Annotated in this window: 33 protein-coding genes; 11 read left to right on the top strand and 22 right to left on the bottom strand. The window is 71.8% G+C overall.

Translation table 11 applies throughout. The annotated features are described in order from the left end of the window. Positions 1-420: 420 nt before the first annotated feature. From ACGFYY_RS27575 to thyX, 3 genes are all read right to left on the bottom strand, one after another. Positions 421-2,106 (bottom strand): ribonuclease J, encoded by a 1,686-nt coding sequence (locus ACGFYY_RS27575; RefSeq protein WP_365275325.1) that lies wholly within the window; start codon positions 2,104-2,106, stop codon positions 421-423. Positions 2,107-2,230: 124 nt separating this feature from the next. After that, a complete protein-coding gene (gene dapA, locus ACGFYY_RS27570) occupies positions 2,231-3,130 on the bottom strand; it encodes a 4-hydroxy-tetrahydrodipicolinate synthase (RefSeq protein WP_030766936.1) in 900 nt (299 codons plus the stop codon). Between the two features lie 200 nt (positions 3,131-3,330). Continuing rightward, positions 3,331-4,071 carry an FAD-dependent thymidylate synthase gene (thyX, locus tag ACGFYY_RS27565; protein ID WP_365275328.1) on the bottom strand — a complete coding sequence of 247 codons (741 nt, stop codon included), beginning with the start codon at positions 4,069-4,071 and terminating at the stop codon, positions 3,331-3,333. A 233-nt stretch (positions 4,072-4,304) separates the two neighbouring features. Here thyX and ACGFYY_RS27560 point away from each other — a divergent pair, with 233 nt between their 5' ends. Together ACGFYY_RS27560 and ACGFYY_RS27555 are read left to right on the top strand one after the other, a co-directional pair. After that, positions 4,305-4,544 (top strand): hypothetical protein, encoded by a 240-nt coding sequence (locus tag ACGFYY_RS27560; protein WP_365275331.1) that lies wholly within the window; start codon positions 4,305-4,307, stop codon positions 4,542-4,544. A gap of 48 nt (positions 4,545-4,592) precedes the next feature. Beyond that, positions 4,593-5,159, top strand: a complete 567-nt coding sequence (locus ACGFYY_RS27555; RefSeq protein ID WP_393713323.1) for a hypothetical protein — start codon at positions 4,593-4,595, stop codon at positions 5,157-5,159. A 35-nt stretch (positions 5,160-5,194) separates the two neighbouring features. Here ACGFYY_RS27555 and ACGFYY_RS27550 read toward each other — a convergent pair whose 3' ends face one another. The 6 genes from ACGFYY_RS27550 to eccD all read right to left on the bottom strand — a co-directional run bounded on the left by ACGFYY_RS27550 (position 5,195) and on the right by eccD (position 12,328). Further along, positions 5,195-5,647, bottom strand: a complete 453-nt coding sequence (locus tag ACGFYY_RS27550; RefSeq protein ID WP_365275334.1) for a hypothetical protein — start codon at positions 5,645-5,647, stop codon at positions 5,195-5,197. Between the two features lie 16 nt (positions 5,648-5,663). Further along, complete coding sequence (dapB, locus tag ACGFYY_RS27545; RefSeq protein ID WP_365275337.1) at positions 5,664-6,416, bottom strand: 4-hydroxy-tetrahydrodipicolinate reductase; 753 nt, start codon at positions 6,414-6,416, stop codon at positions 5,664-5,666. 26 nt (positions 6,417-6,442) lie between these two features. Then, the gene (locus ACGFYY_RS27540; protein ID WP_365275339.1) at positions 6,443-7,822 is read right to left on the bottom strand and encodes a pitrilysin family protein; all 1,380 of its coding nucleotides are present in this window, start codon (positions 7,820-7,822) and stop codon (positions 6,443-6,445) included. Further along, entirely contained in the window at positions 7,819-10,041 is a 2,223-nt protein-coding gene (locus ACGFYY_RS27535; protein ID WP_030718727.1) for a polyribonucleotide nucleotidyltransferase, read from the bottom strand. Before ACGFYY_RS27535 ends, ACGFYY_RS27540 begins: the two co-directional genes overlap by 4 nt. Before the next feature lie 305 nt (positions 10,042-10,346). After that, a complete protein-coding gene (gene rpsO, locus ACGFYY_RS27530) occupies positions 10,347-10,634 on the bottom strand; it encodes a 30S ribosomal protein S15 (protein ID WP_033223037.1) in 288 nt (95 codons plus the stop codon). Between the two features lie 185 nt (positions 10,635-10,819). Further along, positions 10,820-12,328: a type VII secretion integral membrane protein EccD gene (gene eccD, locus ACGFYY_RS27525; protein ID WP_393713319.1), complete on the bottom strand. Its 1,509-nt coding sequence runs from the start codon at positions 12,326-12,328 to the stop codon at positions 10,820-10,822. 196 nt (positions 12,329-12,524) lie between these two features. Here eccD and eccCa point away from each other — a divergent pair, with 196 nt between their 5' ends. Next, positions 12,525-16,481, top strand: coding sequence for a type VII secretion protein EccCa (gene eccCa, locus ACGFYY_RS27520; RefSeq protein WP_393713317.1), 3,957 nt, complete (start codon positions 12,525-12,527; stop codon positions 16,479-16,481). A 129-nt stretch (positions 16,482-16,610) separates the two neighbouring features. Then, positions 16,611-16,856, top strand: a complete 246-nt coding sequence (locus ACGFYY_RS27515; protein WP_365275348.1) for a DUF397 domain-containing protein — start codon at positions 16,611-16,613, stop codon at positions 16,854-16,856. A gap of 100 nt (positions 16,857-16,956) precedes the next feature. Here ACGFYY_RS27515 and ACGFYY_RS27510 read toward each other — a convergent pair whose 3' ends face one another. The 4 genes from ACGFYY_RS27510 to eccB all read right to left on the bottom strand — a co-directional run bounded on the left by ACGFYY_RS27510 (position 16,957) and on the right by eccB (position 20,701). Next, positions 16,957-17,265 (bottom strand): WXG100 family type VII secretion target, encoded by a 309-nt coding sequence (locus ACGFYY_RS27510; protein WP_365275351.1) that lies wholly within the window; start codon positions 17,263-17,265, stop codon positions 16,957-16,959. 45 nt (positions 17,266-17,310) lie between these two features. Continuing rightward, positions 17,311-17,640, bottom strand: a complete 330-nt coding sequence (locus ACGFYY_RS27505) for a hypothetical protein (RefSeq protein WP_030718712.1) — start codon at positions 17,638-17,640, stop codon at positions 17,311-17,313. 215 nt (positions 17,641-17,855) lie between these two features. Further along, positions 17,856-19,112, bottom strand: coding sequence for a type VII secretion-associated serine protease mycosin (gene mycP, locus ACGFYY_RS27500; RefSeq protein ID WP_393713314.1), 1,257 nt, complete (start codon positions 19,110-19,112; stop codon positions 17,856-17,858). An 11-nt stretch (positions 19,113-19,123) separates the two neighbouring features. After that, a complete protein-coding gene (gene eccB / locus ACGFYY_RS27495; RefSeq protein ID WP_393713312.1) occupies positions 19,124-20,701 on the bottom strand; it encodes a type VII secretion protein EccB in 1,578 nt (525 codons plus the stop codon). A 258-nt stretch (positions 20,702-20,959) separates the two neighbouring features. On the opposite strand from eccB, the gene eccE reads away from it, so the two are divergent. The 3 genes from eccE (at position 20,960) to ACGFYY_RS27480 (ending at position 25,444) form a co-directional block, all read left to right on the top strand. Then, positions 20,960-22,234 carry a type VII secretion protein EccE gene (gene eccE, locus ACGFYY_RS27490; RefSeq protein WP_393713310.1) on the top strand — a complete coding sequence of 425 codons (1,275 nt, stop codon included), beginning with the start codon at positions 20,960-20,962 and terminating at the stop codon, positions 22,232-22,234. Next, on the top strand, positions 22,231-22,929 hold the full coding sequence (locus ACGFYY_RS27485; RefSeq protein WP_030766978.1) for a hypothetical protein: 699 nt from the start codon (positions 22,231-22,233) through the stop codon (positions 22,927-22,929). Before eccE ends, ACGFYY_RS27485 begins: the two co-directional genes overlap by 4 nt. Positions 22,930-23,035: 106 nt before the next feature. Next, positions 23,036-25,444, top strand: coding sequence for an SCO5717 family growth-regulating ATPase (locus ACGFYY_RS27480; RefSeq protein ID WP_393713308.1), 2,409 nt, complete (start codon positions 23,036-23,038; stop codon positions 25,442-25,444). A 63-nt stretch (positions 25,445-25,507) separates the two neighbouring features. Here ACGFYY_RS27480 and ACGFYY_RS27475 read toward each other — a convergent pair whose 3' ends face one another. From ACGFYY_RS27475 to rimP, 9 genes are all read right to left on the bottom strand, one after another. Next, entirely contained in the window at positions 25,508-26,464 is a 957-nt protein-coding gene (locus ACGFYY_RS27475; RefSeq protein WP_030766982.1) for a bifunctional riboflavin kinase/FAD synthetase, read from the bottom strand. Positions 26,465-26,590: 126 nt separating this feature from the next. After that, the gene (locus tag ACGFYY_RS27470; protein WP_393713305.1) at positions 26,591-30,271 is read right to left on the bottom strand and encodes a serine protease; all 3,681 of its coding nucleotides are present in this window, start codon (positions 30,269-30,271) and stop codon (positions 26,591-26,593) included. Between the two features lie 225 nt (positions 30,272-30,496). Next, positions 30,497-31,405: a tRNA pseudouridine(55) synthase TruB gene (gene truB / locus ACGFYY_RS27465; RefSeq protein WP_365281205.1), complete on the bottom strand. Its 909-nt coding sequence runs from the start codon at positions 31,403-31,405 to the stop codon at positions 30,497-30,499. Next, positions 31,402-31,854 (bottom strand): 30S ribosome-binding factor RbfA, encoded by a 453-nt coding sequence (rbfA, locus tag ACGFYY_RS27460; protein ID WP_030766987.1) that lies wholly within the window; start codon positions 31,852-31,854, stop codon positions 31,402-31,404. The genes truB and rbfA overlap by 4 nt, the downstream gene beginning before the upstream one ends. A 28-nt stretch (positions 31,855-31,882) precedes the next feature. Next, positions 31,883-32,176 (bottom strand): DUF503 domain-containing protein, encoded by a 294-nt coding sequence (locus ACGFYY_RS27455; RefSeq protein WP_030651158.1) that lies wholly within the window; start codon positions 32,174-32,176, stop codon positions 31,883-31,885. A gap of 153 nt (positions 32,177-32,329) precedes the next feature. Then, positions 32,330-35,461, bottom strand: a complete 3,132-nt coding sequence (gene infB / locus ACGFYY_RS27450; protein ID WP_393713302.1) for a translation initiation factor IF-2 — start codon at positions 35,459-35,461, stop codon at positions 32,330-32,332. Positions 35,462-35,601: 140 nt separating this feature from the next. Further along, positions 35,602-35,895, bottom strand: a complete 294-nt coding sequence (locus ACGFYY_RS27445; protein WP_078913337.1) for a YlxR family protein — start codon at positions 35,893-35,895, stop codon at positions 35,602-35,604. A gap of 146 nt (positions 35,896-36,041) precedes the next feature. Further along, positions 36,042-37,052, bottom strand: coding sequence for a transcription termination factor NusA (gene nusA, locus ACGFYY_RS27440; RefSeq protein WP_202199464.1), 1,011 nt, complete (start codon positions 37,050-37,052; stop codon positions 36,042-36,044). A gap of 2 nt (positions 37,053-37,054) precedes the next feature. Next, positions 37,055-37,552, bottom strand: coding sequence for a ribosome maturation factor RimP (gene rimP / locus ACGFYY_RS27435; RefSeq protein ID WP_365264767.1), 498 nt, complete (start codon positions 37,550-37,552; stop codon positions 37,055-37,057). Positions 37,553-37,730: 178 nt separating this feature from the next. Here rimP and ACGFYY_RS27430 point away from each other — a divergent pair, with 178 nt between their 5' ends. From ACGFYY_RS27430 to ACGFYY_RS27415, 4 genes are read left to right on the top strand one after another with little or no spacing between them, the layout of a single operon-like run. Continuing rightward, positions 37,731-38,273 (top strand): hypothetical protein, encoded by a 543-nt coding sequence (locus ACGFYY_RS27430; RefSeq protein WP_393713298.1) that lies wholly within the window; start codon positions 37,731-37,733, stop codon positions 38,271-38,273. Continuing rightward, on the top strand, positions 38,270-38,737 hold the full coding sequence (locus ACGFYY_RS27425; protein ID WP_393713296.1) for a ferritin-like domain-containing protein: 468 nt from the start codon (positions 38,270-38,272) through the stop codon (positions 38,735-38,737). Before ACGFYY_RS27430 ends, ACGFYY_RS27425 begins: the two co-directional genes overlap by 4 nt. 16 nt (positions 38,738-38,753) lie before the next feature. Further along, positions 38,754-39,656: an aminoglycoside phosphotransferase family protein gene (locus tag ACGFYY_RS27420; RefSeq protein ID WP_393713293.1), complete on the top strand. Its 903-nt coding sequence runs from the start codon at positions 38,754-38,756 to the stop codon at positions 39,654-39,656. Between the two features lie 42 nt (positions 39,657-39,698). After that, positions 39,699-40,661, top strand: coding sequence for a slipin family protein (locus ACGFYY_RS27415; protein ID WP_393713290.1), 963 nt, complete (start codon positions 39,699-39,701; stop codon positions 40,659-40,661). Positions 40,662-40,740: the final 79 nt, after the last annotated feature.

The following is a 40,740-nucleotide window of genomic DNA, read 5'->3' as shown; positions in this document are numbered from 1 at the left end:
AGGAACGGACGCTTCCTTCGTACTCACCCCCGCGACATCCGCTGGGGCTTTCCTCCGGGCTTTCGTTCTGTTCTTGCGTTTCCGACTCTATCAGACTCTTTCGCGTCCGACTTCCTCGGCGCTTTCCAGGTATTCGCTTTCGCGTTTTCCCTTTCCAGCGATTCCAACCTTACCAGACCATTTCCGTGCCGTTACCGGGCTGGATTTGAATTCGGTGGCCGTTGGACGGGCCTTTCCCTTTCGGGCGGATCAGACTTTATCAGGTCTCCCTGGGTCTTGCATTCCCACCCGCCCGCATGGCGCGTCCGGACACACGTGTGTGCCGGGGTGCCGTGCGAGGTGGAGACGTAAACGTACTGGAGCGGGACCCCCGGATGCAAATCCGGTTGCCCCGCTCCCGTTCGGTCGCTACGGCGAGGGTCAGACCTCGACGACGACCGGCAGGATCATCGGCCGGCGGCGGTAGCCGTCCGAGACCCACTTGCCCATCGTGCGGCGGATGAGCTGCTGGATCTGGTGCGGCTCGGCGACGCCGTCGGCCGCGGCGCGGGCGATGGCTTCCTCGATCTTCGGGATGACCGAGGAGAACGCCGAGTCCTCGATGCCGGAGCCGCGGGCCTGGATGTTCGGGCCGCTGACGACCTTGCCGGTGGTGCTGTCCACCACGACGTAGACCGAGATGATGCCCTCGTCGCCGAGGATCCGGCGGTCCTTGAGCGAGGCCTCCGTGACGTCGCCGACCGACAGGCCGTCCACGTACACGTAGCCGGCCTGGACCTTGCCGGAGATCCGGGCCTTGCCGTCGATCAGGTCGACGACCACGCCGTCCTCGGCGATGACGATGCGGTCCTTCGGGACGCCCGTCATGGCACCGAGCTCGGCGTTGGCGCGCAGGTGGCGCCACTCGCCGTGGACCGGCATCAGGTTCCGCGGCTTGCAGATGTTGTAGAAGTACAGCAGCTCGCCGGCCGAGGCGTGGCCCGAGACGTGCACCTTGGCGTTGCCCTTGTGCACGACGTTGGCGCCCCAGCGGGTCAGGCCGTTGATCACGCGGTAGACCGCGTTCTCGTTGCCCGGGATCAGGGACGACGCCAGGATCACGGTGTCGCCGGGGACGATCCGGATCTGGTGGTCTCGGTTGGCCATGCGGGACAGGGCCGCCATCGGCTCGCCCTGCGAACCCGTGCAGACCAGCACGACCTCGTCGTCCGGCAGGTCGTCGAGGGTCTTGACGTCGACGACGAGACCGGCCGGGACCTTCAGATAGCCCAGGTCACGGGCGATGCCCATGTTGCGGACCATCGAACGGCCGACGAAGGCGACCCGGCGGCCGTACTCGTGGGCGGCGTCGAGGATCTGCTGGATGCGGTGCACGTGGCTGGCGAACGACGCCACGATGATCCGCTTCTGGGCACCCGCGAAGACCCCGCGGATGGCGTTGGAGATGTCGCGCTCCGGCGGGACGAAGCCCGGGACCTCGGCGTTCGTGGAGTCGGAGAGAAGGAGGTCGATGCCCTCTTCGCTCAGACGCGCGAAGGCGTGCAGGTCGGTCAGGCGCTTGTCCAGCGGGAGCTGGTCCATCTTGAAGTCGCCGGTGGCCACGACCATGCCGGCGCCGGTACGGATGGCCACGGCCAGGGCGTCCGGGATGGAGTGGTTGACCGCGATGAACTCGCAGTCGAACGGGCCGAGGGCCTCGCGCTCGCCTTCCTTCACCTCGAGGGTGTAGGGGCGGATGCGGTGCTCCTGGAGCTTCGCCTCGATGAGGGCCAGCGTCAGCTTGGAGCCGATGAGCGGGATGTCCGCCTTCTCCCGGAGGAGGTAGGGGACGGCGCCGATGTGGTCCTCGTGGCCGTGCGTGAGGACGATGCCGTCGATGTCGTCGAGGCGGTCCCGGATGGACGTGAAGTCCGGCAGGATCAGGTCGATGCCCGGCTGCTCCTCCTCGGGGAAGAGGACGCCGCAGTCGACGATCAGCAGACGGCCGTCGTACTCGAAGACGGTCATGTTGCGGCCGATCTCGCCGAGACCACCCAGCGGGGTGACTCTGAGGCCGCCCTTGGGCAGCTTCGGCGGCGGACCGAGTTCCGGATGCGGATGGCTCAAAAGTGTCTCCTCACCACGCACGCCACGTACCCCGGAAGGCACGTGGCGCGCATGTCATTCGTGCACTTGCTGTTGTCTGTTCGGTATGTGGTTGTCCGTGCTTATTCAGTTGTGAAGTCTGTTGTCAGAGCTGTACCCCGCCGGCGGCAAGATCGATCTTGAGCTGGGCCGTCTCTTCGGCGGTCAGCTCGATCAGCGGGAGCCGCAGCGGGCCCGCGGGCAGGCCCTGCAGGTTCAGCGCGCCCTTGGTGGTCATCACACCCTGGGTACGGAACATGCCGGTGAAGATCGGGAGCAGCTTCTGGTGGATCTCGGTCGCCTTCTGGACGTCTCCGCCCAGGTGAGCCTCCAGCATGGCGCGCAGCTCGGGGGTGACCACGTGGCTGACCACGGAGACGAATCCGGCCGCGCCGATCGACAGGAGCGGCAGGTTCAGCATGTCGTCGCCCGAGTACCAGGCCAGGCCGCTCTGTGCGATGGCCCAGCTCGCTCGACCGAGGTCGCCCTTGGCGTCCTTGTTGGCAACGATACGGGGGTGCTCGGCCAGCCGGACCAGGGTTTCGGTGTCGATCGGGACACCACTGCGGCCGGGGATGTCGTAGAGCATGACCGGCAGCTCGGTCGCGTCGGCGATCGCCGTGAAGTGCCGGAAGAGGCCTTCCTGCGGCGGCTTGCTGTAGTACGGGGTGACGGCGAGCAGTCCGTGGGCACCGGTGCGCTCGGCCTGGCGGGCCAGCTCGAGGGTGTGACGGGTGTCGTTGGTGCCGATACCGGCGACCACGTGGGCGCGGTCTCCGACGGCTTCGAGCACGGCTCGTACGAGGTCGTTTTTCTCCGCGTCGGTGGTGGTCGGCGACTCACCGGTGGTGCCGTTGATGATCAGGCCGTCGTTGCCTGCGTCCACCAGGTGGACGGCGAGCCGCTGCGCGCCGTCGAGGTCGAGTACGCCATCCGCCGTGAACGGCGTGATCATGGCGGTGAGGACCCGCCCGAAGGGGGTCTGCGGAGTCGAGATCGGAGCCATGGGTAACACGCTACTCGCTGCCATGCTCGCGGTGTCCCCTCGGGGGACGTCAACGGGGTGTTGGACGCCGGCACTGCCTGCTCGGGGGTTCAAGCAGTGCCGGGTCCGTTTGATCAGCCTAGATGAACTTTACGAAACGTCGCAATACGGACACTTAGGACTTGACGCCGTACATCTGTGCGTCGCGGGTGTACCGGCCCTTACGGGGCAACGCGGCCGTTGCCGTTGAAGGCCGAGTACGTCAGCGGCATGAGCTTCGCCCAGTGCTGCTCCATCTTCTCGCCCACCATCTCGATCTCCCGCTGCGGGAAGGACGGGACCGCCGCGAGCTCGTGCTGCGTCCGCAGACCGAGGAAGTGCATCAGCGAGCGCGCGTTGCAGGTGGCGTACATCGACGAGAAAAGACCGACCGGCAGGACCGAACGGGCAACCTCCCGGGCCACGCCCGCGGCGAGCATCTCGCGGTAGGCCTCGTAGGCCCGCACGTAGGAGTCCTCCATGACGCGGCCGGTGAGCTCCTGCTGCGCCTGGGTGCCCTCCACGAAGACGTACTTGCCCGGGCGGCCCTCCTGGACCAGCTTGCGCTCGGCGTCCGGGACGTAGAAGACCGGTTCGAGCTCCCTGTAGCGGCCCGACTCCTCGTTGTAGGACCAGCCCACGCGGTGACGCATGAACTCACGGAAGACGAAGATCGGGGCGCTGATGAAGAAAGTCATCGAGTTGTGCTCGAACGGGCTGCCGTGGCGATCGCGCATCAGATAGTTGATGAGGCCCTTGGAGCGCTCCGGGTCCTTCTGCAGCTCCTCCAGCGACTGCTCGCCGGCCGTGGAGACGCGAGCGGCCCACAGTACGTCGGAGTCGGCGGCGGAGTGCTTCACCAGCTCCACCGTCACGTCACTGCGGAAGCTGGGTTTCAGATCTGAAGCGGCGATTTCGCTCACCGGGGGTCCTTCCAAACGTGCGTCCTGGGGCGCGCCCACTCTACGGCGCCCCTCGTGCGGCCTGCGCGGACGCACGCGGCGACCGGGTGCGCACCGGCTCCGCGCGGGGTGTCGTACAGCTGACGCACAGCCATGAATTTTCCCTGATGTCCCGAAATCCGGCACCAATTGGCGGGCCCGTACGTCCTACCTGGCAGAACCCACGCCCCTCCACCCCGAGGAGATTCGCTCTGATGTTCCTCCGGCGCGAACCCGTCCCGTTCGCCTTCGTCTCCGACGCCGACCGTTTCCGAAGCAACGTCACTCCGCCGCCGCGGGAGCGTCTGGGGAGGACCCAGTTGGTCGCCCGTACTCTGGTCGGACTGACCGTGGTCGCGGGGCTCGCCGGCTCGCTGCTCCTCGGTATGCCCGCACTGCAGCCGAGCAAGGCGCCGGAGAAGTCACAGCAGTCGGAGGCGTCCCAGGGACGGTAGCCTCACGGGCACAGCCCAACCGAACGTGCATGTGAGTGAGGTCCAGCCGTGCCCCTGCCCTTCCTGACGGCCGACGGCGTATCCGATGTGGATGACGACGGCGACGGCGACGAGATCCTGGCCCATGCCGACCAGGACCGCTGGCGCAGGCCCTACCGGCCCGGCCCCTGGCGCGTGGGCATCGGCGCGTTGCTGCTCCTGCTGTCGGCCTTCATGCTGCTGGCCACGATGATCGTCGCGTTCGCGGGCGGTGCGGGCGGGGCCGTGATCTGCCTGGTCGCCGCGCTCGCGGTCGTCGGGTCGGCGGTGCAGACCCTGCGCATCGGGGTATGGGTGAGCCCCGCGGGGCTGCGCCGGGTGGGGTTCTTCATGACCCGCACCACCGCGTGGAGCGAGATCGGCGAACTGCGCACGGTGCAGCAGCCGGTGCGCTGGCTCGGACTGCCGAGGACCGTGCAGGGACAGGCGCTGACGATGGCCGCGCAGGACGGTGCGGAGGCGCCGGTACTGCTGACCGACCACAACGCCGACTTCCTGTCGCGCACCGAGGCCTTCGACCGGGCCGCCGACACGGTGGGTGCCTGGGCCGACGAGTACCGGCCCGTGGCCGCCTGACCGGCCCGAACCGCCCCGGGAAGCCCGTACAGGGATCAGACCTGTACGGGCTTCTTGTCGTGCAGGGCGATCGCCCGCTGCATCGCCTTGCGCGCCCGCGGGGTGTCCCGGGCGTCGTGGTAGGCGACGGCGAGGCGGAACCAGCTGCGCCAGTCCCCCGGCGCGTCCTCGGTCTCGGCCTTGCGGCGCGCGAAGACCTCGTCGGCGGAATCCCGCAGGATCCGCCCGTACTTGTCCCGCTCCAGCTCGTCGACGGGCAGTCCGCCCTCGGACTCCAGCTCGGTGGCGAGAAGGTTGGCCCGTGTGACGAACCGGGTGTTCTGCCAGAGGAACCAGACGCCGATGACCGGCAGGATCAGCACGGCCACACCGAAGGTGACGGTGAGCCAGGTGCCGTGCTCGATGAGCATCAGGCCCCGGCTGCCGACCAGGACGAAGTAGACCACCAGGACGGCGGCCGTGATGAAGTACGTGATCTTCGCGCGCATCGTGAAATCAGTCCGGTCAGCCCAGGTCGAGGAAGTGTTCCAGGCCGAACGTGAGGCCCGGGGTCTGCGTCACGCGGCGCACGCCGAGCAGGATGCCCGGCATGAAGCTGCTGTGGTGCAGGGAATCGTGACGGATGGTCAGGGTCTCGCCCTCGCCGCCGAGCAGCACCTCCTGGTGGGCCAGCAGGCCACGCAGGCGGACGGCGTGCACCGGAACGCCGTCGACGTCCGCGCCGCGCGCGCCGTCGAGCGCGGTGGCGGTGGCGTCGGGCTGGGCGCCGAGGCCGGCCTCGGCGCGGGCAGCCGCGATGAGCTGCGCCGTACGGGTCGCCGTGCCGGAGGGGGCGTCGACCTTGTTGGGGTGGTGCAGCTCGACGACCTCGACGGACTCGAAGTAGCGGGCGGCCTGGGCGGCGAACTTCATCGTGAGGACGGCGCCGATGGAGAAGTTCGGGGCGATGAGCACACCGGTCTCCGGTGCGCCGTCGAGCCAGGTGCCCAGCTGCGCGAGGCGGTCCTCGGTCCAGCCGGTGGTACCGACCACTCCGTGGATGTTGTGGCGGATGAGGAAGTCCAGGTTCCCCATCACCGATGCCGGGGTGGTCAGCTCGACCGCGACCTGGGCGCCGGCGTCGGCCAGCGTCTCCAGCTTGTCGCCGCGGCCGAGCGCCGCCACCAGTTCCATGTCCTCGGCAGCCTCGACCGCCTTGACGGCCTCGGCGCCGATCCGGCCCTGGGCCCCGAGGACCGCCACGCGCAGCTTGCTCATATCGCTTCCTTACTTGCCGTACGGAACTAGGCGACCGCTTCGTCGAGACGGGCGGCCTGCTTCTCCTTCAGCGGGCCGATCACCGCGAGCGAGGGCCGCTGTGCCAGTACATCCTGTGCGACCGAGCGGACGTCGTCCGGGGTCACGGCGGCGATCCGGGCCAGCATGTCGTCGACCGACATCTGGTCTCCCCAGCACAGCTCGCTCTTGCCGATGCGGTTCATGATCGCGCCGGTGTCCTCCAGGCCGAGGACGGTGGACCCCGAGAGCTGGCCGACGGCCCGCTTGATCTCGTCGTCGGCCAGTCCTTCGGTCGCGACCTTGTCGAGCTCGTCGCGGCAGATCCGGAGCACGTCGTGCACCTGGTTGGGGCGGCAGCCCGCGTACACGCCGAAGAGGCCGGTGTCGGCGAAGCCCGAGGTGTACGAGTACACGCTGTAGGCCAGGCCGCGCTTCTCCCGGACCTCCTGGAAGAGGCGCGAGGACATGCCGCCGCCGAGGGCGGTGTTCAGCACGCCGAGCGCCCAGCGGCGCTCGTCGGTACGGGCGAGGCCGGGCATGCCGAGGACCACGTGGGCCTGCTCGGTCTTGCGGTTCACCAGTTCGACGTGGCCGGCGGTGCGGATGCGCTTGGTGCCGGTGCGCGGGCCGATCGGCTCCGCGTCGGTACGGGTCAGCGCGCCGGCCTTCTCGAAGGCGGCTCGGACCTGGCGTACGACCTTGTTGTGGTCGACGTTGCCGGCCGCGGCCACGACCAGGTGCGTCGGGTCGTAGTGCTTCTTGTAGAAGCGACGGATCCGGTCGGCGCCGAGCGCGTTGATCGTGTCGACGGTGCCGAGGACCGGCCGCCCCAGGGGGGTGTCCCCGTACATGGTCTGCGCGAACAGGTCGTGCACCACGTCGCCCGGGTCGTCCTCGGTCATCGCGATCTCTTCGAGGATGACCCCGCGCTCGGCGTCGACGTCCTCTTCGCGGATCAGCGAACCGGTGAGCATGTCGCAGACCACGTCGATGGCCAGCGGCAGGTCGGTGTCGAGCACCCGGGCGTAGTAGCAGGTGTACTCCTTCGCCGTGAAGGCGTTCATCTCGCCGCCGACCGCGTCGATCGCGGAGGAGATGTCGAGGGCACTGCGCTTGTGGGTGCCCTTGAAGAGGAGGTGCTCCAGGTAGTGCGTGGCGCCGTTCAGCGTGGGCGTCTCGTCACGGGAGCCGACGTGCGCCCAGATACCGAAGGTGGCGGAGCGGACGGAGGGCAGCGTCTCGGTGACGATGCGCAGTCCGCCGGGCAGGACCGTGCGGCGGACGGTGCCGATGCCGTTGCTGCCCTTGAGGAGGGTTTGGGTACGGGCGACGGCCCGCCCCTCCGAAGAGGGGCGGGCCGTCACACGGGAACTACGCGACATCACTTGTCGGAGTCGTCCTTGTCAGCGTCGTCACCGGCGGTCTCGCCGTCGATCACGGGGACCAGCGAGAGCTTGCCGCGCTGGTCGATCTCGGCGATCTCGACCTGGACCTTGGTACCGACCGCGAGCACGTCCTCGACGTTCTCCACGCGCTTGCCACCGGCGAGCTTGCGGATCTGCGAGATGTGCAGCAGGCCGTCCTTGCCGGGCATGAGGGAGACGAAGGCACCGAAGGTGGTGGTCTTGACGACCGTACCCAGGTAGCGCTCGCCGACCTCCGGCATGGTCGGGTTGGCGATCGAGTTGATCGTGGCGCGGGCGGCCTCGGCGGCCGGGCCGTCGGAGGCACCGATGTAGATGGTGCCGTCGTCCTCGATCGTGATCTCGGCGCCGGTGTCCTCCTGGATCTGGTTGATCATCTTGCCCTTGGGCCCGATGACCTCACCGATCTTGTCCACCGGGATCTTGACGGTGATGATCCGGGGGGCGAACGGGGACATGGCGTCCGGCGTGTCGATCGCTTCCATCATCACGTCGAGGATGTGGAGGCGGGCGTCGCGGGCCTGCTTGAGGGCCGCGGCCAGGACGGAGGCCGGGATGCCGTCCAGCTTGGTGTCCAGCTGGAGGGCGGTGACGAACTCCTTGGTGCCGGCGACCTTGAAGTCCATGTCGCCGAAGGCGTCCTCCGCACCGAGGATGTCGGTGAGGGCGACGTAGTGCGTCTTGCCGTCGATCTCCTGGGAGATCAGACCCATGGCGATACCGGCGACGGGGGCCTTGAGGGGCACACCGGCGTTCAGCAGCGACATGGTGGAGGCGCAGACCGAGCCCATGGACGTCGAACCGTTGGAGCCGAGGGCCTCGGACACCTGACGGATCGCGTAGGGGAACTCCTCGCGGGTCGGGAGGACCGGCACGATCGCGCGCTCGGCGAGCGCGCCGTGGCCGATCTCGCGGCGCTTCGGCGAACCGACGCGGCCGGTCTCGCCGACGGAGTACGGCGGGAAGTTGTAGTTGTGCATGTAGCGCTTGCGGGTCACCGGGGAGAGGGTGTCCAGCTGCTGCTCCATGCGGAGCATGTTGAGGGTGGTGACGCCCAGGATCTGGGTCTCGCCACGCTCGAACAGCGCCGAGCCGTGCACGCGCGGGATGGCCTCGACCTCGGCGGCGAGGGTACGGATGTCCGTGATCCCGCGGCCGTCGATGCGGACCTTGTCCTTGATGACGCGCTCGCGCACCAGGGCCTTGGTCAGGCTGCGGTAGGCGGCGGAGATCTCCTTCTCGCGGCCTTCGAAGGCCGGGAGGAGCTTCTCGGCGGCGATCTCCTTGACGCGGTCCAGCTCGGCCTCGCGGTCCTGCTTGCCCGCGATGGTCAGCGCCTGGGAGAGCTCACCCTTGACGGCGGCCGCGAGGGCCTCGTACACGTCGTCCTGGTAGTCCAGGAAGACCGGGAACTCACCCTCGGGCTTGGCGGCCTTGGCGGCCAGGTCCGACTGGGCCTTGCAGAGGACCTTGATGAAGGGCTTCGAGGCGTCGAGACCGGCGGCCACGACCTCCTCGGTCGGCGCCTCGGCGCCGCCCTTGACGAGGGCGATCGTCTTCTCGGTGGCCTCGGCCTCGACCATCATGATCGCGACGTCGCCGTCCTCCAGGACGCGACCGGCGACGACCATGTCGAAGACGGCGTCCTCGAGCTCGGTGTGCGTCGGGAACGCGACCCACTGACCGCGGATCAGCGCGACGCGGACGCCGCCGATCGGGCCGGAGAAGGGCAGACCGGCCAGCTGGGTGGACGCGGACGCGGCGTTGATCGCGACGACGTCGTACAGGTGGTCGGGGTTGAGCGCCATGATCGTGGCGACGACCTGGATCTCGTTGCGCAGGCCCTTCTTGAAGGACGGGCGCAGCGGGCGGTCGATCAGGCGGCAGGTGAGGATCGCGTCCTCGGAGGGGCGGCCCTCACGGCGGAAGAAGGAGCCGGGGATCTTGCCGGCCGCGTACTGCCGCTCCTCGACGTCCACCGTCAGGGGGAAGAAGTCGAGCTGGTCCTTGGGCTTCTTCGACGCGGTGGTGGCGGACAGCACCATCGTGTCGTCGTCCAGGTAGGCAACGGCGGAGCCGGCGGCCTGGCGGGCCAGACGGCCCGTCTCGAAGCGGATGGTGCGGGTGCCGAAGGAACCGTTGTCAATGACGGCCTCGGCGTAGTGGGTCTCGTTCTCCACTAGCGTTTTCTCCATTTTCGTCGTCTCCGTCCGCCGCCCGTGTGGCGGTGGACGGTTGCGGAGAAGCGCTCCTGGCGTGCGGGCCGGTCTTCGATCGAAGCACCCGGTTCGTTGCCCTTCGGGGCATTCCGGGTGCCACTACCGAGGACCGGCGGCTTGGGAGGGCGCTCCTCCTCTTCAGTTGTGCACGTCTCGTCGTCGGACGTACACGTGCGTCCGTTCCAGACTACAAAGGGTCCGGTCCGTCCCGCACGTACAGCAAAGGGAGCGGCCCCCGGATGTGGGAACCGCTCCCTTCACACGTCTTACTTGGCGCCGGCCGCACCGCGGCGGATGCCGAGGCGCTCGACCAGCGCACGGAAGCGCTGGATGTCCTTCTTGGCCAGGTACTGCAGCAGGCGGCGACGCTGGCCGACCAGGATCAGCAGACCACGACGGGAGTGGTGGTCGTGCTTGTGCGTCCGGAGGTGCTCGGTCAGGTCCGAGATGCGGCGGGAGAGCATCGCGACCTGGACCTCGGGGGAGCCGGTGTCGCCCTCCTTGGCACCGAACTCGGTGATGATCTGCTTCTTCGTAGCGGCGTCGAGCGGCACGCGTACTCCTCGTGATAGGTCTTCGTTGCCACCGAGTGCCCCAGGTCTGAGTCTCTGGGGAGCTTCCGTTACTCGGGAGGCGGGGTCCGCTGAGCGCAGTCCACAGACCCTCTTGTCGAGGAGTCCGGGGGACGCGTACACAAACGGCCGTCACACAGCGTACCAGGCTGCCGCTCCGCCACGTCTCAGCTGGTGAGAGACCTGGCGCGGGAGTAGACGTCCAGCACGGCCAAAGTAAGGGGTACGAGGCTGAGCAGGACCGCCGCCTCGGTGAGGTCGAGCAGCCGCCCCCAGAAGGGTGACAGACCCTTGCGGGGTATGACCAGCGCAATTCCGGCGAGGAGGGCGGCGCCGGCCGCGACGGCGGCGGTCAGCCAGATCGTCCGGAGGTCCAGGCCGCTGCTGTCGTGCTTCAGCAGGAGGTCTTCGAGCAGGTGGGTCGGCGGGTGCAGGGCCATGCCCAGGATGAGCAGGGCGATGGCGAGGAGGCCCGCGGTCAGGGCGCAGACCACCTGGGAGGTGTAACGGAAGAGGCGGGCGCGCAGGAGCATCGCGAGGCCGGTGGCGAGCGCCAGCAGGCGGCCCCAGGTGTTCTCGGAGAAGCCGAGGACGGCGGCGGCGCCGACGGCGACCGCGGCGCAGCCGCCGACCAGGCCGAGCAGCATCTCGTGGCCGCGGCGGGCCTGGGCGGCGATGGCCTCGGCGTCGAGCGGCGTACCGGCCGCCTCGTGCTGGTCGAGGCCGGTCTGCTCACCGTAGGGCTCGGTCTCGTAGCGGTCCGGGGTCTCGTAATCCTCGACGGCGCTCTGCGGGGCGGCGTAGCCGATGGGCAGCCGGGCGAAGCGGGCGGAGAGGCCGGGAAGGAAGGCGACGAGGCCGATGGCGACGGGCGCGCAGACGGCGGCGGCGTCGGTGGCGGACGCCTCGGTGGCGATGGCCACGAAGGTGGCGAGGGTTCCGGTGGCGGCGACGAAGGTGGCCGCGACGAAGGGGGCGTCGCCGCTCGGGGTGAGCGCGACCAGGGCGACGGAGGCGACCAGGGCGCAGACGCAGCCGAGCAGGAACTGGAGGCGGCCGGGGCCCTGGCCGACGGCCGGGGCGATGATCCCGGAGCCGGCGATCATCAGGTGCGGGAGGGCGCCGAGGCCGAGCGCGACGGCGGAGAGCCGGTCTCGGTAGACCCGGGCGCGCACGCCGGCGACGGCGGTGAGCAGGATGCCGACGGCGCCGGCGATGATGCCGGGCAGGCCGTGCATGTCGTGGCGCAGCGGGTCGGCGTACCAGAGGACGAAGCCGAGCATGACGAGCAGCACGGCGGCGCCTGCCAGGCCCGCGCCGCGCAGCATGTCGTCGCTCCAGCGGTGCCGGTCGCGGACGACGGCGGAGGCGACGGCGTCGGACACGTCGTCGAACACGGCGGGCGGCAGGGACTCGGCGAAGGGGCGCAGGCTCAGCACCTCGCCGTCGAGCACCTGCTGGCCGGCGAGGGTCCGGGCGCCGTCGAGGACGGTGCCGGAACGGCGTACGAGGTGGAAGCCGGTCGGTGCGCCGACGGGCTGGGTCTGGCCGGTGAGGCGCAGCAGCTCGGGGTAGACGTCGGCGACGGCGATGTCCTCGGGGAGGGCGACGTCGATGCGACTGTCGGGGGCCACGACGGTGACCCTGCAGAAACCCGTCGTCCCGGCCGTACTCACCTGTGTGACCCCCCTGGTTGGTGCCCGCACCGGCGGACGATTCGCGGATGCGCATGCTGCGCGCGCCACCCTACCGGGCTTATGACCGACTGTCGGCAAGTAGGATCACCGTCGCGTGGGGGAGACCCCCTTCGCGCCCGGGACTTGGGGGCGCCGGTTGCGACGTCCCGTCCGTTTTCGAGGGATTGATGCTCCGGTGAGCCAGATCGTCGTCAAACGCCCGCCGCGGTCCCTGCCGCCTGAGGTTCCCGCGGAGGAGCTGCGGCTGGAAGCTCCGCCCGAACTTCCGCGCGGGCAGCAGGAGGGCATGCTGATGCAGCTCCTGCCGATGCTCGGCATGGGCTCGTCCGTCGTCTTCTTCTTCATGCCGGGCGCGGCCCCCTTCATGCGCATCATGGGCGTGCTGATGCTGGTGTCGACGGTGGCCATGGTGGTGGCGCAGTTGGTGCGCCACCGGCGTGGTACGCAGGGGCAAATGGCCGATGTCCGCCGGGACTACCTCAAATATCTCGCGCAGACGCGTCGTCAGGTACGCCGGACCGCGCGGGCGCAGCGCGACGCGCAGCTGTATCTGCACCCGGCCCCCGAGCAGTTGTGGTCGGTGGTGGCGGAGGGCTCGCGCCTGTGGGAGCGGCGGGTCGGCGACCAGGACTTCGGGCAGGCCCGGGTCGGACTGGGCGCGCAGCGCCTGTCGACCCCGCTGGTGGCTCCGGACACCGCGCCGGTGGACGAGCTGGAGCCGCTGACCGCCGGCGCGATGCAGCGGTTCCTGAAGGTGCACTCCTCGTTGGACGGGCTGCCGATGGCGCTGTCGATCCGTGCCTTCTACCACGTGACGGTGTCCGGGGAGCCGGAGTCGGCGCGCGGTACCGCGCGGGCGATGGTGGCGCAGTTGGCGACGCTGCACTCCCCCGAGGACCTGATGGTGGCCGTGGTGGCCGCGCCGGGTGCGGTGCCCTCGTGGGACTGGACGAAGTGGCTGCCGCACACGCAGGTCCCGGGTCAGGTCGACGGGGCCGGTACGAAGCGACTGTTCGGCGATGACCTCACCGAGTTGGAGCGGCTGCTGGGTTCGCGGCTGGAGAGCCGGCCGCGGTTCAGCCGCGAGGTGTCCCCGGTACTGGACCAGCCGCACCTGGTGGTCGTGCTGGACGGTGGCATGGTGCCGCCGGACTCGGTGTTCGCGGCGGCCGAGGGGCTGCAGGGCGTCACCATCGTCGAGGTGGTCGCGGGCGAACTGGACGAGCAGCGCGGTGGGCTGTCGGTCATGGTGCGACCCGGTCGGCTGCGTCTGGAGTCGGGCGCTGGGGTCGCGTACGAGGGCGTGCCGGACACGCTGTCGCTGCCCGCGGCGGAGGCACTGGCCCGGCAGCTGGCGCCGATGCGCACGGGCGGCGGGGACGACGACGAGCCGCTGCTGGCCAATCTGGACTTCACCGACCTGCTGAACCTGGGGGACGCGGCGGCGGTCGACGTGGCGCGGACCTGGCGGCCGAGGTCGGCCGGTGAGCGGTTGCGCGTGCCGATCGGTGTCGGCGAGGACGGCGCTCCGGTCATGCTGGACCTGAAGGAGGCCGCGCAGGAGGGCATGGGTCCGCACGGTCTGTGCGTGGGCGCGACCGGTTCCGGCAAGTCGGAGCTGCTGCGCACGCTGGTGCTGGGCCTGGCGGTCACGCACACCTCGGAGACCCTGAACTTCGTACTCGCCGACTTCAAGGGTGGTGCGACCTTCACGGGCATGGGGCAGATGCCGCACGTCGCGGCGGTGATCACCAACCTGGCGGACGACCTCACCCTCGTGGACCGCATGGGCGACTCGATCCGCGGTGAGCTGCAGCGCCGCCAGGAGCTGCTGCGTTCGGCGGGCAACTACGCCAACATCCACGACTACGAGAAGGCCCGCGCGGCCGGCGCCCCGCTGGAGCCGCTGGCCTCGCTGGTGCTGGTCATCGACGAGTTCAGCGAGCTGCTGACGGCGAAGCCGGACTTCATCGACATGTTCATCCAGATCGGCCGCATCGGCCGTTCGCTGGGTGTGCACCTCTTGCTTGCCTCGCAGCGTCTGGAGGAGGGCAAGCTGCGCGGCCTGGACACGTATCTGTCGTACCGGATCGGTCTGCGGACCTTCTCGGCGGCGGAGTCGCGGACCGCGATCGGCGTGCCGGACGCCTACCACCTGCCGTCGGTGCCCGGTTCCGGCTACCTGAAGTTCGGTACGGACGAGATGACGCGCTTCAAGGCGGCGTACGTCTCGGGTACCTACCGCGCGGGTGGGCCGGACCTGTCGGTGGGGCAGTTCCCGGTGGAGCGGCGTCCCGCGCTGTTCACGGCGGCCCCGGTGCCGGTGGTGTACGCGGCCCCGGACCCGGCGTACCTGGCGGCGCAGTCGTCGCGCGACGACGACGCGCTGGCGGACACGGTGCTGGACGTGATCGTGAGTCGGCTGGAGGGTCAGGGGGTGCCGGCGCACCAGGTGTGGCTGCCGCCGCTCGACCAGGCTCCGCCGCTGGACCAGTTGCTGCCGGCGCTGGCGCCGAGCGCGGAGCGCGGGCTGCACGCGGACGGCTACACGCGGCCCGGCGGGCTCGTCGTACCGCTCGGCCTGATCGACAAGCCGTTCGAGCAGCGGCGTGAGGTGCTGTACCGGGACTTCTCGGGTGCGGCGGGCCATCTGATGGTGGTCGGTGGTCCGCAGTCGGGCAAGTCGACGCTGATGAGGACGCTGATCTCGTCGTTCGCACTCACCCACACCCCGCGCGAGGTGCAGTTCTACGGTCTGGACTTCGGCGGTGGCAGCCTGTCGGCGGTCTCGGAGCTGCCGCACGTGGGCGGGATCGCCTCGCGCCTGGACCCGGAGCGGGTCCGGCGTACGGTCGCGGAGGTGGGGGGCATCCTCAACCGTCGCGAGGAGTTCTTCCGCGCGAACAACATCGACTCGATCGGCACCTACCGGCGGCGCCGGGCCGCCGGTGACCTGCCCGGTGAGCCGTGGGGCGACGTGTTCCTGATCGTCGACGGCTGGGGCAACTTCAAGGGCGAGTACGACGGCCTGGAGCAGATCGTCACGGACATCGCCTCCCGTGGTCTGGGCTACGGCATCCACGTGGTGATCACGGCGGCGCGCTACATGGAGGTCCGCGCCGCGCTCAAGGACCAGATGCTGAGCCGGCTGGAGCTGCGGCTCGGCGACACCATGGACTCCGAGTTCGACCGGAAGGTCGCGGCGAACGTCCCGCCCGGGATGCCGGGCCGCGGTCAGGTGGCGGAGAAGCTGCACTTCCTGGGCGCGCTGCCGCGGATCGACGGCTCGCACGACGCGGGGGACCTGTCGGAGGCCACGGCCGCCTTCGTGGAGGCGGTGAAGCAGAACTGGTCGGGGCAGGCGGCCCCGGGCGTGCGGCTGCTGCCGCGGCTGCTCCACTCCGACCAGCTGCCCAAGGGCGGGGAGCACCCCGACCGTGGCATCGCGATCGGTATCGACGAGACGAACCTGGAGCCGGTGTTCGTCGACTTCGAGACCGACCCCTTCCTCCTCGTCTTCGGCGAGAGCGAGTCGGGCAAGACGAACCTGCTGCGGCTCATCGCCAAGCAGATCTCCGAGCGCTACACGCCGGACCAGGCGCGCCTGGTCGTCGGCGACTACCGGCGGGGCCTGCTCGGGGCACTGCCGGAGGAGCACCTGCTGGAGTACGCGCCGATGGCGAGCTCCCTGCAGACGCACATGGAGGCGCTGGGCGGGGTGTTCTCGCGCCGGCAGCCGCCGACCGACGTCACCCCGCAGCAGCTGCGTGACCGCAGCTGGTGGACGGGCCCCGACGTGTACATCGTGATCGACGACTTCGACCTGGTGGCCACCAGTCAGGGCAATCCGCTGGCGCCGCTGGTGGAGTACCTGCCGTTCGCGCGGGACACGGGCGTCCGCTTCATCATCGCCCGCAACTCGGCGGGTGCCTCGCGTTCGATGTACGAGCCGTTCATGCAGCGGATCAAGGAGCTGGGCGCGCAGGGCATCGTGCTGTCCGGGGACCCGTCCGAGGGCGACCTCGTCGGTACCGTGCGGCCGCGTCCGATGCCGCCGGGCCGGGCGTACTTCGCCACGCGCAGGCGGGGCACGTCGCTGGTGCAGCTCGGGCGGATGCCGGGCCACATGTGATCGCCTTCCCGGTGGCCGGACCCCTGTCAGGGCCGGCCACCGGGATCGATCGGGTGGAAACCTCTCCCGGTCGGTGGCGCAGCACCGATAATCGGCGGTGAACACGCGCCACCGAGGGAGAGGCCGCCCATGGGCACCCAGCAGGAGAAGGACGAGCTGTACGCGCTCGACATCAGCGGCGTGGAGTGGGAAGGGCCGCCCGGGACCGACCCCGACGAGGAGCGCGTCGAGATCGCCCGGCTCCCGGAGGGCGCGGTGGCCATGCGGTCCTCGCTGGACCGGGAGACGGTGCTGCGCTACACGGCCGCCGAGTGGGAGGCCTTCGTGCTGGGAGCCAGGGACGGGGAGTTCGACCTCGACCGGGACCGTCCCTGAGGGGACCGCACGTCCTGAGGGGACCGCAGACCGACGCCGAAGGGGCGCGCCCGGTGTGGGCGCGCCCCTTCGGCGTGTGCGGACCTGTGGGCGACCGGGCTCAGAAGGCCTCGGTGAACAGCTGCGAGGCCTTCTTGTCGGTGGCGCGGTAGTCGTCCTTGCCGCGCTCGACGAGCTGGGCGACCTTCTCCAGCATGTCCTTGATGTGGTCGGCCTTGGTGCGGTACTTGCCCTGGAGATCGACGTACTGGGTGTGCGCGTCGCCGTCCCAGGTGTCCGTGACGACCTTCACCGCCCGCTCCATCTCTGACAGGTCGTCGATGATGTTCTTCGAGACCTGGCGGATGCGGTTGGCCATCAGCTGGACGCTGTCATACCGGACCTTTGTGTGGCCGTCGTCGGCAGCCATGTGCTTCTCCTTCTCGCTGAGCGCGTTACCTGAAAACGACGTGGGTCAGATGCTGTTGAGGCCCGAGATGGACTGGATCCCCTGCCGGAACGCCGCCTGCACCTCGTCGTCCTGGGCGTTGGTCAGGTTCTTGGTCTCGGACACCGCGTGGTGCAGGACGCGGAGCAGACGACGGATCTCGTCGTGGTCCTGGTTCAGCATCACCTGGGCCCGCTTGAACCCCTCGGCACCGACACCGGTCCAGCCGGCGCTCACGGTTTCGAGGATGTCGGCCAGCTCGCGGGCCTGCTTGGAGACGGCGGTTCCCGTCTGTTCGATCTTGGTCTTCGCCTTGATGACCGGATCGTCTGCAAGTCCGAAGGTGTTCGTGCTCATCGAAGCTCCTCATTTCTCAATTCGCCGGCAGAACCGGCGGATTGCGCAGCGGAGCGGACACGGACCCGGCGCGGCTTCGAGCCACGCGCCCTCGGGCGTCCCCCTCCGCTCCACGCGATCCCCCGATCACACTCGTGAAGCCTGGTGCCACTCTAGCCAGTTCATCTGACAGCCCCAACACCAGTGGGGCGCTTCCGTAGATGAACTGTGACCGTTCACTGCAAACGGCGCCTACGCCTGCGGGCGTCGCGGACGACCGTCGCCGTTCCGGCGATGACGGCGATCAGGACCGCCCCGATCCCGAGAGCGTACGTGCCGTACCGCTCCTGGCGCTCCTGGGCCGTCTCGGTGAGTCGCAGCGGCGCCGCCTGCGGGGCGGCCGCCGGGGGCGGGCCGGGGTCGGGGACCGGGGCCTTCGGGGCCTCCTGGTCGTGGGAGAGCGCGCGCACCGGGTCGATGACGCCCCAACCCACGAAGTCGTCACGGCCCTTGATCGTGCGTTCGGCGGTGTTCTGGATCTGCCAGACGATCTGCTGCCCGGACCAGTCCGGATGCTCGGCGCGCAGCAGGGCGGCCACTCCGGCGACGTACGGCGCGGAAAAACTGGTGCCGTTGTCGATGCACTGGCCGAATCCGGGGACGGTGGAGACCATGTCGACGCCGGGCGCCGCCACGCCGAGGAAGTCGCCGGGCTGGGAGAACTGGGCCCGCTCGTTGTTGCGGTCCGAGGCGCCGACGGCGAGCACGCCGGGGAAGGCCGCCGGGTAGGTCTTGCGCTTCTGGCCGCTCATGCCGTCGTTGCCCGCCGAGGCCACCACCACGACGTTGGCGGCGACGGCCTTCTGGACCGCCTTGCCGAGGTCGGACTCGGCGGACAGTTGCGCGTCGGTGTCCTGGGAGATGTTGATCACTTGGGCGCCCTTGGCCACCGCGTGGTCGATGGCCTGGCTCAGGTTCGCGGCGTTGCCCTTGCCCTGCCCGTCGTTCTGCCGGATCGGGATGATGGTGGCGTCCGGGGCCAGGCCGACGAAGCCGGTGCCCTGCTGGGGCCGGGCCGCGATCAGCCCGGCGACCTTGGTGCCGTGACCGACGGTGTCGGTGGTGCCGTCGCCGCCCTTCGGGTCGACGAAGTCCTTCCCGGCGCCGGTGTCGATGGCCGCGCTGAGCTGCGGGTTCGCCCGGTCCACGCCGGTGTCGATGACGGCGACGCGGACGCTGTTGCCGCTCTTGTCCTTGCCCTTGGTCTGCGCCCACAGCTCGTCGAGCAGCAGGCGCTGGAGGGCCCAGGGCCGGTCCTCGATCTGCTTCTTCATCGGGAAGGTGCACTCCCCCGCGCCGTCGAGGCGCAGCGGGTACGGGGGCTGCGGCGCGGCGGCCGTTGCCGCGGCGGCCGTGCCCGTGCCGCCCGAGGCCAGGGTGAGGGCGAAGGCGGCGGCCAGCAGGGTCCGCCGGGGCGCGTGGGTCCGGTTCATCGGCGGCTTCCTCACGAACCCTGGGGCTGACGGGCGGAGTTGGTGTCCAGGCGGGGTCCCTTGGAGAGGAACTCCGACCAGGCGATGGGCACCATGGCCGGGAGCACGCTGCCGTAACCGAGCCGGACCTGCGCCTGGCTGGCCTCGGGGCGGCCGTCCGTACCGGCCTTCGACTGGTCGGGCGCGCCGATCTTCGACTGCTCGCTGTCGCTGTCGCCGTTGGCCTGGACGGCGTACCGCAGACCGGTGTCGGTGACCAGGAAGAGGGAGCCGCCGGCGGTGGTCTGCTTGCCCTGGACCTGGGTGTAGAGCAGGCCCGAGCCCGGGGTGACGTAGGCGCTGGTGCCACTGGCGGTGATGTCGATCGGGAAGCCGGTGCCGGCCCACGTGCTCAGGGTCTGGTTGCCCTGGCCGTCGACCCCGCGCAGGACACTGCAGACCGTGTCGCGGTTGTTGGCTCCACCGGCCTGGTTGCCGGCCGGCGGCGTCGTCTGGTTGATGCGTTCGGTCTTCTTCTGGGGCCACTTGATGTCGCCCGCGAAGGGCGCGGGGTCCGGGTTGATCGACTGGAGGTCGACCTCGCGGGGCTTGCCGTGCATGTTGAGGCCGTCGGTGGCGGGCGCCGAGATCAGCAGCCAGGCGACGAAGTCGGAGACCGGGGCGACCTTCCCGGGCAGCACCACGTAGTGCTGGGCACCGGAGCCGGTCTGCGCCTGGAGCACCATCCCGACCTTGTTGTCGGCGGTGCCCAGACCCTTGACCCCGGCGTCGGTACCGGCCTTGCCGGGCAGCGCCGGGAAGGACAGGTCCTCGCCGGAGTTGAGGGTTCCCAGCCACTCCGGGCTGACCTGCTGCGGGGTGGCGCCGGTGCCGACCAGCGCGTTGGTCATCGTCCCGGCGGCCGGGGTGCCCTCCGGGAACTTGTACTTCGTACCGGCCGCGTCGACCAGGTAACGCTCCTGACCCGCGGCCGTGCTCTGGACGTAGAGCGCCTGGGTCTCGGTGAGCCTGCGGGCGTCGTCCGTCCTGGCGGCCTCGCGGTCGGCGAGCACGAAGGTGGCGGTCTGCACGCCACGGCCGTTGCCGCCGGGCTGCTGGCAGACGGCCCAGCGCTTGGCCTTGCCGGCCTCCTCCTTGGAGGGCAGCCGGTCGGGGGCGTACTGGATGCCGATGATGGGGCCGCGCGGCGGCTTGCCCGCGTCGAGGACCTTGTCGTCGACCGTGATCACCTTGAACTTCGACGGATCCAGCAGGAGTCGGGCCGAGGCGAGGTTCAGCACCGGGTGCAGCCGGGTCTGGTCCTTGCCGCCCACCTTCGTCGTGAGGACCACGTACCGCGTCGTCGACTCCTTGCCGACGATGACCCGCGTCCCCGGCTCCGCCCAACCCTTGGGCGCCGTCGGCTTGAACATGCCCCAGGCGCCGAAACCGGCGAGCACGATCGCGCCGACGATCAGCCCCGGAAGCACCGCGCGCAGCGGACGCGGCGCGCCTTCCTCGGTTCCCGTGGCGGATGGCTGGAGGAACGCGGCCACCGTGCGCCGCTTCGCAAAGGTGTACGCGTTGAGCTCATCACGTCGTGATGCCATGACCGCCTGCTTCTCCCCGCACGGCCCGGCCGGTGAGTACGGTCCCCGGGCCTCGATTGTCGGACCGGGCACCTACTATGCCTCTTGACGGACGGTATGAAGGGGCCGGGTAGGGTGAGGCTGCCGCCCAGCCCCCTCCGCACCGGGTCAATCAGGGCTTGTTGGGGTGGATTGGGGAGATTCCGGGGACGCGGGGCAGGTACCGCGCGGCGCCGGGACTCACGGGGTCCGGCCCCGGAAAGGGGAAGTGCGCGAGTGATGGCCACCGCGACGGAGCAACAGACCGGCGCGCCCGCACCGGCACGTGTCGGGGTGACGCCGCATCCGAAGTCGAGCCCCGGCCGCTTCGGACCGTTCCGACTGCAACAGCTCGTACTGCTCCAAGTCGCGGCAGCCGCACTGCTGGTGGCCTGGGTGGTCGAACCGCTGCTGCTGGTTCCCGCCGGTGTCCTGGCGCTCGTCCTGGTGGTGCTCGCGGTCGTACGCCGCCACCAGCGCTCCCTGCCGGAATGGATCGGCGGCGCGCTCGCGCTGCGTACCCGCCGGCGCCGGGCCGCCGCCTTCACCGTGCCCGCGGGCACGGAGCCGGGGCTCGCCCCGCTGGTCGAGGCCGATCCGGCACTGCGCACCCTCACCTTCGGCGACCGTGACCGGCGTCCGGTCGGCATGGTCGGCGACGGGACCTTCCTGACCGCGGTCGTCCAGGTGGACACCGACGCCACCGCGCTGCGGCCCGACCGGGCGGCGCGACCGCTGCCGCTGGCCGTCGTCCGGGACATCCTCGACGTGGACGGCATCCGGCTGGAGTCCGCACAACTCGTGCAGCACACCCAGCCGGCGCCGGCCCCGCACCTGCCCGAGCGTTCGATGGCGACCCGCAACTACGCGCCGCTGCAAGCCCGGACGGGTACGCCGGCGGTTCGGCTGACCTGGATCGCGCTCAAGTTGGACCCGGAGCTGTGTCCGGAGGCGGTCACCGCGCGCGGCGGCGGCTTGACCGGCGCGCAGCGCTGCCTGGTGCGCGCGGCGGACCAGTTGGCGAGCCGGCTGGCCGGCGCCGGGTTCACGGCCACCGTGCTGACCGAGCAGGAGCTGACGGCGGCGCTGGCCACCTCCTCGTGCGCGAACCCGATGGCGATCACCCAGGCCGGGCGCTCGAACAGCACCGGTCGGCGGACCGAGGAGACCTCGCGGACCTGGCGCTGCGACGACCGCCGGCACACGACGTACTGGATAGGCCGCTGGCCGCAGCTGGGCGGCGCCGGCGCGGCGGCGCTGCCGCAGTTCGTGGCGCTGCTCACCTCGCTGCCCGCGCTCGCGACCAACTTCAGCCTGACGATGGCCCCGGCGGAGCGACAGGGCGTCACCCTGACCGGACACGTACGGGTGACGGGCCGCAGTGACGAGGAACTCGTCTCGGCGCGCCGGGAGTTGGAGAGGACGGCCCGGGGCGTGAAGACCGGGCTGGTCCGACTCGATCGTGAACAGGTGCCGGGGCTGCTGGCTTCGCTACCGCTGGGAGGGGCACGATGAGGGGCGGATTCGGGCTGGTCGGCCCGCGTCGGGAGCGGCACGTGGTGCCCGCCGCGGACCTGGACCTGCTGGCGCTGCCCGTCGGGGACGACGGGGTGGTCATCGGTGTGGACGCCGAGGGCCGGTCGGCGGTGCTCGGCATCAACCGGCCGACGCCGTACGAGGTGACGCTGATCGGCGGCCTGTGGACGGCCCAGGTGCTGGCGCTGCGCGCGGCGGCCACGGGTGCGCGCGTGGCGGTGGAGACCGGGCGCGGGCAGGTGTGGTCCGGGCTGGCCCAGGCGGCGGGTGGCGGGCAGCAGTGCGTGACCCTGCACGAGGTGGGCCGGATCCCGCCGCAGGGTGCCTCGGCGGGCAGCCCGGTGCTGGTGATCCGCGACTGCGGGATGCGGCCGCCGCGCGGGCGCGTGGTGGCCGGACCCTGGCAGTCGGTGCTGACCCTGCTGCCGTACCTGAGCCCGACGGCGCCGCGCCTGCTGCAGCAGTCGTCCCTGGTGGGCGTGCAGCGGGTGTCCCCGGACGAGGCGGAGCAGATCGGGCGTCTGATGCGGCTCCCGAGACCGGCGGTGGATTCCCTGCCGACGCTGGGCGACGGGGTGACCCTGTGGTGCACGCCGCGGGACCGGCAGTTCGTGATGACACAGGGCACGGACGCGGAGACGGGCCTGCTCGGCGGGGCCCGGCGCATCGACTGACCCGGCGCCCTGAGGGGGGCGGACAGTGGCGTCGGGGCGCGATTAGGCTGGGTCCGGGCGCGGCGAGGTGGGCGCCGGACCAGTGTTCGACAGACCAGGAGGACCAGTGAGCGGCGATCGGAACGAGAGGCGCGGCGGGACGTGGGACGTCCCGACGGACGATCAGTCCGACGCGGAGTCCGATGTGACGGGCGAGTTCACCATCGACTACACCCCGCCCGCCTGGTACATGCAGGGCGGGACCCCGGCCGCGCAGGTGCCGGGGCTCCCGGAGGGCAGTGGCTTCGAACCCCACCGCCCGTCGGAGCCGGCGCCGCCCGCGACGATGCGGATGGCTCCGCCGGTTCCGCGGACGCCGTCCGACGGAGCGGGGCTGCCGGCTCCGTTCCCGCCCGCTCCCGTGGCCCCGGTCGACGCCGCCCCGGCGTACCAGGCGCAGGCCCTGCCGTACTCGACTCCGACTCCGGCTCCGGCTCCGGCTCCTACTCCTGTCGAGGCTCCGGCACCTGTTGCGGCTCCGGCCGACGTTCCGGCACCGGCACCGGCTGAGGTTCCGGCACCTGTTGCGGCTCCGGCCGAGGTTCCGGCACCGGCACCGATCGCGGCTCCCGCACCGGCGCCCGTCGAGTCCGCCCTGCCGTACGCGACCCCGGTTCCGACCCCGGCCCCGGCCCCCGCGCCGGTCGAGGCTCCGGCTCCGGTCGAGGAAGCCCTGCCCGTGCTCGAAGCCCCGGACCCGGACCCGGCCCCGGACCCGGTCCCGGTCCCCGAGGTGCTCGTACCCCTGCCCGCGGCCGAGGAGGTCGCTCCGGAGCCCGCTCCCGTGGACGCGCCGCCCGCGACGCCGTTCCCGGCCCTGCCGCCCGTCGACACGGTCACCCCGTACCCGGCCCTGCCGTCGGTCCCCGACGCGGAGCCGGTCGCCGACCCGGTCGCGGAGGTTCCGCCCGCGCCCTGGGCCGGGCCGCGGGACACCCCCGCCGAGGGAACACCCGTACTGCCGGCCGCCGAACAGCCCGCGCCGGTCAGCCCCGCGGACGCGCCGCCGGCCGTCGTGGAGACCCCGTTCGGGGGACCTCTCGGCGAACAGCCCTCGCCGCCGCCCGCGTTCGGCACCCCGGACGCCTACCCCTTCCCGCCGTCGGCTCCCACGCCCCCGCAGCACCAGCAGCCTCAGCCGGCCCCGCCGCAGCCCTACGACCCCCGCTCCGCCGGTCAGTGGTCCGCCGGGCCCGGGCAGCCGCAACCCCCGCAGCACCAGCAGCCGCACCAGCCGGCACCTCAGCCGCAGCCGCACGACCCGCGCTACTCGGCCGGCCAGACCGGTGGCGGGGCGCCCCTCGGCTACACCGCCGCCGTCGAGCTGTCCTCCGACCGCCTGCTGCGCAACAAGCAGAAGCCGAAGAACAACAACAACGGCGTCGGCGGCCGGTTCCGCTTCGGCGGCAAGGCGGCCGAGGCGGAGCGCCTGCGGAAGCTGGAACTGATCCGCACCCCGGTCATGTCCTGCTACCGCATCGCCGTCATCAGCCTCAAGGGCGGCGTCGGCAAGACCACGACCACCACCGCCCTCGGCGCCACCCTCGCCACCGAGCGCCAGGACAAGATCCTGGCCATCGACGCGAACCCCGACGCCGGTACCCTCGGCCGCCGGGTCCGCCGCGAGACCGGCGCCACCATCCGGGACCTCGTCCAGGCGATCCCGTACCTGCACTCGTACATGGACATCCGCCGGTTCACCTCCCAGGCGCCCTCCGGCCTGGAGATCATCGCCAACGACGTGGACCCGGCCGTCTCCACGACCTTCAACGACGAGGACTACCGCCGCGTCATCGAGACGCTGGGCCGCCAGTACCCGATCATCCTCACCGACTCGGGCACCGGCCTCCTCTACTCCGCCATGCGCGGCGTCCTGGACCTCGCCGATCAGCTGATCATCATCTCGACCCCGTCCGTGGACGGCGCCAGCAGCGCCAGCACCACCCTCGACTGGCTCTCCGCGCACGGGTACGCCGACCTCGTCTCGCGTTCCCTCACCGTCATCTCGGGGGTCCGCGAGACCAGCAAGATGATCAAGATCGAGGACATCGTGCAGCACTTCGAGACCCGCTGCCGCGGTGTCGTCGTGGTGCCGTTCGACGAGCACCTCGCGGCCGGCGCCGAGGTCGATCTCGACCTGATGCGGCCCAAGACCCGCGAGGCGTACTTCAACCTCTCCGCGCTCGTGGCCGAGGACTTCCTGCGGGCCCAGCAGCAGGCCCCGCAGGGACACTGGGGTGCGCCGCAGCAGCCCCAGGCTCCTCAGCAGCCTTACGGTCAGCAGCCCCCTCAGCAGCCTCAACCGTACGGACAGCCCCAGGGCCAGCCCCCGTACCAGCAGCCGCCGCAGCCCCAGCAACCCCAGCCCTACGGCCAGCCGTACCCGCAGCCCGGCCAGCCCTGGCAACAGCCCCAGGCCCCGCAGCAGCAGCCGCCCCAGCCCCATCAGCCCCCGCGCGACCCGCGCCTCGGCTGACCGACGGCATGCCGAAGGGCCCGTACCACCCCGGGGGTGGTACGGGCCCTTCGGCTTCGTTCGTCAGCGCTTCAGGTCGTACGTGTCCGTCAGGACCCGTGCCCGCTTCACGTCGTCCGCGATCGCTTCCAGCAGCCCGTCCAGCGACTCGAACTTCGCCATCCCGCGCACGTACGCGAGGAAGTCGACGGCGACGTGCATCCCGTACAGGTCCAGCCCGACGCGGTCGATCGCGTAAGCCTCCACGGTCCGCTCGGTCGCGTCGAACTGCACGTTCGTCCCCACCGAGATCGCCGCGGGCATCCGCTCGCCGTCCGCCGTCAGCCAGCCCGCGTAGACCCCGTCCGCCGGGATCGCGGTGTGCGGCTGCGTCTCGACGTTCGCGGTCGGGTAACCGAGCTCGCGCCCGCGCTGCGCACCCCGCACCACCACGCCCTCGACCCGGTGCGGACGCCCCAGGATCTCGGCCGCACCGTCCATGTCGCCCTCCGCGACCAGCCGGCGCGCCAGCGTCGAGGAGAAGGGCACTCCGCCGCCCGCCTCGCCCCGCTCGACCAGGTCCACGACGTCCACCGCGTAGTCGTAGGTGGAGCCCAGCTCGCGCAGGAAGTCGACGTTCCCGGCGGCCCGGTGGCCGAAGCGGAAGTTCGGGCCCTCGATGACGGCCCGCGCGTGCAGCTTGTCGACCAGGACCTTCACGATGAAGTCGGCCGGGGACAGCTGGGAGAACTCGGCCGTGAACGGCAGGATCAGCAGCGCGTCCACGCCCAGCCCGGCCATGAGTTCGGCGCGCCGGTCGTAGGGGGCCAGGATCGGCGGGTGGCTGCCGGGGCGGACCACCTCGCTCGGATGCGGGTCGAAGGTGACCACCACGGAGGGGACGCCGAGCTCACGCGCCGTGGCCACCGCCCGCCCGATGATCAGCTGATGTCCCCGGTGCACGCCGTCGTAGGAGCCGATGGTGACGACGCTGCGTCCCCAGTCCTGGGGGATGTCCTCCAAGCCACGCCAGCGCTGCACTGTGACCGCTCCTCGCCCGTACCCGGTTGGTCCTTGAACTGATTGCCGATTGCAGGTCTAAGACTGCCATGCCCGTGGCCGGTGCCCCGCATCGGCATCTGACTCGATCCACCACCGTGTCTGTCGTCACGTCACATCCGCGGCCGCCCTGCTCAAGGTCTCCACCGTCCGCCGGGCGCTCGGTCCGAGCAGGGCCGCGGCCTCCGCTCCCGCCGTCGCCAGCCAGCGCGCCACCAGCGCCCCGAAGGCCGGCTCGGTCCGGGCCAGCTCGACGGTCCTCCGCTCGAACACCGCCGGCCCGCCCGGGGCCCGCAGCAGCTGCCGCCCGGTACGCCGCAGCAGCTCCCGTGTACGGTCCTGCGGGCGCCCGGTGGTCCCGGCCGCGACCGCGCCGAGGAACACGTCGAGCACGCCCGGATCGGCCTCCTCGCGCAGCAGGGTGTCGGCCAGCTCCCCGCGCAGGGGGTGCGAGGCCGCCCCGCCGGGCGCCGCCAGCACGACGGCCAGCTCGGCCCGCACCCCGGCCGGGGCGCCGAACAGCAGGTCCAGGACCAGCGGCCGCACCACGGACGCCGCGGCCGGACCCTGGTCGAGCCGCCGGTCCACGAAGAAGGCGGCGTGCGGGGCGTCCCCGGGACACCGGCCGAGGTGCTCCCGGACCAGCTCGGCCGCGCGCCGGGCCAGCCCCGGCGTGGTCAGCGCGGCCAGGGCCCGCACCACCTCCCCGTCGGCCCGGGCCCGTAGCGCGGCGAACACCTCGTCCGGGTCGGGCAGCACGGGCAGGGCCGCGACCAGCGCCTCCGCGGGCAGCCGGGAGCCGAGCTCGGGATCGCGGAAGCAGGCGAGGGCGTCGGGCAGGTAACGGCCGCGCACCTGCGGGTCGCGCAGCAGGATCGCGAGGGCGCTGCCGTGCAGGGTGGCGTCGGCGGGGCGGGCGAGCAGCGCCTGCGCGGCATGGCGCAGCAGCTCGCGGTCGGCGGGAGTGCGCACGTGCGGGGCGGTGGCGAGACCGTAGGCGGCGGCCGCGACCCGCCGCCCGGGGCGTTCGTCGTGGGCCCAGCGGTCGACGGCCCGGCACAGGGCGGAGGGCTCCTCCTCGGCGAGTACGGCGAGCAGCTCGTCGGCACGCGGGTGCGCGGCGGTGACGAGCGCCTCGGTGAGGTCGTCCACGGCGAGGCGGCGGTGGGTGTGCAGCAGGGCCTGGGCGGCGGTGGCGACGGTGGCCCCGGGTCGGCCGCGTAGCCGGCGCCCGTCGGTGAACCAGGCGCACAGCAGCGGCTGCGCGCGCCGCGGGTCCCGGGCGAGGCGGCGGGCGGCGGCGTCGAGGTAGCGGTCGCCGGGTACCGCCTCGGCGGGGTCGGCGGGCAGCAGGCGCCGCAGCAGGTCGAGGCGGTCGGGCTCGGGCAGACGCAGCCGGTTCCAGAACCAGCCGCCGAACTCCCCCGGGCCGGCCCGGGCCACGTGCTCGGCGAGGGCGTGCAGGACGGGCAGGTGGGGGCGGGCGTCGGGGGCCCGGAGCAGGGTCTCGCGCAGCAGCCGGGCGGCCCACCAGACGCGGTCCGGGGTGGCCCGCTCCGGTTCCTCGGTGAAGCGGTTGAGCCGGTGGACCAGCGCGGTGAGCTCGCCGCGCAGCCGGTCGGGGGCGAGCCTGCGCAGGGCTTCGAGGACGGGCCCGATCCGGTGCCGGGGCACGGGCAGCCCGGGCTCGGCCGGGCCGTGGACGAGCAGGCCCAGGGCGGTGGGCACGTCCAGGTGACCGGCCTGGATCCAGTCGGACAGCTCCTCGTGGGCGAAGCGGTAGCCGGGTCCGGCGGGCACGAGCAGGCCCTCGGTGAGCACGGCGGAGGCCCAGCCGGTGCGCCAGGGGAACAGCTCTTCGAAGGAGGCCCGGTCCAGCTGCCCCTGCCCGGGGCCCAGGGCGCGCCGCGCGGCCTCGTGGACCCGACCCGCCACGCGCGCCGCGAGCCGCCGCACACCGGGACCGTGCACCCGGGCGCCGCTGGTGTCGGCGATGGCCGCGGTGGCCGCCTCGTCGGCGCAGGCCGCGGCGATGCGGACGGCGGTGCGCAGGCACAGCAGGTCCAGGTGGGCGGCGAAGACCTCGTCGCGGCCGGGCCGGCCGGCGGTGACCTCGGCGGCCCGGATCCCGGCGAGCAGGTGCAGGGTGAGCGGGTGCCGGGCGTCGGCCTCCCGGACGGCCTCGGCGGGGATGCCGAGGCGGGCCCGTGCGGTCTCGGCCTCGGCGGCGTCGAGGTCCGCGAGCGGGAGGGCCGGTGGCAGCCAGCGGGCGGAGCGGGCCGGGGTGTGCAGTGCCTCGGGCGGGTAGAGGGCGCCGGCCCCTTCCCAGTACTCGGGCCGGGCGGCGACGACCAGCCGGGTCCCGGTGGCGCGCAGCCATCCGGCGGTGGCGGTGGTCCAGGGGCCGAGGCGGTGGGCGAGCTCCGGCGGCATCTCCTCCGGGGCGTCGAGGACGACGAGGAGGCGGCGGCCGGCGCGGGCGACGACGCGGGCGAGGTGGGCTGCGGCTCCCGCCGGGGCGGCGGATTCCACGGCGGGGGCGGTCCCGTCGGGGCCGGTCCCGTCGGGGTCGGAGCCGGCGGCGGAGCCCGATTCGGCGGAGCCGGCGCCCGGCGCGGGCGGGCTGTCGGTGGCCTCGGGCGGGGTTCGGCCGGGGCCGGGCGCGCGCCGGGGCGTCTCCTCGGGTGCCGAGCGTGGCGAGGGGTCGCCGCGTCGGGCGGCAGTGTGCTCGGCGCCCTGCGGGGAGCGCCCCGACACACACCCGTCCCCGACGGAACCGTTGGCTCGGGCCGGCCCCGGGAAGTCGTCCGGCGACCTTCCGGGCCCGACGGAACCGGTCCCGGCGATTCCCGCGATGCGGGCCGCCTCCGTCAGGGCGCGTGTCGCCGCGTCGGCCAGGGAGGTGTCGGTGGCCCGCAGGTCCGCGCCGCGCAGCCACAGTGTCGGCGCCGGGCAGGCTCCCCGGGCGCGGCGTACGGCCAGGGCCGCGAGCGCCGTGGTGCGGCCCGTGCCCGGGTCTCCGACCAGGCCGAGGACCGGGCGGTCCCCGGTGGTGAAGGCGTCCAGTTCGGCGGCGACGGCCGGGCGTTCGACGGGTTCGGGGCCGTCCGGGAGGAGGGAGGCGCCCAGTGTGGTCGCGGTCAGTTCCAGCGCCCCGGCGAGGTTCAGGTCGGCTCCGTGGCCGGGCACGGTCGCGGCGTTGCGCTCCAGCAGCGCGGCCAGCGGGCCGTCCGGGTCGGCCTCGGCCGCGGCCCGCAGGGCCACCGCGAAGCCTCCTGAGCGGTGTTCCGCCCGCAGCGCGGTTCCCACCACCGCGAGCACGGCTCCGGAGTCGGCGTCGAGGACCGGTCCCCCGCAAGCGTCGCCGCCCAGGCGCAGCGCGTCCCGGCCGTCGGTGCCGATCGCCAGCTCCACGGCCACGCCCGCGGGCACCGCGTGGGACCGGTCCGCCGCCGGGTAGTCGACCTCCGTGCCGCCCAGGACCCGCGCCTGCCGCCATCCTCGCGCGGGCAGCCGTACGTAGGTCCCGGGATCGATCACCTCGCGCGGCGCCACCGGCAGCGGCCGTACCCCGAGTCCGTCGGTGCGGATGAGGGCCAGCGCCAGGTCGGGCAGCGCGGTCACGTCGGCCGCCTCGGCCAGCCAGGTGCGTCCGGGGGCGTGCAGCACGATCCGGGTCAGGCCGTCGACGGCCTCGTGGCCGGTGACGACCGTCCCGCGGTCGTCCGCGACGAACCCGCTGCCGCGCTCCCGCCCGGCCGGATCGCAGATTTTGACGAGTTCCGTCATGGCCGCACCACTCCCCCGCAACGCCCCGTGCTCACGACGGTAGGCAGGTGAAGATCAGCGGGAAAAGCACGCGAGGCGAAAGCGCCCCCTTACGCTCCCTCCATTCACTCCGAGCGCCTGCTCGGACGGGTGAATACAGGGGTCCGGGTGGATAGAGACCTACCCGAGGGGGGTCGTGGAGCGGTGAGCGGCAGCACCTGTGCGCTCACCGCTCCACGTCAACGATCAGGCGAAGACCGCGAGGGACTTGGCCTTGCCGTTCTTGTTCTCGACGAGTCCGAGCAGCTGCCCCTGCGGCCCGAAGACCGCGACGGTGCGGCCGGCCTCGTACGCCTCCGGCATGTCGATCCGCACGCCGTTGGCGAGCAGCGACGCGCGCCGGGCGTCCAGGTCCCAGCGTGGGAAGGCCGCGGCGGCCGCCTCGCCGATGGGCATGACGGTCAGCTCCTCCTGGAGCTGGTCCAGGGTCCGCGCCTTGTCGAGCTTGTACGGGCCCACCCGCGTGCGGCGCAGCGCGGTCAGGTGTCCGCCGACGCCGAGGTCGGCGCCGAGGTCGCGGGCGAGGGCCCGGATGTACGTACCGCTGGAGCAGACCACGGAGACGACGAGGTCGACGACCTTGGTGCCGTCCTCGGCCGCCGCCTCGCGCATGTCGTACACCTGGAAGGAGGAGATCGTGACCGGTCGGGCCGGGATCTCGAAGTCCTCGCCGTCGCGGGCGCGCTTGTAGGAGCGCACGCCCTTGATCTTGATGGCGCTGACCTTGGACGGGACCTGCATGATCTCGCCGGACAGCTTGGCGATCCCCTCGTCCACGGCTTCCCGGGTGACCCCGGTGGCGTCCGTGGAGGAGGTGATCTCGCCCTCGGCGTCGTCCGTCAGGGTGTCCTGGCCCAGGCGGATCGTGCCGAGGTACTCCTTCTCCGTGAGCGCGAGGTGGCCGAGCAGCTTGGTGGCCTTCTCCACGCCCAGGACCAGCACGCCGGTCGCCATCGGGTCGAGCGTGCCGGCGTGGCCGACGCGACGGGTCTTGGCGATCCCGCGCATCTTGGCGACCACGTCGTGCGAAGTGAAGCCGGACGGCTTGTCGACGATGACAAGGCCGTCCGGAGTCTTCCCTGCGTTGGTGCTCATTCCGCGGCTGCGTCCTCGTCCTCGTCGTCGCCCGGCTTCTTGTACGGGTCGGCGTCGCCGGCGTACTGGGCGCCGGAGGACACCTCGCGCACCTGGGCGTCGGAGGAGCGCGCCTTGTCGAGGAGGTCCTCGATGGTCTTGGCGTTCTCCGGGAGGGCGTCCGCGACGAAGGTCAGGGTGGGCGTGAACTTGGTGCCCGCCGCCCGGCCGACCGCGGAACGCAGTACGCCCTTGGCGCTCTCCAGACCCGCCGCCGCGCTGGCCCGGTCCTCGTCGTCCCCGTAGACCGTGTAGAAGACCGTGGCCTCCCGCAGGTCGCCGGTGACCCGGGTGTCCGTGATGGTCACGTGCGTACCGAGGCGGGGGTCCTTGACACCGCGGAGCAGCTTCTCGGCCACCACCTCCCGGATGAGGTCCGCCAGCTTCTTCGCCCGCGCATTGTCGGCCACTGGTCCGTCTCCTTCTTATGTCTTGCTATCAGTCTTCATCACCGTGGAGGCGCCGTCGTACGGACAGCAGCTCCACTTCCGGACGCGCCGCGACCAGCCGCTCGCAGCGGTCCAGTACGTCCGAGAGGAACCCCGCGTCCCCACTCACCAGGGCGACCCCTATACGGGCCCTGCGGTGCAGGTCCTGGTCGCCCACTTCAGCCGCGCTCACGGAGAACTTTCGTTGGAGTTCGGCCACGATGGGCCGGACCACGGAGCGTTTCTCCTTCAGCGAGTGGACGTCGCCGAGGAGCAGATCGAAGGACAGAGTCCCCACGTACATGCAGTTCCGGATATCCCGCCGGTGCGGGTTCGGTGGCCTGCCGGCCGTCGCTCGGCAGGGTCACCAGAACCGTACACGCAACGGCCGGGGCCGATCGACGGATATTCCGTCGACCGGCCCCGGCGTTACGACACGGTGCGAACCGCCTCGCGCTTACGCGCGGGGCTTCTCGCGCATCTCGTACGTCGCGATGACGTCGTCGATCTTGATGTCGTTGTAGCTGCCGAGGTTGATACCACCCTCGAAGCCTTCGCGAATCTCGGTGACGTCGTCCTTGAAGCGGCGCAGACCGGAGATGGTGAGGTTCTCGGCGATGACCTTGCCATCGCGCAGGAGCCGCGCCTTGGTGTTGCGCTTGACCTCGCCGGACCGGATGAGGACACCGGCGATGTTGCCCAGCTTGGACGAACGGAAGACCTCGCGGACCTCCGCCGTACCGAGCTCGACCTCTTCGTACTCGGGCTTGAGGAGACCCTTCAGGGCCGCCTCGATCTCCTCGATGGCCTGGTAGATCACCGAGTAGTAGCGGACGTCGACACCCTCGCGGTCCGCCATCTGCGCGGCGCGGCCGACGGCACGGACGTTGTAACCGATGACGATGGCGTCGGAGCCCATCGCCAGCGAGATGTCCGATTCGGTGACCGCACCCACACCACGGTGCAGGACGCGGATGTCGACCTCTTCGCCGACGTCGAGCTGGAGCAGCGAGGACTCGAGAGCCTCGACCGCACCGGACGAGTCGCCCTTGATGATGAGGTTGAGTTCCTGGACGAGACCGGCCTTGAGGACCGAGTCGAGGTCTTCCAGGGACACCCGGCGGACGCGCTTGGCGAAGTTGGCGTTGCGCTCACGCGCAGCACGCTTCTCGGCGATCTGACGGGCGGTGCGGTCCTCGTCGACGACGAGGAAGTTGTCGCCGGCGCCGGGGACGTTGGTGAGACCCAGGACCAGGACGGGGGTCGCGGGACCCGCTTCCTCGATGTTGTTGCCCTTGTCGTCGAGCATGGCGCGCACGCGGCCGTAGGCGTCGCCCACGACCATCGTGTCGCCGACGCGGAGGGTACCGCGCTGGACGAGGACGGTGGCGACGGCACCGCGGCCACGGTCGAGGTGGGACTCGATCGCAATACCCTGAGCGTCCTGCTCCGGGTTGGCGCGCAGGTCGAGCGAGGCGTCGGCGGTGAGGACGACGGCCTCCAGCAGGGAGTCGATGTGCAGACCCTGCTTGGCGGAGATGTCGACGAACATCGTGTCGCCGCCGTACTCCTCGGCGACCAGACCGAACTCGGTGAGCTGACCGCGCACCTTGACCGGGTCGGCACCCTCGACGTCGATCTTGTTGACCGCGACGACGATCGGGACGCCGGCGGCCTTGGCGTGGTTGAGCGCCTCGATCGTCTGCGGCATGACGCCGTCGTTGGCCGCGACCACGAGGATCGCGATGTCGGTCGACTTCGCACCACGGGCACGCATGGCGGTGAACGCCTCGTGACCCGGGGTGTCGATGAAGGTGATCTTGCGCTCTTCGTCGTTGACCTCGGTGGAGACCTGGTAGGCACCGATGCCCTGGGTGATGCCACCGGCCTCGCCCGCGACGACGTTCGTCTTGCGGATGGCGTCGAGAAGGCGGGTCTTACCGTGGTCGACGTGACCCATGACGGTGACGACCGGCGGACGCGGGAGCAGGAACTCCTCGCCGCCCTCGTCCTCGCCGAACTCGATGTCGAAGCCCTCGAGGAGCTCGCGGTCCTCTTCCTCCGGGCTGACGATCTGGACGACGTAGTTCATCTCGCCGGCCAGCATCTCGAGCGTCTCGTCGGAGACGGACTGCGTGGCGGTGACCATCTCGCCGAGGTTCATCATCACGGCGACGAGCGACGCCGGGTTGGCGTTGATCTTCTCCGCGAAGTCGGTGAGGGAGGCACCGCGCGACAGGCGCACGGTCTCGCCGCCACCGCGCGGCAGCATCACGCCGCCGACGGACGGGGCCTGCATGGCCTCGTACTCCTGGCGCCTCTGACGCTTGGACTTGCGACCACGACGGGCCGGACCACCGGGACGACCGAAGGCACCCTGCGTGCCACCACGGGCACCGGGACCGCCGGGACGACCACCGAAGCCGGGACGACCGCCGCCACCGGCACCGGCCGGACCGCCGCCGAAGCCGCCGCCACCGGGACGCGGGCCACCGAAGCCGCCACCGCCGCCGGGACGCGAGCCCGGACCGGCCGGACGACCGGCGAAGCCGCCGCCCGCGGGACGACCGGCACCGCCGGGACGACCTGCGCCACCCGCACCGGGACCACGGCCACCGGGGCCGCCACCGGGACGGGGACCGGGACCACCGGCAGCGGGACGCTGCGGCATCATGCCCGGGTTCGGACGGTTACCACCGGGAGCACCACCGGGACGCGGGGCGCCGCCGCCCTGCGGACGCGGCATGCCGCCCGGGGTCGGACGGGCGCCGCCGGGACCCTGCGGACGCGGAGCGCCGCCGGGACCACCCTGCGGGCGGGGAGCACCCTGGCCGCCACCGGCGCCGGGGGCACCGGGACGGGGCGCGCCGGCCGGACGGGGCGCCTGGGGGCGCGCCATGCCGGTGGAGCCGCCGGAGGTGAAGGGGTTGTTGCCCGGGCGGGGACCCGCCGGACGGGCACCCTGCGGACGCGGCGCCTGGGAGCCGGGGGCTCCGGCGGGACGCTGCGACTGGGCACCGGGAGTGGCGCCGGCCGGACGCGGGGCGCCGGGACGGGCCTGGCCACCCTGACCCTGGGCCGGACGCTGCTGCGCCGGACGGGGGCCGGGAGCGGCGGCGGGACGCTCGGTGCGCGCCGGGGCGGCCGGGGCCGCCGGAGGCGCGGAGAACTCGGTCGCCACGGGCGCCGCCGGAGCGGGCTTCGGGGCGGCCGGAGCCTTCGGGCCGGGACGCGGGCCGGGGGCGGCCGGAGTCACCGGTGCGGGCGCCGCAGCGGCCGGAGCCTCCGCGACGACCGGCTTGGGGGCCGGTGCGCCGGGCTTCGGCGCAGCGGGACGTGCGGCGGCACCCGGGGTGGGAGCCCCGGGCTTGGCGGGGGCGGCCTTGCGAGGCGCACCCGGCTTCGCGGCGGACTTGCCGGCGTTACCGCCGGGGCCCTGCAGCGCGTCGGTCAACTTGCGTACAACCGGCGCCTCGATCGTCGAGGACGCCGAACGGACGAACTCACCGAGTTCCTGGAGCTTGGCCATGACGACCTTGCTCTCAACTCCGAACTCCTTGGCGAGTTCGTATACCCGGACCTTAGCCACTTCGCTCCTTTTAGGTCCGGGTTACGCCGGACCGTCGCTACTTCATGGGCGTACTCATCGCGTACTCATCGAGTGCTCATCGCAATCTCGACCTACTTCCAACTCGCGAGGTACCTGACCGCACGGTTATCCGTGCCGTACTACTTCTTTACGGTGTGCCCGGCCTCACCGGCCACGGCTTTGCGCAGGCTCTCCGTGTCGAGTGCTCCGGCGGACCTAAGGGCCCGGGGGAACGCCCGACGGCGAATCGCCTGGTCGAGGCAGACCACGGCGGGGTGCACGTACGCACCCCGGCCCGGCCTCGTGCCGCGGGGATCGGGGACGCAGGCGTCCCCGTCCGCCACGACGCGCAGCAGATCGTTCTTGGCCGCTCGCTCCCGACACCCCACACAGGTGCGTTCGGGGCATGCGCGGGCTTGCGTCCGGCCAGACACGCCTAAGTCTACCTCCCCGCACCGACCTCTCTCCCGACAAGTCGCGGGGGAAAGATCGAACGGCTGTTGTGTTGTCTTGTAACCGCCGCCCGAGCGGCGGCACGTGCACCCTGTCTACCGTCCCGGCAAGCCCGGACGGTACCGGTTTATTCCCCGTCCCGGTCCCGGTCGGTGTCCGGGGACACCTCGGTGTCGGGACGGATGTCGATGCGCCAGCCGGTGAGCCGCGCGGCGAGGCGGGCGTTCTGGCCCTCCTTGCCGATGGCCAGCGACAGCTGGTAGTCCGGCACGGTCACCCGGGCGGACCGGGAGTCCCAGTCGACGACCTCGACCTTGCTCACCCGGGCGGGTGACAGCGCGTTCGCGACCATCTCCGCCGGGTCGTCCGACCAGTCGACGATGTCGATCTTCTCGCCGTGCAGTTCGGCCATCACGTTGCGTACGCGGCTGCCCATCGGGCCGATGCAGGCGCCCTTCGGGTTGAGGCCCGAACGGGTGGACCGTACGGCGATCTTGGTGCGGTGACCGGCCTCACGGGCGATCGCCGAGATCTCGACGCTTCCGTCGGCGATCTCCGGGACCTCCAGCGAGAAGAGCTTCTTCACCAGGTTGGGGTGGGTGCGCGAGAGCGTCACGGACGGACCGCGGACACCCTTCGCCACCCGTACGACGTACGCCTTCAGGCGCAGCCCGTGCGTGTACTCCTCGCCGGGGACCTGCTCCTGCACCGGCAGGATGGCCTCCAGCTTGCCGATGTCGACGAGGACGTTCTTGGGGTCCTTGCCCTGCTGGACGACGCCGGTGATGACGTCGCCCTCACGGCCGGCGAACTCGCCGAAGGTCAGGTCGTCCTCGGCGTCGCGCAGACGCTGCAGGATCACCTGCTTGGCGGTCGTCGCGGCGATCCGGCCGAAGTCCGACGGCGTGTCGTCGAACTCCTTGGGCTCCTGGCCCTCTTCGAGATCCCTCGGGTCTTCCGTCGCCCACACGACCACGTGACCGTTGGTGCGGTCCAGCACGACGCGAGCGCGGCGGAAGCTCCCCTCGGTCCGGTGGTACGCGATGAGGAGGGCCGACTCGATCGCCTCGACGAGCAGGTCGAAGGAGATCTCCTTCTCCCGGACCAGACCCCGCAGGGCACTCATGTCGATGTCCACGGCTACGCCTCCTCTTCCTTCTTGTCCTTGCGGTTGAACTCGATCTCGACACGCGCCTTGGCGATGTCGGTGAATGCGATACGCCGGGCGGTCGCCTTGCGGCCCTTCACGCCCGGGACTTCGAGGTCCAGGCCCTCGTCGTCGACTTCGAGGATGCGGGCGATCAGTTCCCCGCCCTCGGTGAGCTGGAACTTCACGAGACGGCCGATCGCCCGTACGTAGTGACGGTGCTCGGTCAGCGGGCGGTCGGCGCCCGGCGAGCTCACTTCGAGGACGTACTCGTCCTCACCCATCACATCGGTTTCGTCGAGCTTGTCGGAGACCTCGCGACTCAGCTCGGCACACGCGTCCAGCTCCACGCCCTCGTCGGAGTCCACGATGATCCGCAGCATCCGGCGCTTGCCCGCCCGCGACATCTCGATCTCTTCGAGGTCCAGGCCCTTGGCGGCGACGAGCGGCTCCAGCAGTCCGCGCAGCCTGTCGCTCTGGGTGGTGCTCATCCGGGTGACTCCTCGGCCGCGTGTGCTGTTGTGGTTTCCGTCGTGTGTCAGGTCAAAGGGTATCCGGTGTCGGAGGGTGTTGCCGTCCGCCCTGTGGACAGGGCCCCGGGTACCGTGATCACACCCTGCCCGTCCGGCAGTCCCGCCATCAGCCCCGTCGTCACCCGGAGGACTCGCCGTGTCCTGGACCCAGCCTTCGAGACCCTCGCGCAGGAGCCTGCTCGCCGGTGCGGCCGGAGCGGCCGGCGCCGCACTGCTGACCGGGTGCTCGGACGGCCGAGCCTCCGACGCCGCCGTCACGGTTCCACTCGAACGGCGGATGCGGGAGACGGCCGTCCGTGACAGCAGGCGGCTGCTGGAACGTTACGACGCCACCGCGGCCGCCCACCCGACCCTGGCCGCGCGGCTCGCTCCGCTGCGGGCCGCCGTCGCCGCCCACACCACGGCCCTGTCCCTCGATCCGGCGGCCCCGCCGTCCCCCTCCCCGTCCCCGTCCGGCGGTACGGGGGCGGCCGCGCCCGCGGCGAGCGGCGCGCCGGTGCCGCCGAAGCCCGAGGAGGCGCTGACCGAGCTCGCGGACGCCGAGCGCGGCCTGTCCGAGTCCCGGACCATCGACCTGGCCGGGGCCCCCGGCGAGCTGGCCCGGCTGCTGGCCTCGGTCGCCGCCTGCGGCGCCGTCCACGCGTACCTGCTGACCTCGAACCCCGGAGCCACCTCGTGAAGCCCGAACCCTCCCCCGCCGGCCGGGCCCTGGAGGCCGCCCAGGCCGCGCTCGCCGCCGAGCACGCGGCCGCGTACGGCTACGGGGTGATCGGCGCCCGGTCCACCGGTGCCCGTGCGGCGCAGGCCCGCGAGTCGTACGGCGGCCACCTCGCGCGGCGTGACGCGCTGGCCCGGACCGTGCGGGAGCTGGGCGGCGCGCCCCGGCCCGCGGAGGCCGCGTACGCCCTGCCCTTCGAGGTGCGCACGCCGGCCGAAGCCGAGCGGTTGGCCGCCGAGATCGAGGACCGGGTGGCCGGCGCGTACTCCGATCTGGTGCGTGCCGCGGAGGGTCCGCTGCGTCGTGAGGCGGCCGACGCGCTGAGCGCGGCGGCAGTGCGCGCGGCACGCTGGCGTGGTGTCGGCGTAGCCTTCCCTGGGCTCACGGAACGCGCTGACGAGGCGCAACGGGCCCAGCACAGCTGAAAGGGACCACGCACGCATGGCTTTCGAACCGCCGCAGCGGCTTGTACGGGCGCTCGGCGAGATGCCGGAGACGGCGCAGGACACGGACTGGCTGGGGCAGTTGCCCCGACTCACCGAGGCCGCGCTGTCCCGGCGCGGGGTGGCGGCCCGTCGGGTGCAGGCCCCGGGTGGCCGCAGCAGCCTGGTGGTCCTCGTCACGTACGCCGACGGGACCCCGGCAGCGCTGAAACTGGCGCCCCCGCACGCCCGGCCCGACCGGGAGCTGGCCGCGCTGGCACACTGGGGCGGTTTCGGGGCCGTACGGGTCCTCGACACCCGGCATCACGACGACGACGGGGCGCTGCTGCTGGAGCGGCTGCACCCGGAGGTGTCGCTGCGGTCGCTGCCGGAGGCGAAGGCCCTGCTGGAGGCGAGCGGCACGCTGCGCAGGCTCTGGGTGGCGCCCCCGGCCGGCCACGGGTGGGAGACGGTGGCGGAGCGCACCGAGTGGCAGTCGCAGGCCCTGCGGGCGGCCCCGACGGAGACCCGGGCGTTGGCGGACGCGGCGCTGGCGATGCGGGCGGAGCTGGTGGCGGCCCCGCCGGAGGAGCTGCTGCTGCACGGGAACTTCCGGCAGGGCAAGGTGCTGGCGGGTGAGCGGGCCCCGTGGCTGACGGTGGGCCCGGATCCGCTCGTCGGCGAGCGGGCGTACGACCTGGCGCGGTTGGTCCGGGACCGACTGGAGGACCAGGTGGCCTCCTCGGCGGGGGCCGCGGGGGCCCGGCGCCGGGTGAACAAGCTGGCGGACGCGCTGGAGGTGGACCGGGAGCGGCTGCGGGGCTGGACCCTGTTCCGGGCGGTCGAGTCGGGCAACCGCGCGTTGGCCGCGGGGCGGCGCAGGGACGCGGAACTGCTGCTGGAGTTCGCGGCCTGGTTGTAGGGCATACCGTAGATATCGAGGTATGTCCGGCAGGGGGCCGTCATGGTCGAAGAACTGCTGACAGCGGCGATCGCCACCGGGGTGGCCGCCGTGGTCTACGTGGGCGCCGCGGCCCGGGTGGTGAAACAGTACGAGCGGGGCCTGGTCTTCCGCTTCGGCAGGCTGCGCGAGGAGGTCCGCGGGCCGGGCTTCACGACGATCGTTCCGTTCGTGGAACGGCTCCGCAAGGTCAACATGCAGATCGTGACGCTGCCGGTGCCCGCCCAGGAGGGCATCACCCGGGACAACGTCACGGTGCGGGTGGACGCGGTCGTGTACTTCAAGGTCGTCGATCCGGCGAGCGCGATCGTGGCGGTGGAGGACTACCGCTTCGCCGTCTCGCAGATGGCGCAGACCTCACTGCGGTCGATCATCGGCAAGTCCGACCTGGACGATCTGCTGTCCAACCGGGAGATGCTCAACCAGGGGCTGGAGCTGATGATCGACAGCCCGGCGGTCGGCTGGGGCGTGCAGATCGACCGGGTCGAGATCAAGGACGTCTCGCTGCCGGAGACGATGAAGCGGTCGATGGCCCGGCAGGCGGAGGCGGACCGGGAGCGCCGGGCGCGCGTGATCAACGCGGACGCGGAGCTGCAGGCCTCGCACAAGCTCGCCGAGGCGGCGGAGGTCATGTCGGAGCAGCCGGCGGCGCTGCAGTTGCGCCTGCTGCACACGATCGTGGCGGTCGCCGCCGAGAAGAACTCCACGCTGGTGCTGCCCTTCCCGGTGGAGCTGCTGCGCTTCCTCGAGCGCGCGGTCCCTCCGCCGGCGGCCGCACCCGCGCGGGAGGAACCGGCCTCGGCCGGCCCGGCTTCCGAAGGCCCCGGGCCGGCCGAGGTCCCTGGATCCTCCGCCCCGGACGCGCTCGACGGAGCCCTCGCTCCGGATGCGCTCGACGGCTCGGCGGACGGGCTGATGCTGGACGCGCCGCCGCCGCAGGAGGAGCGGGACGGGCTGCGCGAGTAGCCGCTGCGCGGGGCCGTCCCCGACCCGCTCTTCGCCCGTTCCCCGGGCTCCGCCCGGACCCGCGCCTCAATCGCCGGCG

This window comes from Streptomyces sp. NPDC048331 (assembly GCF_043201215.1).
GTDB lineage: Bacteria > Actinomycetota > Actinomycetes > Streptomycetales > Streptomycetaceae > Streptomyces.
Note: the sequence above shows the minus strand (reverse complement) of the source record. Positions and strands in the feature narration are given on the sequence as shown.

What these genes read in the sequence shown, in the direction of transcription:
- eccB (WP_393713312.1), bottom strand. Translation starts at nt 20,701, where the DNA reads ATGGCATCACGACGTGATGAGCTCAACGCGTACACCTTTGCGAAGCGG.
- rimP (WP_365264767.1), bottom strand. Translation starts at nt 37,552, where the DNA reads ATGAGCACCACCCAGAGCGACAGGCTGCGCGGACTGCTGGAGCCGCTC.
- mycP (WP_393713314.1), bottom strand. Translation starts at nt 19,112, where the DNA reads ATGAACCGGACCCACGCGCCCCGGCGGACCCTGCTGGCCGCCGCCTTC.
- ACGFYY_RS27515 (WP_365275348.1), top strand. Translation starts at nt 16,611, where the DNA reads ATGGGCACCCAGCAGGAGAAGGACGAGCTGTACGCGCTCGACATCAGC.
- dapB (WP_365275337.1), bottom strand. Translation starts at nt 6,416, where the DNA reads ATGAGCAAGCTGCGCGTGGCGGTCCTCGGGGCCCAGGGCCGGATCGGC.
- eccE (WP_393713310.1), top strand. Translation starts at nt 20,960, where the DNA reads ATGGCCACCGCGACGGAGCAACAGACCGGCGCGCCCGCACCGGCACGT.
- dapA (WP_030766936.1), bottom strand. Translation starts at nt 3,130, where the DNA reads ATGGCTCCGATCTCGACTCCGCAGACCCCCTTCGGGCGGGTCCTCACC.
- ACGFYY_RS27560 (WP_365275331.1), top strand. Translation starts at nt 4,305, where the DNA reads ATGTTCCTCCGGCGCGAACCCGTCCCGTTCGCCTTCGTCTCCGACGCC.
- ACGFYY_RS27420 (WP_393713293.1), top strand. Translation starts at nt 38,754, where the DNA reads ATGGCTTTCGAACCGCCGCAGCGGCTTGTACGGGCGCTCGGCGAGATG.
- truB (WP_365281205.1), bottom strand. Translation starts at nt 31,405, where the DNA reads ATGAGCACCAACGCAGGGAAGACTCCGGACGGCCTTGTCATCGTCGAC.
- ACGFYY_RS27505 (WP_030718712.1), bottom strand. Translation starts at nt 17,640, where the DNA reads ATGAGCACGAACACCTTCGGACTTGCAGACGATCCGGTCATCAAGGCG.
- ACGFYY_RS27510 (WP_365275351.1), bottom strand. Translation starts at nt 17,265, where the DNA reads ATGGCTGCCGACGACGGCCACACAAAGGTCCGGTATGACAGCGTCCAG.
- ACGFYY_RS27485 (WP_030766978.1), top strand. Translation starts at nt 22,231, where the DNA reads ATGAGGGGCGGATTCGGGCTGGTCGGCCCGCGTCGGGAGCGGCACGTG.
- ACGFYY_RS27455 (WP_030651158.1), bottom strand. Translation starts at nt 32,176, where the DNA reads ATGTACGTGGGGACTCTGTCCTTCGATCTGCTCCTCGGCGACGTCCAC.
- ACGFYY_RS27550 (WP_365275334.1), bottom strand. Translation starts at nt 5,647, where the DNA reads ATGCGCGCGAAGATCACGTACTTCATCACGGCCGCCGTCCTGGTGGTC.
- ACGFYY_RS27415 (WP_393713290.1), top strand. Translation starts at nt 39,699, where the DNA reads ATGGTCGAAGAACTGCTGACAGCGGCGATCGCCACCGGGGTGGCCGCC.
- ACGFYY_RS27470 (WP_393713305.1), bottom strand. Translation starts at nt 30,271, where the DNA reads ATGACGGAACTCGTCAAAATCTGCGATCCGGCCGGGCGGGAGCGCGGC.